Genomic DNA, 54,509 nt, shown 5'->3' on the forward strand with positions numbered 1-54,509 from the left:
ACTGCAGTGCACTTCGAAGATTTTGGCGTTGGAACCACATCGAAACCTGACGACAAGCCCTTTGAAGTCAAGCTCGCGCGAAGCGGGAACGTATATACCGTGGATGTCGGCGCCTCCATCCTTGATACACTTCGCGTGCATGGACACGAATTAGCCAGTTCATGCGAGAGCGGCACCTGTGGAACATGTCGAGTTCGCTTTACGGACGGCACTCCCGATCACCGAGATCTCGTTCTTTCCGACAAGGAACAGAAGAACGAAATCATGATCTGCGTATCTCGCGCAAAGAGCGCATCAATTACCCTAGATATATGATCGCCGGAGGTTGGCGTCTTGGATAACGTTCTTCGTCTTGGCATCGTTGGACTTGGCCGAGCATTCACGCTTATGCTGCCTACATTCGTAGCTCATCCAAAGATTGCGCTCGTTGCCGCAACTGATCCTCGCCACGAGGCTGTTGAAAGCTTTTCGAGAGAATTCGAAGCGAAGGGATATGACACAATTGAAGAACTATGTGCCGACCCCAGTGTTCAAGCAGTCTATGTCGCCTCGCCTCATCAATATCACGTAGCTCATGTAAAAATTGCGGCAGCGTATGGGAAACACGTCCTTGTCGAGAAGCCGATGGCTCTCTCCACAGACGATTGCCTCGAAATGATCTCCGCCGCGAAAGCAGCCAGTATCCATCTTCTCGTCGGACACAGCCACAGCTACGACCTACCCTACCTGAAAACGCGCGAACTCATTTCATCCGGCTCATTCGGAAGTGTCAGGATGATCAACGCGATAAACTTTACCGATTTTCTGTACCGACCGCGGCGCCCGGAAGAACTTGACACACTCCACGGCGGAGGAGTGGTTTTTAGCCAAGCCGCACATCAAATCGACATTGTACGACTATTAGCGACTTCGCCTGCGCGGTGCGTGCGCGCCGTGACTGGCATATGGGACCCAAAACGCCCAACAGAAGGCGCCTACAATGCGCAAGTATTATTTTCGGACGCCAGTTTCGCGTCGCTTACATATAGTGGTTATGCTCACTTTGACAGCGACGAATTTAATGGATGGCGTGGCGAACTCGGGCAACGGCGCGACCCAGATGTTTACGGCCAGGCCCGCCGGGCACTAAAAGAGGCAAGGTCGCCGGAAGATGAGACCAACATGAAGAATCGGCGGGCCTACGGGACCGTTGGCAGAGAGGAATTTTCACTCAGTTCAGACATTTCGCACAATCATTTTGGGCTCTTTATCGTTAGTTGCGAGCGCGCTGATCTTCGGCCCATGCCGAATGGGATTTTCGTTTACGGTGACGACGAAAGGTGGTTCGAAGAAATCCCGGAGCCTCGCGTGCCGCGTGCCGAAGTAGTTGATGAACTATATGAGGCCGTTGTTAACGGCAGAGTTCCGCTACATTCTGGCCAATGGGGACTTGCAACGCTGGAGATTTGTCTAGCGATCCTAGAATCCGCGAAGTCGAATGGAGAAATCTCACTATCATATAGCGGGTAGCGATTCAGTGCGGCACCAAGCGTACGTCCTCTATGGTCCGGCTATCTTACTGAATTCACTCAATTCGAATTTCGACTGTATGCCCATTACACGATATATGCCGAGCAAAGCCTGTCCCCTGCTCGTCGTGCATCGGAGACAGGAAATTTGCGCCAGCGTATCAGTCTAGCCCGGTTTTTCCGCTTAAAGACGGCAGCGCGTTTGAAAGGGCCTCAAGGTGGCGGCGCGGGGACGCACCCCTCCGCTGCATTCAGCGATTTCATCTGAGCAAGTTCGTTTTTGTAGCGATTATGGCAATGAAATCGTTTTCTGCCGCTGCCGCCGTTTTGTAGCGCGGCTCAGTGGTTACAAGCGGTTGTTCGGCGTCAGCAGGATGATAGATCTCAAGATAGAAGAGACCAGTCTTCTCGTCTTCCTTGGCTTCCAAGCGTATAAGCGACATCTTTGGTTCTGTATTAGTGTTTGGGTTCTTCGCCAAAGCCAAGCGGGCCCCATTGATCGACTAAAGCCCAAGTTTTATTTGAGAAGCAATCTAACTCGACGCGACAGCTAAGCCGCCGCCCCGGCCATTTCCTTCTCGGTCTCGTCTTCTTCCAGTCCCTGGAGGACTGCGACCTCTTCGTCTGAGGCGCCAAGCATTCGCCACGGCAAGGTCTTTTCCACAACGCCCTGATATGAACAAAGCTTGGCTTGCGGGAGCTTTGGCTCGACTTGGCCAATTACCTGTTGGCTCTTTTCAAACTCTTGAACGGCTTCGAGCATTAACCGCCGAAACTGAACAATTGCAATATCGCTTGCCCCTAGCCGCTCCTGCGTTCGATCCGCAATAGATCCCATGGATTCCCACATCGCGATATCCTGGTTCGGGATACCAGGAATCCCGGTGAAATGGCCGGTTTCCATCAAATCTCTATCCTGGAGATAATCATTGCCAGCGTTGCGCTTGATGGGTCTAAAATTCGCATCGACGTCGTCACCGAGGACGAGAACGCAGAACTTGCGCCAAGCATCAGTCTCGATTCCAAGCTTATCTTCATTTGCCCACGCGATAAAATGGAAGTAACTGCTCGTATCATTTCGAGGAACTATCACGCTCGCTACGTTATATGAGCTGTTTGGTGGGATAAGTGCGGTAAAGGGGGCAACATATGTGGTTATGCGAACGTAGTCGTGTGTATTCGAGTTTGTAATTGGCCGCCTAATTGCCGCATAGCGCATTCCATAGCCGGTTAACTGAACTTGAATACGCGGATTCTTATCAGTAGACGGACGAACCCAGTGATCGTCTTTCGCAGTCGCCTCACCTTTCGCCGGACGCATGTCAGAGGAATGCAAGCTGGAAGAATGGGCTGAGTCTATCTGCCCCTCCATGATTTGCGCCCAGTTGCACGGCAATTCAATTTTTGCGATTGCGACGCGCGTGTTCTCTTGTGGCGCCCACGAGGGTCTCTCGAAATCGGGCATAAGGTCCGCCGGCCCCATGTAGGTCCAAACAAATCCTCCAACTTCTCGCGTTGGATAAGAAAGATGCTTTGCCTTTTCTCGAAGAGCGCTTTCCTTAGGCTCCGATGGCATATCAAGCACGCTTCCGTCGGTGTCGAACTTCCAACCGTGATACAGACAGCGGAGACCACATTCCTCATTGCGCCCAAAGGCCAGCGACGCCTTTCTATGGGGACAGAATTCCCCTAGAATTCCCACCTCTCCGTCAGAATTACGGAATGCGACAAGCTTTTCGCCAAACAATTGCACACGTATCGGTCGACCGTCCGGCTGGAGTTGCTCAGATAGTATGGCCGGCACCCAATGCCGCCGCATGAGGCGGCCCATCGGCGAGTCTCCCTCGACGCGACACAAAAGTTCGTTCTCTGCCGACGTGAGCATGCTTGACTCCTTCCCGAGCGCTGGATGACGCCGTCGCTTTACTTAGTTTTCTAAGTTTATTCCAAAAATAGAGCCACGTCCAGCCCGCCTTGCTGGCTGTTTACACCAAATCAACATGCGGCTGATCTATCGGTTCCAAAAAGTGCTATTCGACGCTGATTCCAGAAGACTTTATGGCCGCAGAAACACGATCGATTTCGCTGAAATCAAATGGTCGCGAAGGTTCTTTCCCACGCCGGGCAATGGGATTACCGTTTTTATGTTTGCATCCCAAAGTTCCTTGGGATCGCCAATGCCCGATAACATCAATAGTCAAGGGTCATGATCCCAACCCTCGGCCCCAAGTAGAAGCACCGTGCCTCCTGAATCCTCGGTGAGACGGGCCGCTATCATACACCCCGCAGACCCAGCGCCGACAATGATGTAGTCGTATCCTTTCCGCATCGTCGCTTAACGGCCCATTCGATCGGGTAGATAGGTCACGATCGTCGGGAAGAACGCCACAATTACAATGCTGAGACATATGATCCAGACAAACGGCCAGGCCGCCTTGTAGAACTCCGACATCGACACATTCGGAAGTGCGCTTTTCATAGCAAAAAGCGTATAACCGAACGGTGGTGAGATGCCGCCGACCGTAGCGACGATAAGAAGCATCGTATAAAACCAGATCTCGTGAATTTGATAGGCGGCGATAATCGGCCGATAAATCGGCACAAGAACAAACAAGAGAGCCACCTGATCAAGAAATAGGAAGATATGCAGAAAGAATGGCAGCGCGAGCATGATCAGGATCATGAGCCATGCCGGCAACTTCAATACACTCACCAACTGACCAAACGCTTGCGGTGCGCCAGCAAAAGTCAATATCTGGCTAAACATTCAGCGCAGCACATAATCAGCAGAAGCAGGGCGGACACCGTAACGCCAGTAACGAATGACTCAACGATCATCTTCCTCGAAAAGCCACCATAGACGATAGCAACGACGAGGGCTCCGAAAACACCTGTAGCCGCAGCTTCGGTAGAGCCGAAATAACCGCCGGCCCTCCTGATAATTCAATTGGAAAGCCCGTTCCTCTTTGCAAACGCTTGGAACTCAGCAGCCTCTTTTGGCTCCTTCGATGCGACAAGGTTCCAAACTCCTTGCTCAAAAGCAGCGGTCACCTTGGCGCCCTGCTCGGCACCCAGTTTCGTTAGCTGCGCACCCTTCTTAAGCAACGCATCTTCTTCCTCGTTCGCAAGCCTGACAGCCTCTCCCTCCCACAACTCCTCCATCTTTTTTCCTTCATCGGTCAGACCGCCATCGCTTTCGCCATCAAGATCGGCATTTTCACCGCGACAAAGCTGCTGAGCTTAAGCGGCTGCTCGACTACCGGAATGACATCGCACATCGAATCCACTTGGTAATGTCTGATGTCAGCCGGAACTATTGGACGATCGACTGACCTGACGGATGTTTTGGACCAAGCGGATAGAGATTATTGCATGGCCGTCGGGTGATCTAGAGTTGGCATAAGCCTGTCGATGTCGCTGGTGGTCGGTATCCGAGCGATGAGTGCGGTCGGACGGTGTTGTATTGATTGCGCCATTGCTCGAAGACGACTCGAGCCTCCTTCAGACTGTAGAAGATTTCCTGATTGAGGCATTCGTCGCGCAGCTTGCCGTTGAAGGACTCGCAATAGCCGTTCTCCCATGGACTGCCAGGCTCGATGTAGAGCGGCTTTGATCCCAGCCCCGTTAGCCAGTTTTGTACGATCCTGGATGTCATCTCTGCTCCATTGTCTGAACGAATGTGTTCCGGGATGCCCTTGGTGAGCATCACATCCGCCAGCGTTTCGATGACGCCAATGCTATTGATCCGACGAGCAACTCGGATGGCCAGGCACTCGCGAGCGATAATCTAGGCAACCGTATCTGGGAACCCACCGGGCGCATAAGGGACCAATAGTCTTATCGGCTGGGTCTGCGCGCTGGCGTCCCCGATCAATAGGACACTCACGCTCACAATCAGGGCAAATATTGTTTTCAAAATCCCTCCCCTCGACGCTTCATTTTCATTGTTTAGCATTCTAAGTATTATTAGTATGAAATTGGGTGCACTAGCAGCCCACGCTTCAGCAGCATCCAGTTCAAAAAAGTGAGATATCATGAACACCGCCGTTCCGCCGCAACCCGCCATTCCAAGCAAGGTGGCCCTGCCCGACCATCGCGATGCGTATTATGGCGGAAAATGGCATGCGCCGAAGGACGGCCGCTATGTCGATACCATCAATCCGGGCACGGGGGAGTCGCTCGGCCAGGTGGCCGATTGCGGTGTCGCCGACATGGATGCGGCCATTGCCTCGGCCAAGGCGGCCTTCAAGGAATGGCGCCCGGTGCCGCCGCTGGAGCGCGCCCGCATCCTCAAGCGCGTCGCCCAGATCCTGCGCGACAATGCCGGCGAACTGGCGATGATCGACGCTGCCGATTGCGGCAACCCGGTCAAGGAAATGCTCGCGGACGCCACCATCGCCGCAGCGCAGATGGAGTTCTTCGCCGGCCTTGTCACCGAGGTGAAGGGCGCATCGATCCCGATGGGGCCGGATGCCGTGAACTTCTCCGTGCGTGAACCGCGCGGCGTTGTCGGCCGCATCATCCCGTTCAATCATCCCTTCATGTTCTGCGCCGGCAAATCCGCCGCCGCTCTTGCCACCGGCAACACCATCATCGTGAAGCCGCCGGAGCAGGCACCGCTCTCGTCGCTGCGTCTTGCGGAATTGTGCGACGGCCTGTTTCCGCCCGGCGTGTTCAATGTCGTGCCGGGCGGCAGGGATGCCGGCGCGCGGCTGTCGGGTCATCCCGATATCGCGATGGTCGCACTGGTCGGCAGCGTGCCGACCGGCCGCGCGGTGATGGAGTCGGCCGCCGAAACGATCAAGCCGGTGCTGCTCGAACTCGGCGGCAAGAATGCGCTGATCGCTTATCCCGACGCTGATCCGGATGACGTCGCCGGCGGCGTTGTCGGCGGCATGAACTTCACCTGGTGCGGCCAGTCCTGCGGCTCCACCAGCCGCGCCTTCATCCACGAGAAGATCTATGACGAAGTGCTGGCGAAGGTGAAAGAGAAGGCCGCTTACTACAAGCCCGGCATTCCGACCGATCCGGCCACCACGATGGGCGCGATCATCTCCAAGACGCAGTATGAGCGCGTCCTGTCGTATTTGGATTCCGCCAAGGCTGACGGCGCGCGTCTGCTTCATGGCGGCGGACGGCCATCCGACCCGAAGCTCGCCAACGGCTTCTATGTCGAGCCCAGCATCTACGCCGATTGCACCGCCGACATGAAAATCGCACGCGAGGAAATCTTCGGCCCGGTGCTGGCGATCTTCAAATGGTCGGACGAGAAGGCGATGCTCGATCAGGTCAACGCTGTTGAATACGGTCTCACCTGTTCGATCTGGACCAACGATGTCACCACCGCGCATCGCACGGCGATGACGGTCGAAGCCGGCTTCGTGTGGGTGAACGAAACCTCGAAACATTTCATCGGCGCACCGTTCGGCGGCTACAAGCAATCGGGCATCGGCCGCGAGGAATGCATCGAGGAGATGTTTGCATTCACGCAGGAAAAGAACATCCACGTGAAGCTGAAGGCGCCGAAGTAAGTCGTCGCACGACATGTCCATCCTCCCCGTAGCGGGGAGGATGCTTCACAGTCAGGCTCGCGCTGCCCAAGTCGACTAGCCTGCTGGCGATTTCCCTCTCGCGGTGTCCGCTGTACATTTCGTGGCGACGATCCAAAACAACGGAATTCACAAATGTCGCCGCTTTAGATAGCGCAACCAGCACGAGGCCGTCGGGATGACGTGATGTCTGCCATGAACATAAAGGTTCCCCATCTCCGCTGTATCGTTGCCGCCGCAGAGCACCGTAGCTTCCGGCGTGCCGCGGCGGCGCTTAACATCACGCAGCCAACCTTGAGCAAACGTATTCGAGAGCTTGAGGACCGCTTGGGCATGCTCCTGTTCGAGCGCTCAAGCGGCGGCGCACAGATCACCGCGAACGGGGAAGATTTCCTGATTATCGCAAGGCGCGTACTTGCAGACCTCGACGGTATGGAAAGCTACGCGAAGATGACCAATGCAGGAAACGCAGGCCGCCTCAATATCGGATTTTACACACCGCTCGCCGGCCCGCTGCGGGATAATGTCTTCGGGTTTATTCGTCAACACTCACAACTCGACCTCAATATCATCGAGGACGATCGCTTGGCGCTTATCCCTCTCCTGGATCGAGGCTCGATTGATATAGCTCTTGTCCTAGGAGACTCTGCCTACAAGGATTACTCCCATATGAGCCTTTGGTCTGAACGTGTCCTAGTCGCGTTCCACAAAACGCATGCGCTCGTTGAGCGAGAGTCTATTTATTGGACGGACCTGAGGAACGAACGCTTCATCATGAGTCTGCGCGATCCCGGGCCGGAACTCAGAGACATCTTGATTGGCAAGCTAGCACTGCCCGGCGACCAGCCATTCATCAAGCATGTCAAAGCTCACCATAGCGCGATAATCAGCGCTGTTGATGGCGAACGCGGAGTTACACTGATCTGTGAATCCTCTTCCACACCTTCGTGGCCAGGTGTCATCTTTCGCGAAGTCCGTGATGGCAATGGGCCGACTCGTCTCGGTTTCGTCGCCTATTGGCGCCGCAACAATGACAACCCGATTCTTAAACAGTTCCTATCCTGGCTCCAAGCTCATCCGGCCGTTCCGACGGTACACATCAACGGCCCCAATTGACTCGCAGAATTGCACTCCTCCTGTAATTTGCAACCTCCACGCGTTCGGCCGGAACACCATCTTTGCCTCCGCGATCCCGGCCTCGATGTTCCCGCTCGAGGATTATTTGCGAGCCGGCATCGTGCCGGCGCAACTCAAGCTGATTTTCTGGGAGGGACGGCGGCGGCGCGCGGCTGGTCCGGGCAAGACGTCCGCCGGAAAGACTACACTGACCGATGCGCTCCTCGCTGAGATCGCAGAATCGGAGGATCGTGTGGTGCCCTATCGAAGATCCGCACGAGCTGCAGTGAAGCGCCTGCGTGCCGTTGCAACGGCTCCATCACTGCGACAAACGGGTACCTGACGAACATCACTCTCTAGACCTTTGAAGCGGATTTACCTTTTCGCGTTCTCGCGAAAGCTCGATCGGTCGCCATGAACTTTTCGATCATGGGCGCCACGAGCCTGGCGGGATCGGGCGCGGCTTGTCCGGTCTCGCGTCCGATCGCGTCCGCATATGCGAGAAGGTTGCGATGCACTGGCGCTGGAAACTCGATCGTGAGCTTCACCGGCTTGTCGTCCTCAATCGTCCCGAGTTTGAGCTTGCTCATCGGCTTGCCTCCTGCTGGCCATAGGGCGCCATGACGAGATCACGGTTGACGATTACGCGAACCGGGAAACCCTGCCTGATTGTGAGCGTCGGCTGGATGTTGAGCTGGCGGCGAACAAGTTGCTGTCCAGTGTTGTTGATTGAATCTTGCGACCCGCGCCGTAGCGCGCGGACGAGGTCGCTTTCGTCGCGGTCTGAGCCAAGCTCGGCACCGACACTGAGCAACGTGGAGAGGGCGGCAGCCTTGATGAGATCCCACCAGTGGTAGTCGACCTCATCCTCGAGACCGGACAAGCCGCGGGCGTCCGCGCCCTGCTGCCGCTCGAGCACGATAGATTTGCCGTCCGGGAGCATGATGCGATTCCACACAAGCAACACGCGCTTCTGACCGAACGAGACCTGGCTGTCGTACTGGCCGATCAGGCGTGAGCCTTGCGGAATGAGCAGGAATTTTCCGGTCGGCGTGTCATAAACATGCTCTGTCACCTGCGCGGTGATCTGGCCTGGAAGATCGGATTGAATGCCGGTGAGGAGTGCAGCCGGAATGACCGTTCCGGCTTGCACAACGTAGGGCGAGGCCGGATTCGCCAAGCGATCCTGGCTGACGGTGCGGCGATCGACGGGGCCGTTGACGAAGGCGAGCTTGCGATCCTGCATGTTCTGCATGGCGTTGGGATCGAGCGGCGGGGCTTCCGCCGGCACCGCGTGCGTTGTGCCCGGCATGGAGCTTGCGGCGGCCGCTGTGATCGGCGCTGAAACGCGGATAGCCGTTGCGGCGAAGAGCTTGCTCAAGCGCGCGGCCTCGATTTCCTGCAAGCGGCGCTGTTCTTCCGGTGTCATCCCCGGTTGCGGCAACGGCCCGCCCGACGGAACGGGCTGGCCCTGGTTCTGCGCGCTGAGGATCGGCCGACCGAGATCGCCGGGCAGTGGCGGTCCGAGTTTCGGGACGCCGGTGTAATCGCGCGGAAGGCCGGTCAGGCCATCAGCCGTCGGGCGGTTCTCGATCGAGTAGAGTTCTTGTGCCGATTGATCGGCGTTTCGGGTCTGAAGGGCATAGATCAGCGCGGCGGCGATCGCGAGGCCTGACACGGCGCTGAGACCGATCAGCACCTTGCGCGACAATCGCGTCACACGCGGCCGCTCCGGGCGCAGGCGCAAGTCCGGCGTGACCTCCGGCGCCCCCTGTGAAGGGTCTGTCATGACCGGCGCCTCCCGTCGGTGCGGATGATGCGGACGCGGCGCTCGCTGTTCTTATCGCCGAGACGCAGTTCGGCAGCGCCGAACAGGCGATCGACGATGTAGTAGTTCTGGCGGGCACGGTAGTTGACGAGCTCGGTGTCCCCGCCCGGCCCTATAATAAAAAGAGGCGGCATCTCGCCCTGCCGGATGCCCGACGGGAACTCGATATAGACCTTGATGCCGTCATCGAAGGCACGCAGCGGCCGCCACGCCGGCGTATCGCCCTTGATCTCGTACCGGAAGTTCAGCGACGAGATGTCGACGCCCGTGGCGACCGGCTGGGCGGCAAGCGCTGCCGCGTTCTGCCGACGGAGCGCAATGAGCTGGTCGTGCGGATACTGCCAGGACACCGACGCCATGTAGGTCTTCTCGGTCGAGTTCAGCTCGAGGTGATAGGTGCGTCGGTCGGTGTTGATGACGAGGTTGGTCTGGAGATCCGGACGCGTCGGCTTGACCAGGATATGGACCTGCTTGTTGGGGCCCGTGCCGCTCTCGGTATCGCCGATGATCCAGCGCACCGTGTCGCCGGCTGCGACGGGACCGGAGCCGACGAGCTGCTCGCCCGGCTGCAAGGCGACGTCTGTTACCTGCCCCGGTGCGGCATAAACCTGATAAAGCGCGCCCGGCGAGAACGGATAGACCTGCACGGCGTTGATGAAGCCGTTGCGCACCGGCTGGACGCGCGCCGCCTTGTTCGCCTGTGTGATGCGGTCTTTCGGATCCTTTGGCTCCGGGGGAGCCTTGGCGCCGGGCACGGGCTTCAACTGACCCGGCAGCGGCAACGGCTTCGGAAGCTCGACGACCTGCACGGGGGACGGCGGCTCGGCCGCCTGCACAGCCGGCACGAAGTCGTCGTAGCTGATGTCTGGCGGAAAGAGCTTCTGCGCGCAGCCGCCAAGCGCTGTTGTGCAAACCAAGAGGAGCGGCGTGAGGATTCGGGGTGTCGGCGGCTTCATTGTGAGAGCTCCTTCGACCAATTGATCGCGTTGACGTAGATGCCGAGCGGATTCTGCTTCAGCCGATCGGCGTCGCGGGGCTGCTGCAGAGCGATGGTGAGGATCGCGGTCCATCGTTCGGTGCCGGCGAGTTGACCGTTCTCGTATGACCGTTCGAACCAGGCGACGCGGAAGGAGTCTGGCGAAGCGCGGATGACGCTGGAGACCTCGACAGCAATCTGGCGTTTACCCACCTTGGCGAAGGGATCGTTGACGCGCGCATAGTCGTTGAGCGCTGCAGCCCCGCGGTCGGTGGTGAACTCGTAGGCGCGCAGCCAGTTCTGGCGGACGATTACGGCATCGACCGGAATCGCACGGACCTGCTCGATGAACCGTGCGAGATGCCAGGCGATCTGCGGATCAGTCGGTCGATAGTCCGCAACGGCGGGACCGACGGCCTGTGCCTCGCCGATCTTGTCGATCTGGACCACCCAAGGCACCACTGAGCCGCTCGCCGACTGCCAGACCAGGCCGAAGGCAAGGCCGGCCGCGAGGGCCAGCGAGCCGAACGCCATCAGCCGCCAGTTCCTCGCCTGCACGCGCGCGGAACCGATGCGATCATCCCAGACTTGCGCGGCGCGCTGATAGGGCGTTTCAGGTTCAGGTGTTGCGCCGTAACGCACGGATGGTCTGCGGAAGACATTCATCAGCGTTCATCCTGTCGGAGGGAGATGGAGGCGCCGCCGCCGTGGCTATCGCCGGACCTGACGGCATGCGCAGCGGCAGTTGCGCCGTGGCTCATGGTCTGGTGGCGCTTCATGCGTTGCGCCCAGGCAGGCGGCGAAGACGGAGACGGAGCGTTGTCGCCGGCGGCTGCGCCGCCGATCGTACCCATCGTCGAAGATCCGCCGGTGGCCGCGGCGGCGCTTCGTGCTCCGCCTCGGTAGCTCTCGCCCATTGCGCTCGATGCGCGGCTCACGGCCCGGCTCACCGGCCGCGCGGCCGCCGCCGCGCCGGCGCGCGCAACGCCGGAGAGACCTGATGCGACGCCGGCAGCCCCGCTCTGTCCGGCCGAAGCCAGGCTGTAGGATGTCGTCGTGCCTCCCGCGAGGGCGGCGCCGCCGCGCGCCGCCGCGGCGGTCGCGCCCATCGCCGCCCCTGCTCCCCTCACGGCCATACCGGCCGCGGCACCGCTCGCCACCACCGCGCCGCCGGCCGCAACGGTAGTACCAACCGCAGATCCTGCGCCAAGCTGAGGGCCGCCCGAGATCAGGCCGTTGGCGATGCCGGGTCCGAAGATGCCGAGACCGAGAAGCGAGAGTGCCGCGAGAACGATCGCCATCGCGTCCTCGACGGTCGGCTGGTTGCCGCCAAAGCCCGCGGTGAACTCGGAGAACAAGGTCGAACCGATGCCGATGACGACAGCGAGCACCAAGACCTTGACGCCAGACGACACGACGTTTCCGAGCACGCGCTCAGCGAGGAAGGCAGTCTGCCCGAATAGCCCGAACGGGATCAGGACAAAGCCGGCGAGCGTCGTCAGCTTGAACTCGATTAGCGTTACGAAGAGCTGGATTGCGAGGATGAAGAAGGCGAGCAGCACCATCGCCCAGGCGAACAGCAGGACTACGATCTGAACAAAATTCTCGAAGAAGGCGATGTAGCCCATCAGGCCGGAGATCGATTCCAGGATCGGCCGTCCGGCATCGAGACCGACCTGCGCGACGCGGCCGGGACGAAGGAGATCGCTCGCAGTGAACCCGGTCCCGGTCGCCTTGAGGCCGAGGCCGGCGAAGCTCTCGAACACGATGCGCGCGAGCGCGTTCCAGTTGCTGATGATGAAGGCAAAGACGCCGACAAACAGGGTCTTCTTCACGAGACGCGCGATGATGTCCTCGTCGGCGCCCCAGGACCAGAACAGGGCCGCGAGCGTGATGTCGATCACGATCAACGTGGTGGCGATGAAAGCCACTTCGCCGCCGAGCAATCCGAACCCGGAATCGATGTAGCGGGTGAAGACCTCGAGAAAGCGATCGATGACGCCGGTGCCACCCATCAGCGCGCCTCATCGGATGAGTTGGGAGTAACGGATGTCGGAATCCTGTCTTGCGTCTTGGGCGGGGTGTCTAAGGTGGATGCGGCAGGCGGGGGCGGCGCGAAGAAGCGCCGGCGGTTCTCGGCCCAGACACGGCGGCAGGTGTCGTCCGCTGCGAGTTGCTCGGCAGTGACGTCACGGCACCGCGCAAGGTCAGCAGCGAGCGGATCTGCGTTCGTTGCTGCGGGCGTGGTCACCCGCTCCGGGATATCGGTGCGAAGGGCCTCACCAACGGCGATGATCGCAAGCGCTGCCAGACATGCGATGATGGCGAAGCGCAGGAATGCACCAACGGTCGCGCCGCGTTCATGTCCCATGTCGCGTTTGGATTGCAGCCGCATCACTGGAACATCCGGACGGTGGTCGGCCGATAGCCTGCACCGGGCGTGAGGAAACGGCGGAGCTGCTCGCGTGCCTGCTCTTGCGCCGCAGTACGCTGTGCGGCTTCCAGATTCTGCGCGCGCCCTTGCGTCGCGACAGCGGCGGTAAGATCAGCGATCTGCTGGGTCTGCAGGGCGATGAGCTGGTTGCCGGCCTGGGTTGCCTGCAACGCGCCGGTTGCGGATTGGCTCGCGGTCACGAGCGACGACATCTCGACACGGTTGGTGTCGATGTTGGCAACGACGCCCGCATGAACCTTCATGGCGTCCTGTAGGCCAGCCACCGAATTGCGCCAGCGCTCGCGCGCTCCGTCGATCAGCGTCTGGTCGGTGGCGGTCGTCGAGGCCGCGCCGTAGGTCGTTGAGAAGGCATGATCGATCTGACCCACGTCATAGGCGATGCGTTGGGCTTCGCCGAGAAGCTGCTGGGTGCGCTGGATCGACTGCTGGATCTGGTTGAGCGAGGATTGCGGAAGGCTCGCGAGATTGCGCGCCTGATTGATCAGCATCTGCGCCTGATTCTGGAGCGAGGCAACCTGATGGGCGATCTGCTCCAGCGCGCGCGCCGCCTGAAGGACGTTCTGCGTGTAGTTGTTCGGATCGAATACGATCTGCGCCTGTGCCGGCGCGGTCGAGAGTGCGGCGTGGACGGATGCCGCGAGAAGTGTGGCGCGAATGCGCGATTGCTTCGTGCTCATGGTGCCTCCAGGTTGGCCAGGTCGGGGATGAGGTCGGCGGCCCAGAGAAGCTCGTGCTCGGCGAGCAAGGCCGCCACGAACGCTTCTCGATCGTGCTCAGACAACACGCGGTCGATCATCGCGTGATCGGCTTTGGATGAAGCGGCGCAGAAGGCGAGCGCGATCGGGCCGAGGCCGAGCTCGAACAGCCGGTTGCCGCGGCGGGACTGGCAGTAGTAATCGCGCTTGGGCGTAGCGCGGGCGATGATCTCGATCTGCCTGTCGTTCAACCCGAAGTGCCGGTAGATCGCGGTGATCTGCGGTTCGATCGCCCGCTCGTTCGGTAGGAAGATGCGCGTCGGGCAACTCTCGACAATGGCGGGCGCGATCGGGCTGCCATCGATGTCGGAGAGCGACTGCGTGGCGAAGACGACGGAGGCGTTCTTCTTGCGCAGCGTCTTGAGCCATTCGCGCAACTGCGCCGCGAAGCCACCGTCATCGAGCGCGAGCCAACCCTCGTCGATGATGAGAAGCGTCGGGCGGCCATCGAGCCGGCCTTCGATCCGATGGAAGAGATAGGCGAGCACGGCACCGGCGGCGCCTGTCCCGATCAGGCCCTCGGTCTCGAACGCCTGCACGGAGGCTTCGCCGAGCCTCTCCTGCTCCGCGTCGAGCAGGCGGCCATAGGCGCCTCCGATGCAGTACGGCCGCAACGCCTGCTTGAGCTTCGCAGCTTGCAACAGCACCGCAAGGCCCGTCAGCGTCCGCTCGCCAATTGGCGCGCTGGCGAGCGAGGTGAGCGCGGCCCAGAGATGTTCTTTCAGTTCGGGCGTCAGGGCGACCTGCTCGCGCGTCAGGATGTCGACGATCCAGTCCGCGGCCCAGGCCCGTTCGGGCGTATGGTGGATGCCGGCCAGCGGCTGGAGCGAGACAGACGCTTCCACGCCGTCAGACAGTCCGCCGCCGAGGTCATGCCAGTCGCCCTGCATGGCGAGCGCGGCGGCGCGGATGGACCCGCCGAAATCGAACGCGAACACCTGCGAGCGCGGATAGCGCCGGAACTGCAACGCCATCAGCGCCAGCAGAACCGACTTGCCGGCGCCGGTCGGACCCACCACCAGCGTATGCCCGACATCGCCGACATGAAGCGAGAAGCGGAACGGCGTCGAGCCCTCCGTCCGGCCGAACAACAGCGGCGGCGCTCCGAAATGCTCATCGTGCTCCGGCCCCGCCCAGATTGCGGAAACCGGAATCATGTGGGCGAGGTTCAGCGTCGAAACCGGAGGCTGGCGCACATTGGCGTAGACGTGGCCCGGCAAGGAGCCGAGCCAGGCCTCGATCGCGTTGAGCCCCTCCGAGATGCAGGTGAAGTCGCGTCCTTGGATGATCTTCTCCACGAGCCGCAGCTTCTCTGCCGCGACGTTCGGGTCTTCATCCCACACCGTCACGGTTGCGGTCACATAGGCTTGGCCGACGTCATCGGCACCCAGCTCCTGCAGCGCCATATCGGCATCGGCAGCCTTGTTCGCAGCATCGCTGTCCACGAGGACCGATGCCTCGTTGGTCATCACCTCCTTGAGGATCGCGGCGATGCTCTTGCGCTTGGCGAACCACTGGCGCCGGATCTTCGTCAGCAGCCGGACGGCTTCGGTCTTGTCGAGCAGGATCGCGCGCGTCGACCAGCGGTACGGGAAAGCGAGCCGGTTCAGTTCGTCGAAGATTCCGGGATGAGTTGTGGTCGGGAATCCGATGACCGTGAGCGTGCGCAGGTGAGCGTCGCCCAGGCGCGGCTCCAGTCCTCCGACCAGCGGCTGATCGGTCAGCAGCGCGTCGAGGTGCATCGGCGTCTCGGGGACGCGAACACGCTGGCGCTTGGTCGAGATAGTCGAGTGCAGGTAGGTCAGCGTCTCGGTATCGCCGAGCCATTCGACCTCGGGCACGAAGCCCTCGAAGAGCTGCAGCACGCGATCGGTGCGGTCGATGAAGCCGCGCAGCAGCTCATGCGCATCGACGCCGGCATGCTCGCGCCCCTCGTAGAGCCAGCTCTCGGCGCGAGAGGCATCCTCGGCGGGCGGCATCCAGAGGAACGTGAGGTAGTAGCGGCTCTCGAAATGGACGCCGGCGGCTTCGAACTGCTCTCGGCGTTCGAGATCGACCAGGGCGGACGCGGCTTCCGGAAAGACGCTGTCCGGATAGGCGGTCGCCGGGCAGCGTTGCGCTTCGACGAAGATCGCCCAGCCGGAGCCCAGACGCCGGAGCGCGCTGTTGAGGCGCGCCGTGGTGCCGATCAGTTCGGCCGGCGTCGCGCTGTCGAGGTCGGGGCCGCGGAAGCGTGCCACGCGCTGCAAGGATCCGTCCTTGTTGAGGACAACACCTGTTGCGACCAGCGCCGCCCAGGGCAGATAGTCGGCGAGGCTTGCAGTGCGGTTGCGATATTCGCTGAGGTTCATCATGGACCGAACCTCACGCTCGGAAATATGCGGGATAGCGGAGATGCCTACGCACCACGTCGACAAACTGGGTATCGCGCCGCGTCGCCCAGACCGCCGCGAAGTGACCAGCCGCCCAGAGCATGATGCCGATGAGCCAAAGCCGCAGGCCGAGGCTGACGGCGGCCGCGAGCGTGCCGTTGGCGATGGCGACCGCGCGGGGTGCCCCGCCGAGCAGGATCGGATCGGTCAGCGCGCGATGGACCGGCGCTTGGAAGCCGGCGGTGGGTTCGCCCGCTTGCATCACAGCAGCGCTCCGCCGCCGAAGCTGAAGAAGCTGAGGAAGAACGAGCTGGCCGCAAACGCGATCGACAGCCCGAACACGATCTGAACGAGACGCCGGAAGCCGCCGCTGGTGTCGCCAAAGGCAAGGGTCAGGCCGGTGACGATGATGATGATCACCGCGATGATCTTGGCCACCGGCCCTTCGATCGACTCCAGGATGCGCTGGAGCGGCGCTTCCCAGGGCATCGAGGAGCCAGCTGCGCTGGCAGGCGACGCTGACAATGCGGCGACAGTGATGATGGCGATGAACAAGGCGGCGTGCATGCGCAGGCCGCGCGCGAGTGCGGTCATGGCTGGTCTCCGTTGGATGAAAGATGGCCGCCCGCCTCAGGCGGAAGGACGAGATAGTCGCCGCTCGCCGGATTGAGCCCCGCGACGAAGGAAAGCTCAGCCAGGCGGCGCTGCGAGCCGCGGCCGGCGAGTACGGCGATGATGTCGATCGTCTCCGCGATCAGGGCGCGCGGAACGGTGATGACGGCTTCCTGGATGAGTTGCTCGAGACGGCGCAAGGCGCCGAGTGCCGTCCCGGCATGGATCGTGCCGATACCGCCCGGGTGCCCCGTGCCCCAGGCTTTGAGAAGATCGAGGGCTTCAGCACCGCGCACCTCGCCAATCGGGATGCGGTCAGGGCGCAGGCGCAACGACGAGCGCACGAGATCTGAGAGTGTGGCAACGCCATCCTTAGTGCGTAGCGCCACGAGATTGCGGGCCTGGCATTGCAGTTCACGCGTGTCCTCGATCAGAACGACGCGGTCGTCAGACTTGGCGACTTCCGCGAGAAGCGCATTGGTCAGCGTGGTCTTGCCTGTCGAGGTTCCGCCGGCGACCAGGATGTTGCGCCGCTCGGCGACAGCCTTGCGCAGAATCTCCGCTTGCGCCGCCGTCATGATGCCGGCCGCGGCATAGTCGTCGAGCGTGAACACAGCGACCGCCGGCTTGCGGATCGAGAACGCCGCCGTGGACACGACCGGCGGCAGAAGTCCCTCGAACCTCTCCCCCGTTCCAGGCAACTCGGCGGAGACGCGTGGTGCGCCGGGGTGAACTTCGGCACCGACGTGATGCGCGACCAGCCGGATGATCCGCTCGCCGTCAGCCGGTAGCAGCGTCGCGCCGGTATCGGACAAACCCTCGGAGAGACGGTCGATCCAGAGCCGACCATCGGGGTTCAGCATCACCTCGACGACAGCGGGATCTTCGAGGAAGGTGGTGATGTCCGGCCCGAGGGCGGTGCGCAGCATGCGGGCACCGCGCGTGACCGCTTCTGCCTTGGGAGTCGCGTTCCCCATGTTGCCCCCGGCGCTGCGTCGGCCTGTCGAGTCGGGCCGGACATCGGGGACGAATAGAAGAGGCAGGAAAGGGAGCTGCGCAACAAGAGTCCGATGGCAGTCGTAGAGAAGCGAAAAAATACAGGAGAACGGCGGAACTCGCAGTCACCCGGTGCTATCTGGCCTGCAAGCAAGTGCCGGCCAACTGGCCGCTGTCGTTTACTTCCAGATGAGGATTGCGGCGCCATAATAGGCAATCCGCCATTACACGTTCGTCATGATGAGAAGTCTGTTTCCAGAGTCGAAGTTATACAGCGAGCTGCAGAAGCAGCTTCATTGGGGCGTTCTGGCCTTGTGCATCGTGCAGTTTCCGACTGCTTAGGTGATTCAACGAACTCACGTCGATCACGCGCAGGGCTTAAATCCGCAGCCGTTTGACCTTCTGCTTCACCAAATCCATGCTCTCTGCGGTTGGACAATTCTGGGACTTGTGGGCATTAGAATCTTGCTGCGTTGTTTTTGGGGAGCACCGGTTTTGTTGGAGACAATGCCGCTGTGGCAGCGGAAGGCGGCAACCATCAACCATGCGTTTCTCTACGGAGTGTTGATTGCCTTGCCTGCTACAGGAACGGCGGCGATGTATGTTACGCAGGCTGCGGTTCCGTTTCACCGGGCACTCGTCTATTTCGGTGTTGCGCTGGTCGCAATTCATGTTGCGGCAGCAGTGGCGCACGGTGTTGCGGGGGCCGGAATCTTCAGGCGAATGTTGCCGAATTGGCTTGCACCCAGGGATGTCTAATCGAATTCGGAGAGATCGGCGGGAAGGCTTGATTTTCTGGTTGAGTGCTAGATGCTGAGCGCCGAATGTTGAAAGCTAGTCGACCGAACCAGGAACGCTGGAGCACGGAGATCATCGTGCTTCACTGGCTAACGGCTGTTTGCGTGATAGTTTTGGTTGTGGTCGGATGGGAACTTGGGGCTCATGCTGCGCATATTGGGCAGCGGACGATGCTATTGCAGTGGCACGCCTCACTCGGTGTCGCCTTGCTTGCGGTGCTGCTCGTCCGAATTCTCGTTCGTCTCGTCAGCAAACGCCCGTTGTCGTTCGGAGAGAGCCAGCTTCGTCACCGAAGTGCACTAGCTGTTCAGGTGGCGCTTTACCTTGCGATGATAGCGCTTGTCTTCACAGGTGTTGTCGCCGCTGCGCCACGGCCGTTCGGGCCCGCAGTCCATCTATTTGGTATTTGGCCGTTGCCCCGAATCTCGGGTCTTCCGCTGATAGTGATGCAGAATATCCGCAGCATCCACGCAGCATTGGTTTGGTTTATGATCGGACTCGTTGGAATGCACGTTATGGCGGCAGTCTATGGCACATTCGTTAGAGGAGACTGGACGCTCCTTCGCATGGTCCCATGGGGTCGGAGGCCCAGAAAGAAATCTTTAGAAATTGAGGGCGACGGCTGAGGACGACAGCACAGACGATCTCCAATGAGCTGCGCCCCCTATCGATTCAGTTGGACGTCGGGGCCGGCGGCGAGGACTTAACTTGAGCCCCGCACCGTGATTCGTAGGACCAGCCACTTGTCGAGCCGGCCCTGCCGTCCTATTTTTTGATCCAAGTCAATACCGGAACATGCAATGCTGCCCTATATTAGCAACTAAGTGATTGCAAAGGTGATTTGTGCAGCACGGAGGAGCATGGAAGCGCAGATGCGGCCCGCGTCACGTGATGGTGGGTGCACGGCGCTATTTTGTACTGATTCTGGTTTTTGCCTTTGCGTTATCCGGACTCCTTCATGTGGGCGGCAATGAGCATGCCTTCGCGTCGGCACATTTACATGAGCAAACCTCAATCAGCCATGACGCTGGCGGTGAACCCTGCGATCCTGTGCACGACGGAAAATCAAGCGGTGTTAATGATTGTAGCGTGACAAGCGTGTGCTCGCTGTGCGCGCCGATGGAATCCTCCGCCGCTTTGGCCCTGTCGAATGCCAAGCCTGCGGAAATCGAACCGATTTCTGGTCATTTCGGCAATATCCGTTCTCAACAGTTCCGCCCTCCGAGGCTCTTCCCGAACGTCTGAGTCGACGCACCTTTCTCGGTGCGTCGAGCTAGTCCGATCGGCCCTTCGGGGTCGGCCTGATCTGTCACGTTCGAGAGAGCTTTCGTCATGCAACATCTATCACGTCGCCAGTTTCTGGCATCCACCGCTGCTGCGGGCGTCATTGGCGCAACTCCGTCTCTGTTGATCCCCACAAGCACGGCCCAGGCAAACCCGGCCACGACGATCCGCGTCGACACGCGGGTCATCGAAGTGAACGGGCGCCCAGCCACCGTTTTCGGCCTAACGCAGCTGGACGGTACACACGGCTTCATCACGAGGGCGGGCGAGCAATTCCGAGTCAAACTCGAGAACCGGCTCAACGAAGAGACCCTGATCCATTGGCACGGTCTTACTCCGCCCTGGCAACAAGACGGGGTGCCAAACCTGTCACAGCCTCCGCTCGGCTCTGGCGGCACCTATGACTACGACTTCCCGCTGGCGCGACCGGGAACGAACTGGATGCATTCGCACCATGGCCTTCAGGAGCAGCGCCTGATGGCTGCGCTGCTGATCGTCCGCGATCCGGCCGAGGCCAATGCGGACGTTCAGGAAGTTATTGTGCTGCTCCACGACTTCACCTTCCGGAACCCTGACGAGATTCTGACCGAGCTTCGGGGCGGCGGGCACGGCGCCGCAGGTCGAGACACGGCCCAAGGAGGTGCTGGCCGTGGCGGGATGGACCATAGTGCGATGGGACACGGCGCGACCGCGACACCCGGTGCCAGCGCCGTTCATCTGAACGACGTCGATTACGACGCCTTCCTTGCGAACGATCGGACTCTCGATGACCCGAACGTATTCCACGTTGAGCGTGGCGGGCGGGTACGCCTGCGCCTAATAAACGGGGCGACTGCGACCAACTTTTGGCTCGACTTGGACAGGCTGGAAGGCCGACTCGTTGCGGTCGATGGCATGCCCGTCGAGCCGCTTATCTCTCGGCGCTTTGAGTTCGCGAGCGGCCAGCGGCTCGACATTGTCCTGGATATCCCTCGCAGCGTCGGCGCTTGGCCGATCTTTGCCGTGCGCGAAGGCGAGCGGAAGCGCACCGGATTCATCCTTGCCACAAAGGACGGTTCGATCAGCAAGATTCCTGCCGAGGCCAGCGAGCCCGTCGCTCCGGTCGGCCTCGCCCTAGAAGGGCGTCTCAGAGCGTTGCGGCCTCTGGCGAATCGTCCGGTCAACCGGAGGCATACGGTCACCATCACCGAGGCTCCGGGCTACGTCTGGATGCTCAACGGCGCAGTGCATGGCGCGCACGCACCGCTGGAGGTCCGGGAGGGTGAGCGCGTCGAGGTAACCTTTGTCGACCAGACGACGATGGCGCATCCCATGCACCTGCACGGACACCACTTCCAGGTCGTGGCCATCGACGGCAAACGACTGAGCGGCGCTTTGCGGGATACGGTCTTAGTTCCTGCGCGCGGCCGCGTGACAGTCGCCTTCGATGCGACCAATCCCGGCAAGTGGGCGCTGCATTGTCACCATTTGTATCACATGGCGGCCGGCATGATGACGACCGTCGAGTATGCGGCCTGAGCAACGCTGGAGGCAGAAATGACCAACACGCACATTGCACATTATCCCCGCATCTCGCGGCGAGCACTTTCCCTGGTTGCCAGCGAGGCAAGACACTTCGTGTTCTTGGCGTTGGCCACTGCAATTACGATGATAGTTGCCGTAGCGGTTTCCCAGGCGCAGCCACAACCAGCCGTCAACGCAAGCGGCGTCGTGTACACCGCGGACGAGCACGGCATTTCCGTCAGCGTGATCGATTTAGCGTCTGGACGAGTCAATACGGTTTCCATTCCGATCTCGCCCCACAACGTTCAGGTTACCAAAGACGGAAAGCGACTTCTCGCCGTTGGTGATCCAGCCGCAGACGCTCACGGACATGGCGCAAGCCAAGGTGCTAAGAAAGGCAAGGGTCGGCTGCTGATCTTCGATACGGCAGCCGTTGCCAAAGGGCCTGTCGCAGAAATCGCCGTGGGCGCCCATCCGGCCCACGTCGTTACGGATCCACAAGGCCGACGCGCCTTCGTCACGAACGCCGGCGACGACACCGTGAGCGTGGTGGATCTCAATAAGCTAACCGTCATTAAGGCGGTCAGAACCGGACGCTACCCGCACGGGCTTCGTATGAGCCCAGATGGTCGGGAGGTCTACGTCGCCAACGTCCAAGACGGTAGCCTGTCGGTCATAAGCACCGAATCTCTCACCGAACTGGCGCGGATTCTGGTGGGCAAGACACCGGTGCAGGTTGGGTTCACGCCGAACGGCGGTCACGTCTATGTGTCCCTACGCGACGAGAATCGCGTGGCCGCAGTCGATACCACGAAGCGAACGAGGATCGGCGTGATCGAGGTTGGCCGCAATCCGATCCAGGTCCATGCCACACCGGACGGACGTTTTGTCTACGTCGCCAATCAAGGCACGGACGCCGAACCCGCCGACACCGTCTCGGTGATCGAAGTCAGCACCGGCAGCGTCATCGACACCATCCGAACCGGCAAGGGAGCACATGGGGTCAGCGTAAGCGACGACGGCGGCTCTGTCTTCGTCAGCAATATCGTCGACGGCACGGTTTCCGTTATCGACACGGCGACACGAAAGGTCGTGTCAACCTTTGCCGTTGGTCGAGGCCCCAACGGTATCACATATGGACCGCAAAATATGTGATCCGCATTGTAAGAAGAGAAGCGACGACGAGGAGGACAGAAATGCCAACGAGCAAAACGTACCGTCCAAATAATTCAAAAGAGATTGAGAGGCGAGCTCCGCTGCTAGATCGCATCCTCTGGCTTTGTGTAGCCGCCGGGTTGCTCGCGGGATCGGTCGTGCTCTGGCTCTTCGGATTTACACTTTGGGCTGCAGCCGCTCTGGTCTTATTGCTCGTCTGCCCCCTCGTCATCGCGTGGATTCTCAGAATCGAGCGACAGCAGAACCCGACCCACAAGAACACGTCATAAGCGGGATGCTAGATAGTATCCTTGTCAGTGATCGTGATCGCTCGGGTACGGGAAATACGCTGGTCTTGATTGCTAGATTTATGTCACTTCTTTTGACGTTGTAGCGGCGCCATTGGTCACAGTCATGCTTGGACGACATGACGGAATATGGGGCACGGCTGGATGGGCTTCCAGCCACGCCCGGAATTGCTTGAGGATGGGGTTGTCATTGTTACGGCGCCAGTAGGCGACGAACCCGAGTCGGGTCGGCCCATTGCCGTCGCGCACTTCGCGGAAGACGACGCCCGGCCACGGTGGAAGGCAAGAGGATTCGCAGGCTAGCGTGATGCCCCGCTGACCGTCGACCGCGATGATCGTCGCGGTGTGGTGCGCCTTGACATGCTTGATGAACGGCCGATCTCCGGGCGCCGTCAGCTTGCTGAGCAAGACGTCTTTGATCTCCGGTCCCGGGTCGCGTTGGCTCATTACGAAGCGCTCGTTCTTCAGGTCAGTCCAATAGACGAAGTCGCGCTCGGTGAGTGGATGCGTCTTGGGTAATGCGACCATGATCCGTTCGGACCAAAGGCTAATGTGGGCGTAGTCGCGATAGGCGGGTTCGCCCAGGACGAGCGCGATGTCGATGGCTCCCCGATCGAGGAGCGGAATGAGCGTAATCCGGTCATCTTCGATCACATCTAGATCGACCTGCGGGTGGTGTTGGGCGAAGCTGAAGATCGTATCGCGCAGGGGACCCGCCAACGCGGTGTAGAAGCCGATCTGGAGCCGGCCCGCCCTTCCAGCCTTTGTGGCCTTCGCATAATTTTCCATGCTGTCGAGGTCCGCCAGCACGCGCTTCGCCACGACAAGAAAGTCCTCACCATTGGCCGTAAGCTGGGCGCCGCCAGTGGTGCGCTCAAACAGCAACATTCCAAGGCGTTCCTCAAGTTCGCGGATACGCTTGCTCAAGGTCGGCTGTGTGACGTTGAGTGCGGCCGCGGCGCGCCGAAAGCTGCGATGCTCGGCAGCCGCGGTTACGTAGCGCAAGTGAGGAACCTCGACGCACATAGTTCTACCACTGCTTCTGATCGGAGAAAGTGACGGGTTGTTTTCCGTGCCGTTCTCCGACCTTTTTCGGTTCTCCCCCCAAGATGTTCGTATTCAACTCTTACCGCGAGCTACGAGCGCCTTGCTCCGCGTCCGCGTGACCGTCGAGTGTCTGTGTCATGAATTTGGAAAACGACGATCGCTTTTGCTGCTCCAACCCATGGTGACAGATGCACTGGTCACATCGCAGGAGCTATTTTGTCCTCTCGATGTGAGTCAATGTGATCCGACCATCCACACGCTCGGCACGGAACTTGACCTTATCGCCGACCTTAACCGCGTTCAGCATGGCCTTGTCCTTGACACGAAACAGCATCGTCATTGCGTCCATATCTAGGGACTTGATTGGGCCATGTCTGAGCGTGATCCTTTCAGTGGGCACGTCGATCTTCGTAACCTGCCCTTCTGTAAGGTCGTGTTGGCTTGCAATTGCCGGAGCGAGCGCCGGCGCGACCAGCATGAATGTGGCGGCGGCAGCGATGAGATTTTTCCGCATGAATCTACTCCTTGAGAGTTCACTTCACGACTATGGTTCCGGTCATTCCAGCTTCACGGTGGCCCGGAATTAAGCAGCCGTATTCGAAAGTACCTGCCTTGGTGAATCGCCAGATGATTTCGCCTTTCTTCTTGGGCATGACCCGTCTAGCGTTCGGATCATCGTGCTCCATGTCGGGGTTCTTTTTCATCTCCTCAGCGTGTTTGATATTTTCCTCCGTCGTTGCAAGCACAAATTCGTGCTCGAGCTCGCCGTTGTTCGTAAGTACGAATCGAACCTGCTCTCCTCGTGGAATTTCAAGCCGCGAGGGGGCAAACAGCATCTTCCCATCGCCCTCGCGCATGGTAACCATGATGGTTCGCGATGTTCGCTTGGGATTGCCGGGCTCTCCGGCTGAGAACTCCGCATGGGCATGGCCTGGATCGGCGACAGCTGGACCGCTAACGAGAAGCAGGCTCACGATGCCGAACATAAGCGGGGTCGTCATGAATTTCATCTGGGGCTCTCCGTTTAGTGGTGACCTTGGTGACGGCTATTTGAACGCCGCTTAACGACGTCGACTTCGACGGCAGGCTTACGTGTGGTCTGGTCGGGCGCGCGGGTCGGCGTAATGGGCGCATTGGCAACTTCGTACGCGACGGTCCCCTCAGGATGCTTGTACCAGCCGGGATCGCTGTAATCGTTGACCGGGTGCCCTTCGCGCACCTTCACGACCGTGAACATTCCGCCCATCTCAATTGCGCCGAATTGTCCATGCCCTGTCATCATGGGGATAGTGTTATCCGGCAGCGGCATTTCCATTTCGCCCATCTCTCCCATTCCAGCGGAGCCCATAGGCATATAGTCTGGCGTTGCGATGCGCCGAATTGCGTTCACAAGGTCTTTCTTCTGGACGCCGATGAAGTTGCGGACATCGTGCCCCATCGCATTCATCGTGTGATGCGACTTGTGGCAATGCAGGGCCCAGTCACCGGGCACATTGGCGACGAACTCATACGCTCTCATTGCACCCACCGGAATGTCGATGGACGTTTCCGGCCAGCGGGCGGTTTCGGGAACCCAGCCACCATCGGTACAGGTAACTGAGAAGTCGTAGCCGTGCATGTGGATCGGATGGTTGGTCATTGTCAGGTTACCAACCCGAACACGCACGCGGTCGCCTTGTCGAACAACGAGATGGTCGATTCCAGGAAAAATCCGAGTGTTGAATGTCCACATGTTGAAGTCCGTCATCTCGTTAACATTCGGGACATAGGTGCCGGGGTTGATGTCGTACGAGCTGAGCAGAAATACGAAGTCGCGATCCACGCGCATGAACTTTGGATCGCGTGGATGCACGACGAAGAAGCCCATCATTCCCATCGCCATCTGGACCATTTCATCGGCATGTGGGTGGTACATGAACGTTCCGCTTTTCTGCAGAACGAACTCATAGACGAAGGTCTTACCGACGCCGATCGCGGGCTGAGTCAGCCCGGTCACGCCATCCATGCCGTTCGGAAGAAGCATTCCGTGCCAATGGATGGTGGTGTGTTCGGGCAATTTGTTGGTGACGAAGATGCGCACCTTGTCGCCCTCGACTGCTTCGATCGTAGGTCCAGGCGACTGCCCGTTATAGCCCCACAGATGGGCAACCATGCCGGGCGCCATTTCACGAACGACGGGTTCGGCGACCAGGTGAAATTCCTTCCAGTCACCATTCATTCGCCAAGGCAATGTCCAACCGTTGAGCGTGACAACCGGCTGATAGTCTGGACCTCCTTTGGGCATTAGCGGAGGTTGCATCGTGGCCTTATCCATGGAAGCAGCTTCGGGAATACTAGCTGCTTGTACACGGCCACTCACGGCCGATGCGCTCGCAAGCACAGCAGCCGATCCAAGCAAAGACCTTCGGGAGATCATGATCTGTTTTCCTTCCTTGGAGTTAGTGGCCAGCGGGTTCGCCGCCAGCAGCAACAGCAGTTGTGGCTCCCCCACCGCCCGCGACACCGCCACCTGTTACGGCCGTGGCGAGATCAACGCTGGCAAGCCAGAAGTCCCTCTGCGCTTCGATGGCGGCCACATTGGAGTTGATCCTCTGACGCGCCTCGGCAAGAAGCGCGAAAACATCGATCATCATCGCGTTGTAGCGCAGCAAGGTTTCATCGGAGATGATTTTCCGGAGCGGAATGATTTCGCGGCGGTAATGGGCCGCAATATCGTAAGTTGACCGATAGGCCCTGAAGGCGTCACGCGCCTCCGAGCGTACATTGACCGCCTTTTCGGTCAGCCGATTGACCGCCTGCATGTACGAATGTTCGGCCTGTCGGACGCGGACCTCTCCGAGGTCAAAGATAGGGATTTGAAACTCAAGCTCGAAGCCGTCGTCTCTTACGCGTTCTCCTGTTTCGCGCTCCTTCTTTGTTTTGGAGACGCCAGCGACTTCAAGGAGGTTGATGAAGCGTGTTGCCTGGCCGAGTCCGTAGGATCTCGCCATGAGATCGACTTCGATTCGAGCGATCTGCAGGTCAACACGTCGCCGGATCGCCTCGACTTCTATATCGGGTAAGGCGAGCGGACGTCTTGGCAAAGCGGCAAGCGTGCTGGGAAGCTTGAGGTTGGCGTCAGCGCCCCAAAGGCCCAGAAGCCTCGTCAATCGCTCCCGCTCGCTGGTTGCCCGTTGTCGCGCTGTCGCGAGCTGTGCGGTCAATTCCGCATAAAAGACTTGGTCGCGCGCCTGATCCAGCTTGTTCATGGCCCCGGTTTCTCCCAACCGGCGGGCAAGCTGAGTTGCGGTCTCGGCCGCCGATTGAGCCTGCGCGAGAAATGCCGCAAGCTGCCGTTGAGCGACGGCACGGTAGTAGGTGCGACGAGTGTCGGCTGCAAGGCGAAGCGTATCTTCGGCGGCGCGAAGCTGTGCTTGGCTGAAACGCTGGGTCGCAATTTCGGCGCGCGCGGGCAGCGTGGCCAGGGAAAGAATGTTGGCGACAATGCGCTTTTCGATCTCAATTTCCGCAGGGCCGGAAAGTCTTCCGACTGAGACGGTTGGATTGGGCGGCAAACTTGCCTGTACGCGATTTGCCTCGGCAATTCCGAGTTCATTGTAGGCGGCCTGAAGACCGCGATTGTTAAGGAGAGCGATTTGGACGGCAGTGTCCGCCGTCAGAGGGCGGCGAAGAAAGCTTCGAACGGCGTCGCTTGCCTGCTCTGCTTCCTGCGGCGTCCGGATCGCAACTACGTCTTTGCGAAGCTCATGTCCCGCGACATTGGCAACGACGGACATGCCGCCGTCGGGCGAGAATGTGACGCATCCTGACAAGAGCCACGGCGCGCCCACTACGCAAAGCAGACGGACCCGGACGCGAAAGCGCGAGAGCTGCTGCATAAACAGCGCGCGGGAGAGGAAATATGATGACATTGGCCCCTCACTGTTTAGGGGCCGGCGCAACGCGCCTGTTCTGTTCGATCCATGATGACGGAGCAACAGGCCGCAAACTCTGGTAGGAGCCGATTGTCGACGCGTAGCCAGCGCGCGCGACGGGGGCGCCCGGATCGGATGGATCCGGGCCTGTCATTGGCAGCGAGGGCACCATCGAGCAGGCAGGCAAGATCGTTGCGAGTGCAAGGATCGTGGCGGATGTCGCGATGCGTTTCGAGAATCGCTGAGTCCGACGGAAGGCGGGTCGATCCGCCCGTAATTTCAGGAGCATGAGTACAGTCTCTCTACTGCCATTGATATCGGAGTGAGCGGCTCGTTGCCGCCCACGGCGTCACATCGGCAAAGAGACGATCGGAGGTCGGTTGATACGGCCAGGATGGCTTCCGGTCACAATATCCTGCAAGGGAGGATACGGCGAAGAAGCGTTGATCTGCGGGCCGATCGCGGGTAAATGCGGAGCGGAGAGCGCCGTCAGGCAAAAGACGCCGCAGCAATTTCCTGGAGCAGCATCGTCAGTTTGGTCGGCGTCGACCTGATTCAGGCTTGAATGATTGTGCGGCTTGGTTTCCGCTTGGGCCTTGGCAGTGCCATGGTGATCATCTGTTAGACAGTGAACTGTTGCTGTACCATCGGCGAAAGCGAGCGCCAGCGACGGTGAGATGGTGCAAACGCCAAAGAGAATGGCAAGCACCAACGCCGCGCGTATCCGAACCGCTTTTGTCACCTGAACTAGCACTTGCCGCAGCTTCTAAATCTGGAAGGCCGATAAACCCTACCGCATCGCCCAGCCGCCAGCAAGCCAGCGAAAGAGCTTACGAGATTGCACGGCCTATCAGTTTCAGAAACCGCGGCGCGGCTTGGGATGTCGGAATCCGCCGTTAAGGTGAACGTTCACCGTGGCATCAAGTCGCTGCTACGTCTCGTCGGAGGCGATCCATGAAGACCGAAGATCTCGTGATCCGCTTGAGTCAGGAAGACCCGCGACCTAAGCGATGGGAGCCAGCGATGGCATTGGCCATTGCGGCCCTGGCGACAGGTGTGATCGTGGTTTTCTTCTCAGCTCTCTGGTTGGCGCCGCGGGCCGACTTGATGACCGCACTGGCGGCAAACGATCACACAGTCTTATGGAAGTTCGTTTTTGCCTTCGGCGTGGTCGTGACCGCGCTTCCACTCGTACGTGATTTGACGACACCGGGTCGTGCGGCTGGCATAGCCTCACTTATCGCGCTGTTGCCGTTCGCGATCGTCGTCGTGTTGGGGATGCGTGAACTGGTAGTGCTTTCGGAAACCGAATTGCGTCAACTTCTATCTCATGCATCATGGCTCGCTTGTCTTTGGCAAGTGCCGCTCCTGAGTATCCCAGCATTTGCGATTCTCGTCGTCATTGCGCGGCGCTTGGCGCCGACGAACTTGCAGCGCACCGGCGCCAATATCGGCGTGATGGCGAGCGGCTTTGGTGCTGTAGGATATGCTCTCCACTGCGGCGACGATTCAATGCTCTTTGTAGCGACTGCCTATACATTGGCCATTGGTGAGATGGCGTTCCTGGGTGCGTTGCTGGGCCCGCGTCTGCTTCGGTGGACATAGATTCACCGCTCACTTCTAAGCCAAACGAGTTCCGGGCGTCCAATCGCACCAGGCGTGTGGTTTCTCCCGAAGCGGGCGATGGAAGCCACTTCGATCCTGCCAACTCCGAGACATTCCCGCGCGCGACCAACGTGTGGACGCCCCTTCTAGCTCTCAGGCTCCGCCTAGGAGCGCATAGATCATCGCCGCCGCAGGTTCGTGCTCGCGCCTCCACACGCATGAAAGAGGCGTCGCCTATGCATGGTTTGGAAGTCTGCTAGGCGCTTCATGAGGTGCTGCAAGGTCGGCCGACCGCTTAAGGCGGGACTTGAGCGATAGCGCTGGTTTCTCGACTAACCCCCAAGAGAATGTCGCAAACAGCAATGAGAGGACTAGCGAAATGGTCAGATGTGCCCACACTGACACAGCAGGACCGGCAGCAACCAGCACCAGTTGCTGAATTGGCCAAGCGTAAATGTACAGTCCGAACGAAAGGTCTGTTTTGCTCGTGAACTTTGTAACACGAGGGATGCGAATGCTGCCAAGAACCAGCGCTGCATAGGCAAAGCTAAAAATGAAGGTAACATTGGCTGCTGGTGTTCCGTTTGTCACGAACGCCAGAGCGAGAAACCCTCCCGCTATTGTCCAGCTCAGTTTGATTTTTGCTCGATACCGATAGGCGACTATGCCGAGCGCAAAGCAGAAGCCGAAGCGCACGAAGCTGCCGATCGGAGGGGCGGATAAGGCGCTTGGCTCGGAGTTCGCGAGTGTCAGAGCTGTCGCGAGCATCAAGCATCCAAGGACTATAACACTCCGCTTTGTGATAAGCCCTAAGCTCATACCGACAGCGAAGACGATATACGCAAACACTTCATACTTGAGCGTCCAAAGCGGTTCGTTGATTTCGCCAGGATGCGTGCCCGAGAGAAACATATCGTGCAGTTGCGCCCGGTCAAAAATGATTAACGTGGCGAACGGATAGGTCAGGGTATGGCCGTCGTGGAAATATTCGGCGATGGACAGCCGCGTTCCGAACGGACCCAGCATCCAAGCAACGAGAGTGGCACAGACGAACAGGCCGGGAAAGATCCGAAGAGCGCGCGCAATACCGAAAGTCTGCCAGTTGGGCTGTATCGCGAAGCTGCGGCTCAGCATTAGGCCAGAGAGGACAAAGAAGACGTTCACCGCGTGCTGCCCGAGCGTATAGGGCGTGCTTGAGAGGGGCTCGGCGGCGGTCAGCCCTATCACGAGTAGAAAGGAATGGGACACCACGACGCTAAGTGCAGCGAGAAGTCGAACGGCGTTGAAATTGTTGTTGGTGTGCTCTAGCACATCGGAAAGTCGCGGCGCCTCTGGTTGAGCCTCAGCACGGTGGTGGGTAGACGTCGACGGCTCTGAATGGCCGCGCGCCGTAGCTTCCTCCTGACAATGGCGGGAGGGCGGGATTGCTTTCATGAACATGAGATCCTCACATGTGTCTTCAGCGCGGCGACGACGCGCCATTCGTTCAGAGAGACACGGAGGCGATAGGAGGCCGGATTAGGCGCTTCGGTGTGGTACCGACAGCATTGGGCTCAATATGTGCAACCGCTTTGCTTGATGGTCTGATCTCGACGGTGGTATCTGGAGGCACAACGGGGATGATATGCGCACACATAAGGCTGCAACAGCTGCGCACTGGATTCTCGTCATCCACAGCATCTCCGACATCCGCGCTGTCAAGATTCCACACTGCGCGCTCGGAGGCGGTTTTGGCTTCTGACGGAATGGGTGCGCAATGGCCGGAGCCGTGGGCCGCCGTTATCAAGCAAGGAAGAAGAATTCCGAGCAAGTAGAGGGCGACGAGAAGCGGCGTCAACCGTGATGCCTTCCCTTCTCTTGTTGCGATGAGCATGAAAAGCAACGTCCTAAGGCGGCGCCGGGCAGTATCAATAACAGCGCGGATCGCGGGAACGTCCAAGCGATAGTGATGGCAGGGCCGTTAATTTTGGATTACCGACATGCTGGATAGTCCGGTAACACGCGGACGTTAACGAGGCGGCGCGCTTTACCGAGTCGATCGCTGAGCCACCGTACGAAGGTTCGACACCAGCGCTAACATCGTTGCATCGTGACAAGATAATATTCTCTCACACGCTGTCGTCACTTCAAGCAACGTTTGCTCTCCCCTTCGCGAATTTGCAATTGGGCAAGGCGTGGCGCAATCGCCCTAGCGCCCCGATTGTGAAGGGAGACGACTCATGAGAGCATTACGGTGGAGCATGCAGTGACGACGGCGGCGTATTTCATTGCGTCACTAGGACCTGCGGACGCGCATCGCCAGGCAGGGAGCGATGCCAGAGGCGCGAGAGCAGTAGCTGCAGCCGCCGCCCCTGGACCTTCTCGTGTCACGCTATGCCTGAGTACAGGCCTTGCCTACAAGTATGCGGATATCTGGAACGATCCCGACCCGCGAATCCGCGCGAGCCTTGTGCGAGAGTACCCCGCATTCGAGGGTCGAGTCCGGCCTGGATCGAGGTACTGCGATTAGGAGGCAGTCCCATAGCCTGTGATCGCTTTGGATGTGCACTATACTATCGAGTAGGAACCGCAGCAGCGGCTCCTGCTCGCTTTCTCAGACCGTCCCACGCTGGATGACGCATTTTGATGCAATGGGGATACGTCGTTCTGCCGGGGGACGGCGCGCGCCTTGTTGACCGCGCCGGAAGATCGTTTGTCAGCTCCACCGCAGGAGATGGGGACCAAGGAGCAGTCCAAGTGCGGCAAAGGCTGAGATTGCGCTAGTGTAGGCGGTCGCGCTGAAGATTATGGTATGGCCGTCGGAGCAAAGGACATAGGCTAGAGCACCGATCCCACCAGAAAACAACCCCACATACAATCCAGCCCATCGTAAATCGGTTGGGGCTAGCATTCGTAGTGCGAGCGTGGTGATGACGAAGGCGGGCAACGCAAGCACTGCTATCTGCGAGAGGCAGCTTATCCAAGGCTCGCGCACGACCTGGAGCGACCACTCCTCGAACGGTGCGATCGCGAGGTCCAGCAGCCCAAGAACACCCATCAGGAGGAGAGGAAGTAAAGTCACGATTGGCGGTAGCCGCATGCGGCGCCCGGGTACTGCAAGATCCCTTAGGCAAATAAGTGCCAATATCATAATGCTGATGATAAACGTGAGCCTGAGAAAAAATGCAAAGTCGCCCGCTAGGACCGTTTGGAGGAGATCTGTGCGAATCCCAAGCCATACGAGCGCGATAGTGATGACGACCGCATAGGACAGCACGGCGGCTGAACTGATGATAACAGCGGCGCTGGTAAACCAGCCAGGCCGCACATCCGCAGAGAGCGTATCGATCAGGTCATTTGTTTGCATCAGTCTTGTCCTTCGCATGACCAAGCCACCCAGACAATGCCTTGAGCGCTCGGTGAATGTTGACGCGAACAGTAACCGGCGACGATCCGGATTGCTCAGCGACATCCTGGGCGTTGAAGCCGTCGAGTTTCACCGATTGCAGCGGTTTCCGTAGGGATGGAGGCAACGCAGCAATGCCTTTTCGCACATCGAGCACAGCTTCAATTTGCTCTCCGTTGTCGATCAATCCATCAGTTTCCTGAAGTGGTTCTGTTGGAATCCTCCGATTGGATGCGCGTAAGTAATCTATCAGCTTGTAACGCGTGATTGCATAGGCCCAAGCGGTTACCGGCAAATCTGGTTCGTAGGTATGGCGCTTTGCGTGAATGGAAATGAGTGCCTCCTGAACGATATCCTCGAAGTCGTCGCTCGAACCTCTAACGCGAAGGAGGTGACGATTGACGTAGGGCCTCAGCAGAGACGTGAGCTTCGCTAAATAGAGTCGATATGCATCGGAATTCCCTTGGAGACCGTCGATTAAGAGTCGCCTGAGCTCATTCTCGTCCGGGTGCATGCGATCGCGTTCGATGTTGAGATTGCTCGTGCGAGAACGCAGAACAGGTTGGCGCCCAAAGCGAAAGCAGGCACCACTCGAACGTAACTTCGACGCGCGGCGGCTGAGCGTTTCAATTCGCTCAAAGTATTTTTTTGCGGAGTGATGAAACGATCGCAATTGTGATGCCGAGCTGATCGCGGGCCTGCGCTTGATCAAGCGATTTCGCCGGCGCCTTGAAGTCGAGAAGGGAATGCGGTCGCTGGATGCTAGACAGAGGCACTATTTGCGTGAATAATTTTTCCAGCCTAGTCGAGGCGATCACATGCGTGCGGATTGCAAAGACACCAGACGGAAACGACGAGCATCATTTTCGCGCCAGGCCCGATGGTCCGTTGCTTACGCGGCGCTGTTCATTGTGAGATTCTTGTCTACGGCGGACGCACAGGCGGATTCGGTTCGCATACTTTATGTATTGGAGGCTGGGACCTACAAAGCTGAGACGGCAAATAATGTGCCGACGGCCGGCACAACTGGGCTTGTGAATTTCGTTAGAAAAGTCGAACTACTGGAACGGACAACGAATGTCGCCGCACGGCGTGGAGCACGATTCGGACTGCGATATCTTGTTGAGGGATTGCCTGGAACCGCCGTCGACATAACTTTTGTTTTACGCTTTCCGCCGTCCGGATTGCGTGATCCGGTCACAGGACAACGACACTGGCGTAACACGCACTCGAAATCGGTGCCGGTCGGCATCCCCTTGTATCGAGAGTATCAGCTCGAGCATGATTGGGAGGTCGTACCCGGTATTTGGCGTTTTGAGTTTTGGCATGCAGGGCTAAAGTTCGGCGAGCAAGCCTTTTGTCTCTACTCTGTTCCCGATTCGAATGACGGCGGTGGCTCGATCGTTCACGATCAAGAATGCGCAAATGATCTGGTAAGTTAAGCGTCGCCGTCGCATCCCGCATTTTATTTAGCGGCGCCGACCGACCTGTCTGGCGCGACGTTCGCCTACCGGGTTTGGCTATGGAATAGATTTTCGGCTCACCGGCCATCCGACGAGGTAGCTAGTGATGGACCCTCTTCACCGATTTCCTGTCGAAGCTTCGGGCCTTTTGCAAGTCGGCGGCCAAGCGCATCCAGGAAATTGTCATATCGCTCTCCCGACTTTGCACGGGCAGCGGCCTGGACGGCATCGGGAAGCTGCGGCGTCGAGCTAAGCCAGAAACGGATGAAGACAGCCGTCATCTCGATGGCGATGCCGACGTCGCGCTCCAAACGCTGCATCCGGCGGTCAATACTGTCGAGCCGCTTAGCGATGGCGGCCTCTCGGCGCTCATCAGCATCAGGCGAGAGAAACGACGCGACCGCCGCCTCTGCGACGAGCGAGCGGGATTGGTTGCGCCGGGCAGCGTAGTCTGCAAGCGAACGCATAAGGTCCCGGTCGAGATAGACTGAGAGGCGGGCCTTTTTTTCGATGTCAGAGCTTGACGCCATCATTGGGATCCATCGAAGCCTGACGCGCGACCTGCCGCATGTTGCGGGTGACCACGCGCACGCGCGCCGCGTCGTCGTCATTCTCGTCGCGATCGGATTCGAACTCGTTGACCGGCGGCTTGATCGGTTCCGGTGCGATGTCCTTGTGCCGCTCGAGGCCCGGCTCGCGCCGCAGCCCGGCGTTGGCGGGATCGCCCTGGCCCTTTCCATCCGTTGGCGTGTCGGCTGCGGATGCATCGGCCTCGTCCACGCCGGAGCGGTCCGCTTTCGCGAGGGCGATCGGCCGGATTGGGGCGAGGCCCGACCAGTCGTCGGGCTTGGGCGGCGACTTCGTCTCGTCCGGCTTCGGTGGCGGCAGGATGCGCTCGGCGAGCCGAGCATCCTCGAAGTAGCGGGCCTTCTTGGCGCGGATCGGCGGGACGCCCGCCACCATGACTATCTCGTCGTCGGGCGGGAGCTGCATGACCTCGCCGGGCGTCATGAGTGGGCGCGCGGTCTCCTGCCGCGACACCATCAGGTGACCGAGCCAAGGGCTCAGCCTGTGGCCGGCGTAGTTCTTCATGGCCCGCATCTCGGTCGCGGTGCCGAGCGCATCGGAGACGCGCTTGGCGGTGCGCTCGTCATTGCTGCTGAAGGCTACACGCACATGGCAGTTGTCGAGGATGGAGTTGTTCGCACCGTAGGCCTTCTCGATCTGATTTAAGGACTGGGCGATCAGGAAGGACTTGAGCTTGTATCCGGCCATGAAGGCGAGCGCCGACTCGAAGAAATCGAGGCGCCCGAGCGCGGGGAATTCGTCGAGCATCAGCAGCACGCGTTGTCGCCGGTCGGTCGCCTTCAGATCCTCGGTCAGCCGGCGTCCGATCTGATTGAGGATCAGGCGGATCAGCGGCTTGGTGCGGCTGATGTCGGAGGGCGGCACGACCAAGTAGAGGGTGGATGGCTTCTCGCCGCCTGCGATGTCCGCGATGCGCCAGTCGCAGCGTCGCGTGACCTGAGCCACCACGGGATCGCGGTAGAGGCCGAGGAACGACATGGCGGTGGAGAGAACACCGGAGCGCTCGTTGTCGGATTTGTTCAGCAGCTCCCGCGCGGCCGAGGCGACGACAGGATGCGGACCCTCTTTGCCGAGATGCGGCGTCGTCATCATCGCGACCAGCGTGGTCTCGATGGGGCGCCGCGGGTCGGACAGGAAGGAGGCGACGCCGGCGAGCGTCTTGTCTTGCTCTGCATAGAGGACGTGAAGGATGGCGCCGACCAGGAGCGAGTGGCTGGTCTTCTCCCAGTGATTCCGCCGCTCCAGCGACCCTTCCGGATCGACCAGGACGTCGGCGACGTTCTGCACGTCGCGGACCTCCCACTCGCCACGCCGCACTTCGAGCAATGGATTATAAGCGGCGCTGTTGGCATTGGTCGGATCGAACAGGAGCACGCGGCCGAAGCGGGAGCGCAGCCCGGCCGTGAGCTGCCAGTTTTCACCCTTGATATCGTGCACGATCGCCGAGCCCGGCCAAGTCAGGAGCGACGGCACGACCAAGCCCACGCCCTTGCCGCTGCGTGTCGGGGCAAAGCACAGCACATGCTCCGGTCCGTCGTGGCGCAGATAGTTGCCGTAGAACCGGCCGAGCATCACGCCATCGGGGCCAAGCAGGCCTGCGGCCCTCACCTCGTCGGCATTCGCCCATCGTGCCGAACCATAGGTCTCCGCGTTCTTGGCTTCGCGCGCGCGCCAGACCGACATGCCGATGGCGACGGCGATCGAGGCGAAGCCGCCCGACGCGGCGATGGTAGCGCCCTCGAGGAAGACGCGCGGTGCGTAAGCGTCGAAGAAATACCACCACCAAAAGATTGCCGGCGGCGGATAGATGGGAACGCCCGCGAGGTCGAACCACGATGCGCCGAGCTGCGGCTGGAAGCCGAGCCGCCATGCGGTCCACTGGGTCGCACCCCAGGTCGTGGCGAGCACGATCGCGAAGACGGTGAGGATCTGGCCCCAGAGAATCTTGGTGGCGCTCACGGCTCTCTCCGGTGTCGGCGGCGGCGACCGCGAAGAAAGCGCAGCGCGTGACGCGCTTCAACAGCGATCAAGGCGGTATCGCAACGGAGCGTAGGCATGCGAAAAAATACTGGCGGCGCGATTCGCCTCCGGCGCCGACAGCAGGGTGAGCCGAATGTCCGACCGCGAATCGAACCGTGCCGATCCGCTTGAGCGACAGAAGTCGGAGCACCGCGCGCTCGCCCTCTTGCGGCTTCTCGGTCGCGAAGCTTCCTACATGAGCAATGAGGAGATCGTCGACTGCCACTTCGCCAACCTGGGTCTCGCCTGCCCGCGGGCACAGGTCCGGGAATGCCTGGCAATGCTCGAACGGGCCGGTCTGATCGAACTCTCGATGGCCGAGACGCTGACCGTGATCCGCCTCACCGCGAAGGGCGATGAGGTCGGCCAGGGCCTTGTTGTCGTCGAGGGCGTCTTGCGGCCAGGCGTCGATTGCCCGTACTGATCGCGCCGCCCGTCAAAGCCCCAATCCACGCTGCCGGCCGAAACTCCAGTCGATGCCGCCATCGCCGCGCGCGACGCCCGAGATGTGCCGGCCGAGATGCTTTTCGATCGACGGCGTCCACGGGACGAGCGTGAAGCCCAGCCCGTCGTCGAGCATGGCGAAGCGGCCCGAGGCGAGCATCAGGCGCTCCCGATAGACGCCGCCGACAAACTCCCCGCTCGCGGACTTGCGGAACGGCATCCCCGTGTCGGCCGCAAGCTTCGTGGCGACGGAGTCGAGCTCCTGCCGCCGCAGCGTCTCGAGCAGGTTGCGGGAATAGATGACCTGCTGACCCTGCCGGCGCGCGAGGCCCTGCGTCACGAGATGATCGGCGCGGCTCTCCATCGCGGCCTTGACCTCCTGGCCGAAGCCGCTGCTGCTGAGCGGCGCGGGGTCGCGCGCCACGAGTTGACGGTCGATCCAGGTCGCGCCCGAGGCCTTCACCTGCGCGTCGAGATCGAGATCCGAGCGTACCGCGAGCGCGACGCGGCTGCGCCCTTGCGCATCCTCGTACCGGCGCAGCTCGACGATCGATCCGGCGCGGCCGTCGCCTGCGGCATCGAGCGTGGGGAACCTGATGTGGTGGGTGCGCCCGTCCGTGCCGTCAATCACCGCATAGGCCGTGCTTTTCAGCTCGTCGTCGAGGCCGCGGTCGATCAGACGTCCGATGATGGGATCGCTGAGGCTCTCGCCGGCAAGCACATAGGCGGACGCGCTGCGCTCGATGCCCCGCTCGGTCAATGCCCGGTGCATGCGCTTAATGATGTCGCCGCGCTCGCCAAGCTCCCGCAAGGTGCGCTCGGCTCCCTCGACCATCACCCATTGGCCCAGTCCGACCTGGTGCGCGAGGCCGAGGGATTCCAGCTTCCGCAGCCGGCCGACCTTCTGCGCCAGGTATTCATCGGGCTTCTGGTCGGGATGCGGCGCGAGATCGATGATGCCGTGCCGGTTGGCATTGCGGGTGAGCTGGCGGTCGAGCTGGGTCCAGCGTTCGGCTTCGATCTGACGCTCGATGGAACGGCGGATATCGAGTTCGGTGCGGGGTCCGAGCTCCTGGGTGATGAGATCCTGCGCGCGGTTGCGCATCCCTTCCTTGATGTAGTCGCGGGCGATGACCAGGTCCTGTCCGTCGTCCGTGCGGCCGCGCAGGATGACGTGGATGTGCGGATGCTCGGTGTTCCAGTGATCGACCCCGATCCAGTCAAGATTCGTGCCCAGGTCCTTCTCGGCCTGCCGCATCAGGTCGCGCGTGAAGGATTTGAGGTCGGCCATCTCGAGCGCATCGTCCGGCGACACGATGAACCGGAAGTGGTGGCGGTCGTCCTCGCAGCGCTCGGTCAACGCTTTGACGTCGGCCTCGTCGGTGTCGGGTCCGAACATGCGTGCGCGCTCGCCGTTGCGGGTGACGCCTTCGCGGCGGAGATAGCGGAGATGGGCGCCGAGCGTCGCGTTGCGGGTGCCGTGCCTGACGACGCGCGTCTTGATGACGGCGCCGCGGGACCGATGGGTGATGAGCCGGTTGGCCTGGATGCTGGCGACGCGGCCGCGGCCGAAGCGCGAGCCGCGACCCGACGTGATCTTGCCGGTGCGCGAGACGCGCCCGCCGGCGCGCTGAGCAGCCGCCAGCGCCTGGGCGATGAAGGGCTTGGCGCGCTGGTTCTGGCGCGAGCGGATTTTGCCGGGACGGATGCGGAAATCGTCCTCGGTGTTCACGATCTGATAGCTCGCGATGTGCGATTGGCGTTGACGGCATTGACGAATTTGCGGGTCCGCAGGCTGTGCCGGCGGCGCGCACATCGCGGAAATGCGTCGTAACCCGTTGAAAGCACACACCCCAACCGGGCCGCACCTCGCGGCTTTTTATCCCGCCCTCCGTCGGTCGTGTTGCCGCTCCCCTCCCGGCCCGCACTCCTTCGTGCGCCGGTCTTCGCAGCCTCACGAATGCCTGCGACATGTTTCATTGTGGGCGCTCGGCGTTGATGCGACGCACGAACAGTTCACGATCCGGTGGATTGCCCTTGAATGGGAACGACGCGGGCGGGGCGGACAATGGTGACTCCGCTGCCGGCGGAGTGGGTGCCGCGGCGCGGTCCGATTGCTCCGACGATGCGTTCGATTTCGTCGGGAAGAGCGCACTCGACCAGCCACGGGTCTGCTCGGCGAACGTCGTCGTGATGTCGAGGATGGGCGCTGTGCTCTCGGAGGAAAGGTCATCCGCGATGTCGAATATCGCGGTGCTGGTGCCCGGCGGCATGTCGAAGTTCGGTGCGTTGCCCTTCGCAGCTGTCGCCACGACGTCGTTGGCGAACTTCACGTCTGGCTGTCCCCAGGACCCGCGATAGACCGCGACCGCGCACAGCATCGGATCGGCCTTGAGGCGCGGATGCGTCCTGCAGCGACCAGCGTATCTGGCGATCTGCTCGGCCGCCATCGCGACGTTGCGGCACGGCAGCAGGACGGATGCCGAGACTCTTGACGGTGGCCCGGAAACGCCTGCGAGGCCGACGCGAACGGCGCTTCGACTGGCGATCGACCGCACTTCTCGGATTGCGTCATTCATGTTCGGATAGACGCGCGCATTGGGCTCGCCGAGGATGGACACCGCCCAGGGTTCGCCGCCGGATTGATGCCAGACGAGCGCGTGCATGAGCTTGGGGTCGACGGTGAGTGCGCAGGCGGTCACGAGCGTCACGAGGTCCATAGCATATGCTCCGTAAAAGCCATTCCTCCGCCCGCTGAGCGACGGGCCGATGCCGTCGTGCTCGCGGCCGTCAAGGGCAAGGCGCAAGCGCCGGCCTGCGGCCGCCCTTGACCGCCGCTGCGCGCGACGGCCGCGTGGACCGCGAGCGGGGCGGAGGAATGAGTCGAGTCTTTCGCGAACAGAGGAATGACGGGAACTTGGCGCAGGATGCGCTGAAGTCCGCCATTCCGCTTGCGCGAGCGCCGCAAGGATCAGGTCCGGGCTTCGCGTTTCGACGGGCGCGTCCACAGCAGATGGAAGGTAGAGCGGTCGCTGCCCGACTGGAACAGATTGGCGCGGATCGGCTGTGCGAAACCGGGATCGTCGATCTGAAGGGCGACGTATTCACCAGCCTTTTCGCCAGTACGGGTCCAGCCCGCGCCGACCTCTGGTCCTTCCTCGTCGCCGGCATGAATGCGGTAGTTCGGGGCGTTCTCGGCGTCCGAATGATCGGCCGGAACGATGGTCAACTCAATGTCGAGCGAGAGCGTGCGCAGGCGTCCTGAAAAGCCGTTCCGTGTGCGGATGAAGCTGCCGATCTGTGCCATGTCGTGGTCCTTTCTGCTGGTGGTGGTGAGTTCGATCGTGAGTCGGTCACCGTGTGACAGCGCGCCAAACGAAGCGGCCGTCGCCGGCCTCGTCGGTCCAGACGGGCAGCGCGCGGCCGATGACGAAACCACGCGGAAACGGACCGAAGTAGCGGCCGTCCACGCTGTCGGGGACATCGAAGTTCATGAGGAAGAGTTCGTTGTCGGCGACGCGGCGGCAGCCCTGCCAGACCGGCATCTTGCGACCGGCATTGTCGTGCTCGCGGGCATGTCCGATCGTCGAGCCATAGGCGATGATGTCGAGGCCGTGGCGGCAGATGGTTTGTCCGGGCAGCGCTAGGACGCGCTTCATCATCGGCACGCCCATCGGCAGATAGCCGCGATCGGCCATGAACTCGGCGATGAGCGGCGGCGCCACGATGGCGACAAGATCGGTGACATCGAGATCATTGGTGGGCTGCACGGCATAGAGCCCGATCGGCGCGCTGGCGCTGGCGTTCCAGATCAGCGTCTTGGGCGGATCGACGAACGCCGACGTACCGAGCGTGATGCTGGAAACCGCGGTCACGAGCATGGTGGCGATGCGGGTCACGCGCCGACCTCCCGCCGCTTGAGCCAGGCCTGATGACGCGTGCGTGTGTAATTGCGTGGGGTCTCGTTGACGGAGAGGCGATTGTGGACGTGCTGCCAGTAGTCTGGCGCAACGTCGGCTGGATCGATGCCGAGCGCTTCCACGGCGTCGATTGCGTGGAGGACACGCTCGACCTTGGACCAGCCGTCCATGCGCAGGAGGATGTCGCCGCCGGGACGGACGAACGGCAGGGTCTGATAGCGTTCACCCGGAGCGACGGCGCGCACGATGTCGGCGCGAGACAGGATGGTGCCGTACTCGTTGGCGGCCCAGCGCACGAAGCAGAAGATGCTGCCGGGAATGAAGCTGACGACACGACGATGGCGATCGAGGATCTGCTGTGCCGCGGGCCGGCCGAAGCGGATGCGGTTCTCGATGCGTTGCTTGTGCCAGGTCAGCTCGACGAAGGTGAGCGCCGCATCTGCATCCTGCGCACGCGAGACATCCGTGATGGTGACGCCCTTCATCGCCTTCCTCCCTTCGTGCGAGGAAAGGCCTTGAGGAGGAGCAGCCGGAGCATGTAGGCGACGGTGACACCGCGCTCGAAAGCCGTGATCTTGATGCGGGCGCGCAGGTCAGGCGTGACGTCGATAGTCAGTCGGGCCGAGAAGGCGTTGCGCTTGCGTCGAGATTGGCGCGGCGCCTTTCGCGGTTTGGTCCGGCGTTTGACGTCGACCGGCCAGAACTTGAGTTTGGTGCTGCGCGGTCGCCGTGTCATGGCGTCACCGCGATGTTGGCGTCGCGCATCAGAGCGATATTGTTGCGCGCCGTTAGCAAGAATCCGAAGGATTCTCTGTTAGTGAAGTTAGGGGCGCGATTTTGCGTTAGCGCATCGATGCTTAACGATCGTTTGGGTTCCTGATAGGACGGGTCTGCGGTTCCCGATAGGACGGGTGCTCGGGTTCCTGATAGGACGGGACGATTCACAGCTTGTCCCCATCATGTCGCGGCTGCGGCACGCGTAAGCGCCGTGCCGACAAGGGTTGAAGGGCGACGGGTTGAAAGCTCAGGCACGGCTTGTTTCCGGCGCCGGCAATGCAGGCGAGTTGGTAGCCTGGCAGCGATTGGCGCCGAACGATGTCGCGCAGCTCGAATGCAAACCGCTTGTAGGGCGAAAGACTGCCGGACTTCAGATGAAGGTGCCGGAAGTCGAAGATCCAGCCATGCTGCTGGCGTCCGCCATGTTTGCGGACCAGACGGTAGAGCCAGCGTTCCAGGCCGCCGGTGAGAGCAAAGTATTCACGGTCGATGGTAAGGATGAGCGCGTCTTCGACGACGCCGGCGTAGAACCAGTCCGGCAGAATCAGTTCGATTCCGCGCGGCCGGCCCACGCCGTCGGCGCGCTCTTTCCATTCATTGATCCAGCTAAATCGGTGCCGCCGGCGCTCCGTCGGCTGACGGATCGACGTCGCGACCGTGGTCGACTGGAGGCGATCAAGGCCGGCCTTGAGGCGCTCGTAGTTCTGCGCGGAGTCTCCGCGACCGATGAAGGCCAGAATCTCATAGGGCGTGGCGGCCATCAGGCGCGATGTGCGCAGTCGGCGGTCGCGCGCATCGACGATCTGAGATGCTGCCCAGATCAGCACGTCGGCATCCCAGATGGTCGCCATGCCGTGCTCGTGCGTGGCCTCGACCAAGATCGCCACGTCGCCCATCTGGAAGTCGATGGGCCGGACGCGCGGCGTCTTCGCGAGTGAAAAGAATGGCCACGACATCAAGTCTTGCGCGTCGCGCGGCGGCATGTTGCCGGGCCTGGCGCGGAAGAGTTCAAGCTGTCGGTCTTCGACGGAGCGGCGCATGCGAATACTCCGTCAGCGGCCGCGCGATGGCGCCGGGCGCGACTGAACCGTGTAGCGTGAGAGCGGCTGGCCGGGATCGGAGGTGGAGTTGCGGGCGCGTTCAGCGGCCCAGGCCTCGAGGTCTTCGATGGCGTAAACCACGCGTCCACCGAGCTTGCGGAAGACCGGGCCGGTGCCGGTGCAGCGATGCTTCTCGAGCGTGCGGCCGGAAAGACCGAGGAATGCTGCGGCGTCGTGAGTGCGCAGGAAGCGCGGCGCAACGAGCGAAGGAGATGGTCGCAAGGGAGCCTCCGTGCAGTTTGCGGCCGCTGCCGCACAAGGCAGCGGAACGGAGGCAAGCGTGACGGAAGATCGGCGTCGTGGAGGAGACCCGCCGCAGGAGGCCTCCTGAAGTGTCCCCCCGGTCAGTGGCGGCGGAAGCGCTTCGCCCGGTCCGCTTCGCCACGCAGCAGCGTGAGATAGCCGCCGTTCACCATCAGCCTGGCGCGGACGATGATGCGGTTGATGCGCTTGCGGAGCGCCGCGTTCTTCCATTCGATCGCGGGAATGTCGCGCGCACGCGGATCGAGGAGGATCGCGGCGATCTCGCGGCGGGACACGCCGTCCGCCACGCCGTCGAGGGCACGAAGCTGGAGCGTCATTTGAGTGCGTTGGACGCGCGTGAGCTGAAGGCTACGCATGAGCGCACCTGCACGTTGCCCGGCGAGGCGGCGTTGCAGGCGTTCTACTGCGTGCTTGCGCGCGCTGGCGTTGTCATCGCGCGGGATAATGAAGCTGCTGCCTCGCGCCATGCCGCCACCAACGAAGCAGAGCTGATGATATCCATCCGGATCACCGACCAGGACGTGATGACCATCGTTTGTGCTCACGCTCGCCAGGATCGGCGAGAGCTCGTCGAGACTGATGGCCTGCGCTGCCGAGAATATCTCAGGCGCGGGAGCAACGATAACAGCAGACGGTAAACGCTCCGGTCTCCAGATGACGGGCGATTCCCATGCAGCGACGTCGGGCGCATGCGGGAAAGCTCAAGCCCCAGCGACGGGCCAGCCTTTCCATTCCGGCGTCGTGCGCGAGCGAACCCGACGCGATCTGATCCTGTGTGTTGCGGTAATCGTCGTTGTAGCCGGGATGGCGCCGGAGAAATTCGACGGCAAATTGCGGGCGATCGAGTCCCATGAGTTTTTCGGCGGTGCTCGCAGACCGCCAGTCGGACGCAGGTGGCATGACTACCCTCCCTCGACCGATCCTTGTTGCGGATCGCATACGTTGAGTATCGAGAGGATTGCAACGGGAGCTAGATATTAAGATCGAATGACGCGATAGCGCGACCTTGCGCGCGGCGGTGCGATCGGTTCAGACAGGCTTGTCGCATCGCCAAGCTACTGCAAGCGTGGCTCGAGGAGATGACGGTAGCCCTTATCCCGCATCCAATGCGCGCGCGACAGGTGACTATCATGCACGAGCTTGGCGCGCTGAGGATCCTTCTCGGGATCAAGCCCGAAAATGATGGCGACGGCTTCGCGCCAGTCGGCGCCTTCGGCCTCCGCGTCGAGCAGCCGGATATAGCTCGCCAGGTGCTTCTCGTCATAGGCGCTGACGCGGTCGAGTTGCGGAGGCCGGTCTTCGAAAGGCGGGATGGTCACGGAGCGCTTCGCTCCCTTCGGCTTCTCGGGCGGACTGGTCATCGGTGTTCGGAACAATCAGTCGGGGTAGATGGTGAGTCGGTATCGTGCAGGCGACGTTTTTTTGGCACCATCAGCCATTCGATCACCTGCCATACCGATCCGCAGTAGCAATTTTGCGACATCCACGCCGCAAACGAACCGGCTGCTGGCGACTCCGAGTGGTTGATTACATACTATAGTTGATAAACTCATAGTATGTAGGAACGCAACCCTGCCGGCATGGACATGCGCCGGCTGGTTGGAGAGAACGTGCGGCGGATTAGGCAGGATCGGGGACTGACGCAGGAGCAGTTCGCGGACCTGTCGGGATTCTCGCAGCAATATTTGAGCGGACTTGAGCGCGGGCGCAGGAATCCGACGGTCGTGACATTATTCGAACTGGCGACCGCGCTGAAGGCGCAGCCTGTCGAGCTCCTGGCTCCGGTCGAGGGGACGGAATTGGGTCAAGCGCCTTCGACCCCGAAGAGACACCGCCGGTGAGGTGTGCGCATCACTTCCTGGCATCGCGCCGGAAGATGTCGGCCCGATCGGAGTCGAGGACGGCAGCGAGCTTCTCGATCATGGCGGCGCTCGCGCTCCAGCATCCCGACATAGTTGCGGTTTGACCCCTGCACGGTCGGCAACTTGCTCCCGCAACGCCTCCTTGGCCTGCCGAAGTCGCCGCAGATTCCTGGCAAGGATCGCCCGCCCTCTCATGCTCCCCGGCGGGTTGGCGGCGAGCAGGACGGCCGAGCCCCCGGCGGTCGTCGCCGCGGGACTCGGCCTATCTGCGGGGTCCGCGGTCCCTTCTGGCTTGCGGGAAGAACCCCGCCCGGCGGACCGGGCGGGGTGTCGGAAGCCGGCTCAGTCGGCATTGGCCTTGCGGCCGCGGGACCAGATGAGCGTGAAGCTGTCGGTGCCCGGCTCGTCGAAGAGGTTCGCGTAGATCGGCGTGGTGAAGCTCGGATCGTCCAGCTTGACCGACAGGTAGTCGCGGCCTTCGTTGGAGCGCTTGGACCAGGCGGCGCCGATCTCGGCCCGGCCGACATAGATGCGGTGGCTCGGGGCGTTCTCGTTGGTGCCGTTCGTCTCGGGGACCAGGCGGACGTTCTTGGCCTGGAACATGAGGGTGACGATTTCGCCGACGAAGCCCTGCTCGGTCTTCGTGAAGGTGCCGATGTTCGCCATGACAGTTCTCCTTGCTCTCTGTTTTCGAGCCGCGACCATCGCGGTCTCGATGGCGACCGGCAGGCCGGAGACGATCGACGCCGCATCCGAAGGACCGAAGCGCAGCGGAGGATGCCAGGCGGGCAACTTTCTTGTCTCGCGAGGAATGGGCGAAGCCCAGGGGAAGAAAGTTGAACGCCGGCATTGCGGCTAGTCGAGCGAGGCGAAGCCGGTGTCCGGCCAGGTCACGCCATCATAGAGACCCGAATGGACGCGCTGCTCGGAGCAGGAATAACGCAAGGAGAACCGGCGAACGTCACCGCCACGAGACCACGCAAGTGGCGGCATTGAAAACGTCTTGTCGAGTTCCAGGCGACGTCCCGCTCCCCAAGAGACAAGCGGCAAAGGACGTCCTGCCATCGCAAACTTGGTTGGCTTGAGCTTGGCGCGCTGCCGCCGCAAGCGGTCCATCGGCCGCGCATCTCCCGCGAGGTCGAGCCTGAAATCCGGGCTTCGGTCTTGCGCCGATCAGAACCAGCAACGAATGGGACGGCGCGGCATGCGCCCCATCTGGCCGCGGTCTTGCCGGGCCTACGACAGTGCCGGCCTTCCGGGCCCGCCCGGTCCGCCGGGCGGGGACGCCGCAAGCCGCATCCAGGCCGTGACCCCGATCACGACCGCGCCGATCACGGCGAAGACCTGCCGCCAGAGGTCAGACGTCATGGTGAGGCCGGAGAGACCGAATGTCGCGTAGTAGCCGGCAAGCGCGGCCGGCACTGCGAACATCAGCGCGACGGCAATCCGCAAAATTGGCGTGCGTACGAGCGAGAACACGGCCTGCCCTATGACCAGGACGAACGCCGCGGTGACAATGCCGAATCCGATCGCGCCGAGCGGTCCGGTACCGGACTCGTGCGCATAGAGGCCGACGGTCATGCCGAGGAAAAACGGCAGCGCGTAGATCGCGAGCGTGAACAGCACCCAGCAGAAGAAGCCGAGGCCGATGATGTTGAGGACGATGCCGACTGCGAGCATGGTGGATACTCCCGTGACAGTAATGGCAGGGGGTTGCGCCTTCCACCACCTCCACGGCGCAACAACAGACTTACCAGAGATCTACACAATTAAGCAATTTCAGAGGCGATTGAGCATGGCCTGCATACGAGAAATCTCGTCGTTTTGAGAACGAACGATCTCTTGGCAAAGGGCGATAATCTCGGGATCTTTTAATGAAGCCTGTTCGCACATCAGGATTGCTCCCGAATGGTGCGGTATCATCGAACGCAAAAATTGCCGATCGTCTATGGCAGCTTGCGTACGCATCGCATAGAAGCTGGCTAAGAACGTGATCACGCCGACTATGACGATGGCAACGTTTAGACGCGAAGATGGGAACATGGAGCGCATCGACACCAACATGACAACAGACATCGGCGTAACCATCATCAACGTCATGTAGGCATTGTTCAAATTGAGGAAGAAATGACCAATCGTCGCAATCATCGTGTACATGACAAGGTACATGATGATGAAGTCGATGCTTAGCTCAATTGCGAGGCGACCGTAAGCTCTCGTGCTGAGGTGTTTCTGGTGCCTTTCCATTATTTGGACCCTCGGCTTCAACTCGCTGATCGGTAACCTAGGAAGATGGCCAAATGTTCCAGGTAAGCTGGATAGAGCCGGCGGCGTAGATGTGTGCCTCGCAACTGATTACGTCAGGAAAATCCCGATCCTCGGAAGGATCGGGAGAAGTGCGAGTCTGCCTTAGCGAGGTTTTGGTACGGTCTATTACGCGCCGCTGTTACCCGACCCTCCAAACCGGGATGCCGAGCCGGCGCGCCTTGTCGGCGAGGTTTGCCTGGATGCCAGAGCCCGGCGCGACTAGGATGCCGATCGGCAGCGCCTCGAGGATCGCGTCGTTGCGCTTGAACGGCGCGGCCTTGGCGTGCTTGGTCCAATCGGGCTTGAAGGCGATCTGCGGAATCTTGCGGTGATCGGCCCAGCGGGCGGCGATGCGCTCAGCGCCCTTCGGCGATCCGCCGTGGAGGAGCACCATGTCGGGGTGCTTGGCGCGGACCTGATCGAGCTGATCCCAGATCAGCCGGTGATCGTTGAAGTCGAGCCCGCCGGTGAAGGCGACCTTCGGACCGGCCGGAAGCATCACTTCGATCTCGTTCCGGCGCTTGGCAGCGATGAAGTCGCGGCTGTCGATCATCGCCGCGGTCAGGGTGCGATGGTTGACCATCGATCCGTTGCGCGGATGCCAGTGCGATCCAGTGTGGCGCGTGAAGTGCTCTGCGGCCTGGTCGCGGAAGAATTCCATCACGTTGCGCCTCTCGACCAGCGTCATGCCCTCGGCGGTGAGGCGCTCCAGCTCAACGGACCGGATCTCGGAGCCATCCTGCTCGCGCTGGCAGCGGCGCTGCGCCTGTTCGTTGATATCGAGTTCGCGCTCGACGCGGCCGTTGGCGCGATGGAAGAGGTTGACGGTCGACCACAGCAGGTCTTCGAGGTCCGGCTCGAGGCGGGTGTCGCTGAGCGTGGCGACGAGGGCGTCGAAGATGTCGGCGATGGCGCCGACCATCTTGCGCGCGTCGGGTAGCGGCCGTGGATCGGGTTCGTCCTGGAAGGGGCGATAGCCGTGCAGTTGCAACTCGGTGAGAATGGTGTCGGTGGCGGATGCGGCGTGCGGCTCGTAGCCGGTGTCGTCACGGTCGGTCGTCATGTGGTGCTTCCATCTCATCAGTGGCCGCGCCCATCGCGGCCTTCGTGGCGACCAAGGGCGGCGGGCGGACCGGGCCTGCACCGCGGCGCGAAGCGCAGCGGCCGGAGCGAAGCGGAGGATGGTGGAGGACGGCTATTTTGCTTCGCGATGCAAAGGCGCGTAGCGCCGGCGGAAAATAGCCGGCCGCAGCCATTGCCGGGCCGGGCCGCTTGCCGCAAGGTCGCCCTCTCAGAAGGCCGTGGGCCGCGGCACTCTCCGAAGGAAGCGCCTGACACGCCGACCCGGCGGCAACACGCCGGCCCCACGCTCACCCGTTCCGGCCACACCTCACAGACGCATGAAGCGGGCGACATCCTCCGGGACGATTTGAATCCGCACGGCAGCCTGTAGCGCCTCGATGCCGAAGCGGCGCAGATCGGCGTTGAAGTCATCGCCTTGCGGCAACAAGGCAACCGCGTCGATCCGGGCCGCGTGGGCACGGTCGAAGAGTTGATCCAACGCGCCGTCGCCGGCCGGATCATTATCGCGGACGACATAGAGCCGGCGCAGCGTTGCCGGAAACAGAATGGCAGCGAGATGCGCGGCTGAGAGCGCCGCCATCATCGGCATGTCGGGCACGACGCAGCGAAGCGACAGCATGGTCTCGATGCCTTCGCCCGCGGCCGCAACGTCGCGCGCGATGCCGAAGCGCACCGCGTTGCCGAGGAGATGGCCCATCGCGCGCCGCGGTGTTTCGATCGGCGCCTTTCCGAGCCTGACCGGATCGAAACCGTGCGGATCGAGCCAGGTCCGGTGCGCGCCGGTGATGCGGCCGCCGAGATCGGTGACGGCGGCGATCATCGCCGGCCAGGTCTCGGTCGGCCTATCGCGATCGGGCCGATAGTAGCAGCGCGGATGGAAACGGAGATTTCCGGTTCCGTGCAATGCCGTGATGCCACGGTTGCGCAAGTACGTTTCTACGAGCGTGCGTGCAATCGGCTGCGACATGGCGAACAGGCGTCGTGCCGATTCCGGCGATCCCACAGGAACCGATGAAGGGCGTGGCTTTGACTCCGGATCGGCTTGCGGCCGCGGCAGGCTGAGGAAGCGGCGTGCTTCTGCCTCGACATCGTGGAAGTCATCGAGTGCGCAGGTCGCGCCGATCACGTCGAGCAGGTCGCCATGCTCGCCGGTCGCCGCGTCGGTCCATTTGCCGGCAGCGCCCTTGCCGAACTCAGGACCGCTGAGGCGCACGAACATCGAGCGCCCCGGCGTGTTCCTGACGTCACCGATCATCCAATAACGGCCTTCGCGGCGACCGTTGGTGAGATAATGTCGGCACACGGCTTCGGCCTCGCGCGCGAGACGGCGTGCCAGTTCGCCCGCATGTCCCGGCATGGTCAGGCCGTCCGCTCGGCGATGCGCGCGACAGGATATCGCTCCAACACCTTGCTCAGAACATCGATGCCGGCCGCATCGGTCGGCACGAACATGCGCAGCTTCCATGAGATGATCTCGTGGAACAGGCCGTAGGCCGTGAGCCTTTCGCGCATGGCGTCGGTAAAACCGGTCAGCTCGATGCGGTTCGCGCCCATGACGCGCACGCGGCGAAGCTGGAGGCCCTCGGGGAGGTCGAGGATGGTCCTGCCATCGAGCAATGCCGTCAGCGCGGCCTCCGGCGTGAGCGCAGAGACGCCGGTCTGTGTCGTGTTCGCGACCCAGGCGGGCGAGACCCTGCGGCCGATGATCCGTTCGCCGTGGTCGGTCTGGAGCCGATAGACCCGCGTCGATTCATTCGGCAGTCGTTTCCAGATCGGCAACAGCAGGCCAGCAACGATGTGGATCTCGTTCTCGGTGAACGCGGGTACGTCGGCCAGCTCGGCCGTCCACGCGCTCGCGAACGTGGCGCGATCAGCTTCCCGCCAATGAGTCCGCAGCATCGCATCCAGCGCAATGACTGGATGCTCCATCGGCCGGATCAGGCGCACGCGGCGTTCGACCTGACCGTCGTCGAGCATGATGCTGCGCGCTGGCACCTGCACGGCGGCGCGGCCGGATTGCGTGTTGACGAGCAGCATGGCGCGCGGATCGGAGCGATAAGCCAGAGCGTCGTCGAGCGTGACCGGCCGGTTGCGGTGGCGCTGGGTGATCGTCAGCAAGCGGGTTTCGGCGGCGGTGCCGGGATGGGTGTAGATGGTCTGGCGATCCGTGACCGTGAAGCTCTCGGCCGTCAGCGTTTCAAGGCCGACATCATAGGTGCCGGACGCAATCGCGCCCTCGATCCGCGCGGTCAGCAACTGCTCGAACGCCGTGAACAAGACGTTCTGCAGGTCGATGGTCAGCGCCAGCAGCCGGTTCAGAAAGGTCGTGATCGGCGGTAACTCATCCTTGATGCCGTTGGCGTCAGTCAGCTTCAGCCCCGTCGCGTCCTCAAAGGTCCGCAGCGAGCAGCCCTCGACCTTGCCCATGACGAGGAGGAGATAGAGCTGGCGCAGCGCATCGCGCGCGTAGTGGCTCTCGAGATTGTCCTCGGCGCGGAATAGACCTTGGCCGCCGGTCTGGCGCTGGCCTTTGGTGATGGCGCCGAGCGTGTCGAGCCGTCGCGCGATGGTCGAGAGGAAGCGCTTCTCCGCCTTGACGTTGGTGGCGATCGGCCGGAACAGCGGCGGTTGCGCCTGATTCGTCCGGTTGGTGCGGCCAAGGCCTTGGATGGCGGCGTCAGCCTTCCATCCAGCCTCCAAGAGATAATGTATGCGTAATCGCCGGTTCCGCGCTGACAGCTCGGCATGGTAGCTGCGGCCGGTACCGCCGGCGTCCGAGAACACCAGGATGCGCTTGACGTCATCCATGAACGCCTGCGTCTCGGCGAAATTGGCGGAGCCGGCCCGGTTCTCGACGACAAGTCGGTCGATCCCGTCTGATACGGTCTTGCGGATGATCCGGCGAGACCGGCCGGTGACCTCGGCCACCATGTCGGCGCCGAAGCGCTGCACGATCTGGTCGAGAGAGCCGTGGACCGGCGGCAATGACGCGAGCTTCTCGATCAGGCGATCACGTCGTGCGACCGCTTCCCGGCACTGGACGGGCTGGCCGTGGCGATAGACCGGCCGCGACGACAGGTTGCCCTCGCTGTCCTCGAACGGCTCGTAGAGCTGGGTCGGGAAGCTGTGCGCGAGATAGTCGAGCACATATTCGCGCGGGGTAATATCGACCTGCACATCGCCCCATTCTTCGGTTGGGATCTCCGCAAGCCGGCGTTCCATCAGTGCCTCGCCGGTCGAGACGATCTGGATCACGGCCGCATGACCCGCCTTCAGGTCGCGCTCGACAGAGGCGATCAGCGTCGGCGTCTTCATCGCGGTGATGAGATGGTTGAAGAAGCGCTGCTTGGTGCTCTCGAAGGCCGAGCGCGCCGCGGCCTTCGCCTGCGCATTGAGGGTTCCGGTCGCGCCGGTGACGTTCGCGGCCCGCATCGCGGCGTCGAGGTTGTTGTGAATGATCGAGAACGCGCCCGCATATTCGTCGTAGATGCGAACCTGCTCGTCCGTCAGCCTGTGGTCGACCAGTTCGTACTCGACGCCTTCATAGGAGAGCGAGCGTGCGGCGTAGAGGCCGAGCGCCTTGAGGTCGCGCGCCAGCACCTCCATCGCGGCGACGCCGCCCGCCTCGATCGCCTCGACAAACTCTGGGCGGTTGGCGAACGGGAAGTCTTCTCCGCCCCAAAGACCAAGACGCTGGGCATAGGCAAGGTTGTGGACCGTGGTCGCGCCGGTCGCCGACACGTAGAGCACGCGCGCGTTCGGGAGCGCGTGTTGCAGTCGCAAGCCCGCGCGGCCCTGCTGCGAGGGCACCTGGTCGCCGCGCTCACTCTTGCCGCCGGCGGCGTTTTGCATGGCGTGCGATTCGTCGAACACGACGACGCCGTCGAAATCAGTGCCGAGCCAATCGACGATCTGGCGTACCCGCGACGCTTTATCGTCGCGGGCGTCCGACCGTAGCGTCGCATACGTGGTGAACAGGATGCCCTCGCTGAGCCGGATCGGCGTTCCCTGCCGGAAACGCGCGAGCGGCGTGATCAGAAGCCGCTCCATGCCGAGCGCCGACCAGTCACGCTGGGCGTCTTCGATCAGCTTGTCCGATTTGCTGATCCAGACCGCGCGGCGGCGGCCCTTCAGCCAGTTGTCGAGTAGGACGCCCGCGACCTGCCGGCCCTTGCCGGCGCCGGTGCCGTCTCCGAGGAACCAGCCGCGCCGAAATCGGATAGCGCCATCGTCGTCGTTGCGCGCCGCCGTGACGACATCGAAGGTGTCGCCCACGCTCCATGATCCGGCGAGAAAGTCGGAATGAGCCTCGCCGGCATAGATGACGGATTCGAGCTGCGCGTCCGAGAGCAGTCCTTCGGTGACGACGTTCGCTGGCAGATGCGGTCGATAGCTTGGCGCAGGAGGCGCGACCGACGCCATCGCGGCTGACTGCACGAGCTTGGTCGGATGCGCCTGTGCGCCGGGAATACGGATCGACTGAAGCGCGTATTCCTCATAAAGCGCCTCGGTGATTTTACGGCTTTCTGCCGGCGTCCATGCGACTGGCTCGTAGGCGAGCTCGATCGCCTCGGGAGCTGTCGTCACTGTGGCAGGCGAAGACGCACGTTGCGCGAGATAGGCACAGACGGTCCGCGGCGAGGCTGACCGCGTGACCGCCGGCGCCGAAACAACGCCTGCGATCGGCAGGCGGGGCGGCACGCGTTCAACGATCCAGCCGAGCAATGTGGCGACGTCGGGCGCCACGCCGGGACTTTCGGGGAATGCCGTTGCTACGTCGGCCGACAGTCGATCGATCACCGTCAACCGCGTGTCGATCGTCGTGCCGTGCTTGGCATAGACGGCGCCGTCGATCGCCGCCGAGAACACGACGCGGCCGCGCTCCTGCAAATGCACGAAGGCTTCGGTCCAGGCGGGATTGTCCGGGGCGAAGCTCGCGCCGGTAATCGCAACCAGGCGCCCGCCGTCGGGCAGCCGCGCCAGCGCCGATGCGACGTGCCGCAGCGTGGCGTCCGCCATGCGCCGGTCGACATGCGCGAGCGCCGAGAATGGCGGGTTCATCAGAACGACGCTCGGTACGACGCCGGCGTCGAGATGATCGTCGATGTTCGCGGCGTCGAACCGTGTCGCCGTGATGCCGGAGAACAGGCGATCGAGGATGCCGGCGCGCGTCTCGGAAAGTTCGTTGAGAACGAGCGATCCGCCGGCGAGCTCGGCGAGGATCGCGAGCAAGCCCGTGCCGGCGGACGGCTCCAGCACAACATCGGCGGGCGTGATTGCGGCCGCGAGGCTGGCCGCATATCCCAACGCAATCGGCGTCGAGAATTGCTGAAGCGCCTCGCTCTCTTTGGAGCGGCGCGTGTGGGTGGGAAGCAGGCGTGCGACTTTACCAAGCATCGGCAGCATGGCCGCATCGGACCCGGCCTTCGCCCGCATCGCGGGGCCGAAACGTCGTAGAAAGAGGATCGTGGCCACCTCACAGGCGTCGTAGGCGGTCTTCCAGGTCCAGGCGCCAT

58 protein-coding genes and 1 pseudogene (2 of these 59 only partly in view) are annotated in these 54,509 nt (G+C 61.5%); 14 read left to right on the top strand and 45 right to left on the bottom strand.

Annotated elements, in window-relative coordinates:
- Both CAK95_RS02250 and CAK95_RS02255 read left to right on the top strand, forming a co-directional pair.
- On the top strand, positions 1-315 hold the final stretch of the coding sequence (locus CAK95_RS02250) for a PDR/VanB family oxidoreductase (RefSeq protein ID WP_086091147.1). It extends 654 nt beyond the left edge of the window; only the last 315 of its 969 coding nucleotides appear in the window; its start codon lies beyond the left edge, outside the window; it ends in the stop codon at positions 313-315.
- An 18-nt stretch (positions 316-333) separates the two neighbouring features.
- A complete protein-coding gene (locus CAK95_RS02255; protein WP_245303596.1) occupies positions 334-1,509 on the top strand; it encodes a Gfo/Idh/MocA family protein in 1,176 nt (391 codons plus the stop codon).
- A 259-nt stretch (positions 1,510-1,768) separates the two neighbouring features.
- Here the strand turns inward: CAK95_RS02255 and CAK95_RS02260 are convergent, their stop codons facing one another.
- The 5 genes and pseudogenes from CAK95_RS02260 to CAK95_RS02285 all read right to left on the bottom strand — a co-directional run.
- The gene (locus CAK95_RS02260) at positions 1,769-1,993 is read right to left on the bottom strand and encodes a hypothetical protein (RefSeq protein ID WP_157699508.1); all 225 of its coding nucleotides are present in this window, start codon (positions 1,991-1,993) and stop codon (positions 1,769-1,771) included.
- Positions 1,994-2,058: 65 nt separating this feature from the next.
- On the bottom strand, positions 2,059-3,393 hold the full coding sequence (locus CAK95_RS02265; protein ID WP_086086348.1) for a Rieske 2Fe-2S domain-containing protein: 1,335 nt from the start codon (positions 3,391-3,393) through the stop codon (positions 2,059-2,061).
- A gap of 450 nt (positions 3,394-3,843) precedes the next feature.
- Positions 3,844-4,275 carry a TRAP transporter large permease subunit gene (locus tag CAK95_RS02275; RefSeq protein ID WP_086086349.1) on the bottom strand — a complete coding sequence of 144 codons (432 nt, stop codon included), beginning with the start codon at positions 4,273-4,275 and terminating at the stop codon, positions 3,844-3,846.
- Positions 4,276-4,451: 176 nt separating this feature from the next.
- Positions 4,452-4,670 (bottom strand): hypothetical protein, encoded by a 219-nt coding sequence (locus tag CAK95_RS02280; protein WP_086086350.1) that lies wholly within the window; start codon positions 4,668-4,670, stop codon positions 4,452-4,454.
- Between the two features lie 226 nt (positions 4,671-4,896).
- Positions 4,897-5,289, bottom strand: a pseudogene (locus CAK95_RS02285) (integrase core domain-containing protein); the annotation flags it as partial.
- 253 nt (positions 5,290-5,542) lie between these two features.
- Between CAK95_RS02285 and CAK95_RS02295 the strand changes: the two are divergent.
- The 3 genes from CAK95_RS02295 (at position 5,543) to CAK95_RS02305 (ending at position 8,516) form a co-directional block, all read left to right on the top strand.
- On the top strand, positions 5,543-7,039 hold the full coding sequence (locus CAK95_RS02295; protein ID WP_086086353.1) for an aldehyde dehydrogenase family protein: 1,497 nt from the start codon (positions 5,543-5,545) through the stop codon (positions 7,037-7,039).
- A gap of 204 nt (positions 7,040-7,243) precedes the next feature.
- Positions 7,244-8,173, top strand: a complete 930-nt coding sequence (locus CAK95_RS02300; RefSeq protein WP_086086354.1) for a LysR family transcriptional regulator — start codon at positions 7,244-7,246, stop codon at positions 8,171-8,173.
- A gap of 85 nt (positions 8,174-8,258) precedes the next feature.
- Positions 8,259-8,516: a hypothetical protein gene (locus CAK95_RS02305; RefSeq protein WP_086086355.1), complete on the top strand. Its 258-nt coding sequence runs from the start codon at positions 8,259-8,261 to the stop codon at positions 8,514-8,516.
- A 13-nt stretch (positions 8,517-8,529) separates the two neighbouring features.
- On the opposite strand, the gene CAK95_RS02310 is transcribed toward CAK95_RS02305, so the two are convergent.
- From CAK95_RS02310 to trbB, 11 genes are read right to left on the bottom strand one after another with little or no spacing between them, the layout of a single operon-like run.
- Positions 8,530-8,763: a DUF2274 domain-containing protein gene (locus tag CAK95_RS02310; RefSeq protein ID WP_086086356.1), complete on the bottom strand. Its 234-nt coding sequence runs from the start codon at positions 8,761-8,763 to the stop codon at positions 8,530-8,532.
- Positions 8,760-9,962 (bottom strand): TraB/TrbI/VirB10 family type IV secretion system protein, encoded by a 1,203-nt coding sequence (locus CAK95_RS02315; RefSeq protein ID WP_086086357.1) that lies wholly within the window; start codon positions 9,960-9,962, stop codon positions 8,760-8,762. The genes CAK95_RS02310 and CAK95_RS02315 overlap by 4 nt, the downstream gene beginning before the upstream one ends.
- Positions 9,959-10,957 (bottom strand): P-type conjugative transfer protein TrbG, encoded by a 999-nt coding sequence (gene trbG, locus CAK95_RS02320; protein ID WP_086086358.1) that lies wholly within the window; start codon positions 10,955-10,957, stop codon positions 9,959-9,961. The genes CAK95_RS02315 and trbG overlap by 4 nt, the downstream gene beginning before the upstream one ends.
- Positions 10,954-11,643 (bottom strand): conjugal transfer protein TrbF, encoded by a 690-nt coding sequence (gene trbF, locus CAK95_RS02325; protein WP_086086359.1) that lies wholly within the window; start codon positions 11,641-11,643, stop codon positions 10,954-10,956. The genes trbG and trbF overlap by 4 nt, the downstream gene beginning before the upstream one ends.
- Positions 11,643-12,992 (bottom strand): P-type conjugative transfer protein TrbL, encoded by a 1,350-nt coding sequence (gene trbL, locus CAK95_RS02330; RefSeq protein WP_086086360.1) that lies wholly within the window; start codon positions 12,990-12,992, stop codon positions 11,643-11,645. The genes trbF and trbL overlap by 1 nt, the downstream gene beginning before the upstream one ends.
- The gene (trbK-alt, locus tag CAK95_RS02335) at positions 12,992-13,372 is read right to left on the bottom strand and encodes a putative entry exclusion protein TrbK-alt (RefSeq protein ID WP_245303597.1); all 381 of its coding nucleotides are present in this window, start codon (positions 13,370-13,372) and stop codon (positions 12,992-12,994) included. Before trbK-alt ends, trbL begins: the two co-directional genes overlap by 1 nt.
- Entirely contained in the window at positions 13,372-14,109 is a 738-nt protein-coding gene (gene trbJ / locus CAK95_RS02340; RefSeq protein WP_086086361.1) for a P-type conjugative transfer protein TrbJ, read from the bottom strand. Before trbJ ends, trbK-alt begins: the two co-directional genes overlap by 1 nt.
- Positions 14,106-16,541 carry a conjugal transfer protein TrbE gene (trbE, locus tag CAK95_RS02345; RefSeq protein ID WP_086086362.1) on the bottom strand — a complete coding sequence of 812 codons (2,436 nt, stop codon included), beginning with the start codon at positions 16,539-16,541 and terminating at the stop codon, positions 14,106-14,108. Before trbE ends, trbJ begins: the two co-directional genes overlap by 4 nt.
- Before the next feature lie 10 nt (positions 16,542-16,551).
- Complete coding sequence (locus CAK95_RS02350; protein ID WP_086086363.1) at positions 16,552-16,821, bottom strand: VirB3 family type IV secretion system protein; 270 nt, start codon at positions 16,819-16,821, stop codon at positions 16,552-16,554.
- Positions 16,821-17,126 carry a TrbC/VirB2 family type IV secretion system protein gene (locus tag CAK95_RS02355; RefSeq protein WP_086091149.1) on the bottom strand — a complete coding sequence of 102 codons (306 nt, stop codon included), beginning with the start codon at positions 17,124-17,126 and terminating at the stop codon, positions 16,821-16,823. The genes CAK95_RS02350 and CAK95_RS02355 overlap by 1 nt, the downstream gene beginning before the upstream one ends.
- 23 nt (positions 17,127-17,149) lie before the next feature.
- Positions 17,150-18,148: a P-type conjugative transfer ATPase TrbB gene (gene trbB, locus CAK95_RS02360; protein ID WP_086086364.1), complete on the bottom strand. Its 999-nt coding sequence runs from the start codon at positions 18,146-18,148 to the stop codon at positions 17,150-17,152.
- 361 nt (positions 18,149-18,509) lie between these two features.
- On the opposite strand from trbB, the gene CAK95_RS02365 reads away from it, so the two are divergent.
- From CAK95_RS02365 to CAK95_RS02385, 5 genes are all read left to right on the top strand, one after another.
- The gene (locus CAK95_RS02365; protein ID WP_086086365.1) at positions 18,510-18,926 is read left to right on the top strand and encodes a cytochrome b; all 417 of its coding nucleotides are present in this window, start codon (positions 18,510-18,512) and stop codon (positions 18,924-18,926) included.
- A 65-nt stretch (positions 18,927-18,991) separates the two neighbouring features.
- The gene (locus CAK95_RS30380) at positions 18,992-19,591 is read left to right on the top strand and encodes a cytochrome b (protein ID WP_086086366.1); all 600 of its coding nucleotides are present in this window, start codon (positions 18,992-18,994) and stop codon (positions 19,589-19,591) included.
- Positions 19,592-19,853: 262 nt separating this feature from the next.
- Positions 19,854-20,210: a hypothetical protein gene (locus CAK95_RS02375; protein ID WP_157699509.1), complete on the top strand. Its 357-nt coding sequence runs from the start codon at positions 19,854-19,856 to the stop codon at positions 20,208-20,210.
- Positions 20,211-20,297: 87 nt separating this feature from the next.
- Entirely contained in the window at positions 20,298-21,767 is a 1,470-nt protein-coding gene (locus CAK95_RS02380; RefSeq protein ID WP_086086368.1) for a multicopper oxidase family protein, read from the top strand.
- 18 nt (positions 21,768-21,785) lie between these two features.
- Entirely contained in the window at positions 21,786-22,907 is a 1,122-nt protein-coding gene (locus CAK95_RS02385) for a YVTN family beta-propeller repeat protein (protein ID WP_086086369.1), read from the top strand.
- A 368-nt stretch (positions 22,908-23,275) separates the two neighbouring features.
- On the opposite strand, the gene CAK95_RS02395 is transcribed toward CAK95_RS02385, so the two are convergent.
- From CAK95_RS02395 to CAK95_RS02420, 6 genes are all read right to left on the bottom strand, one after another.
- Entirely contained in the window at positions 23,276-24,241 is a 966-nt protein-coding gene (locus tag CAK95_RS02395; RefSeq protein ID WP_086086371.1) for a LysR family transcriptional regulator, read from the bottom strand.
- Between the two features lie 232 nt (positions 24,242-24,473).
- Positions 24,474-24,776 (bottom strand): copper-binding protein, encoded by a 303-nt coding sequence (locus CAK95_RS02400; RefSeq protein ID WP_086086372.1) that lies wholly within the window; start codon positions 24,774-24,776, stop codon positions 24,474-24,476.
- Between the two features lie 19 nt (positions 24,777-24,795).
- Complete coding sequence (locus CAK95_RS02405; RefSeq protein ID WP_425349691.1) at positions 24,796-25,248, bottom strand: cupredoxin domain-containing protein; 453 nt, start codon at positions 25,246-25,248, stop codon at positions 24,796-24,798.
- Positions 25,249-25,286: 38 nt separating this feature from the next.
- Positions 25,287-26,678, bottom strand: a complete 1,392-nt coding sequence (locus CAK95_RS02410) for a multicopper oxidase family protein (RefSeq protein WP_086086374.1) — start codon at positions 26,676-26,678, stop codon at positions 25,287-25,289.
- Positions 26,679-26,700: 22 nt separating this feature from the next.
- Complete coding sequence (locus tag CAK95_RS02415; RefSeq protein ID WP_086091150.1) at positions 26,701-28,140, bottom strand: TolC family protein; 1,440 nt, start codon at positions 28,138-28,140, stop codon at positions 26,701-26,703.
- 385 nt (positions 28,141-28,525) lie between these two features.
- Positions 28,526-28,888: a hypothetical protein gene (locus CAK95_RS02420; RefSeq protein ID WP_157699510.1), complete on the bottom strand. Its 363-nt coding sequence runs from the start codon at positions 28,886-28,888 to the stop codon at positions 28,526-28,528.
- 126 nt (positions 28,889-29,014) lie between these two features.
- Here CAK95_RS02420 and CAK95_RS02425 point away from each other — a divergent pair, with 126 nt between their 5' ends.
- Both CAK95_RS02425 and CAK95_RS02430 read left to right on the top strand, forming a co-directional pair.
- Positions 29,015-29,134 (top strand): sigma factor-like helix-turn-helix DNA-binding protein, encoded by a 120-nt coding sequence (locus CAK95_RS02425; RefSeq protein ID WP_086086376.1) that lies wholly within the window; start codon positions 29,015-29,017, stop codon positions 29,132-29,134.
- Positions 29,131-29,781: an NrsF family protein gene (locus CAK95_RS02430; protein WP_086086377.1), complete on the top strand. Its 651-nt coding sequence runs from the start codon at positions 29,131-29,133 to the stop codon at positions 29,779-29,781. Before CAK95_RS02425 ends, CAK95_RS02430 begins: the two co-directional genes overlap by 4 nt.
- A 234-nt stretch (positions 29,782-30,015) precedes the next feature.
- Here CAK95_RS02430 and CAK95_RS02435 read toward each other — a convergent pair whose 3' ends face one another.
- The 5 genes from CAK95_RS02435 to CAK95_RS02460 all read right to left on the bottom strand — a co-directional run bounded on the left by CAK95_RS02435 (position 30,016) and on the right by CAK95_RS02460 (position 37,176).
- The gene (locus CAK95_RS02435; RefSeq protein WP_157699511.1) at positions 30,016-31,221 is read right to left on the bottom strand and encodes an acyltransferase family protein; all 1,206 of its coding nucleotides are present in this window, start codon (positions 31,219-31,221) and stop codon (positions 30,016-30,018) included.
- A gap of 1,255 nt (positions 31,222-32,476) precedes the next feature.
- Positions 32,477-33,127 carry an NrsF family protein gene (locus CAK95_RS02440; protein WP_157699512.1) on the bottom strand — a complete coding sequence of 217 codons (651 nt, stop codon included), beginning with the start codon at positions 33,125-33,127 and terminating at the stop codon, positions 32,477-32,479.
- Complete coding sequence (locus CAK95_RS02445; RefSeq protein ID WP_147413697.1) at positions 33,114-33,878, bottom strand: sigma-70 family RNA polymerase sigma factor; 765 nt, start codon at positions 33,876-33,878, stop codon at positions 33,114-33,116. The genes CAK95_RS02440 and CAK95_RS02445 overlap by 14 nt, the downstream gene beginning before the upstream one ends.
- Positions 33,879-34,706: 828 nt before the next feature.
- Positions 34,707-35,162, bottom strand: coding sequence for a CopG family transcriptional regulator (locus CAK95_RS02455; protein ID WP_425349665.1), 456 nt, complete (start codon positions 35,160-35,162; stop codon positions 34,707-34,709).
- Complete coding sequence (locus CAK95_RS02460; protein WP_086086383.1) at positions 35,143-37,176, bottom strand: conjugal transfer protein TraG; 2,034 nt, start codon at positions 37,174-37,176, stop codon at positions 35,143-35,145. Before CAK95_RS02460 ends, CAK95_RS02455 begins: the two co-directional genes overlap by 20 nt.
- A 154-nt stretch (positions 37,177-37,330) precedes the next feature.
- On the opposite strand from CAK95_RS02460, the gene CAK95_RS02465 reads away from it, so the two are divergent.
- Positions 37,331-37,660, top strand: coding sequence for a VpaChn25_0724 family phage protein (locus CAK95_RS02465; RefSeq protein WP_086086384.1), 330 nt, complete (start codon positions 37,331-37,333; stop codon positions 37,658-37,660).
- 12 nt (positions 37,661-37,672) lie between these two features.
- On the opposite strand, the gene CAK95_RS02470 is transcribed toward CAK95_RS02465, so the two are convergent.
- The 11 genes from CAK95_RS02470 to CAK95_RS02525 form a co-directional block, all read right to left on the bottom strand.
- On the bottom strand, positions 37,673-39,412 hold the full coding sequence (locus CAK95_RS02470; protein ID WP_086091151.1) for a relaxase/mobilization nuclease domain-containing protein: 1,740 nt from the start codon (positions 39,410-39,412) through the stop codon (positions 37,673-37,675).
- A 244-nt stretch (positions 39,413-39,656) separates the two neighbouring features.
- Positions 39,657-40,400, bottom strand: a complete 744-nt coding sequence (locus tag CAK95_RS02475; RefSeq protein WP_086086385.1) for a lysozyme family protein — start codon at positions 40,398-40,400, stop codon at positions 39,657-39,659.
- 251 nt (positions 40,401-40,651) lie between these two features.
- On the bottom strand, positions 40,652-40,987 hold the full coding sequence (locus CAK95_RS02485) for a DUF736 domain-containing protein (protein ID WP_086086387.1): 336 nt from the start codon (positions 40,985-40,987) through the stop codon (positions 40,652-40,654).
- Between the two features lie 46 nt (positions 40,988-41,033).
- Complete coding sequence (locus CAK95_RS02490) at positions 41,034-41,579, bottom strand: S26 family signal peptidase (protein WP_086086388.1); 546 nt, start codon at positions 41,577-41,579, stop codon at positions 41,034-41,036.
- Positions 41,576-42,085: a DUF2840 domain-containing protein gene (locus CAK95_RS02495; RefSeq protein ID WP_086086389.1), complete on the bottom strand. Its 510-nt coding sequence runs from the start codon at positions 42,083-42,085 to the stop codon at positions 41,576-41,578. The genes CAK95_RS02490 and CAK95_RS02495 overlap by 4 nt, the downstream gene beginning before the upstream one ends.
- Positions 42,082-42,336: a ribbon-helix-helix protein gene (locus CAK95_RS02500; protein ID WP_086086390.1), complete on the bottom strand. Its 255-nt coding sequence runs from the start codon at positions 42,334-42,336 to the stop codon at positions 42,082-42,084. The genes CAK95_RS02495 and CAK95_RS02500 overlap by 4 nt, the downstream gene beginning before the upstream one ends.
- A 205-nt stretch (positions 42,337-42,541) precedes the next feature.
- On the bottom strand, positions 42,542-43,423 hold the full coding sequence (locus CAK95_RS02505) for a replication initiator protein A (RefSeq protein ID WP_425349692.1): 882 nt from the start codon (positions 43,421-43,423) through the stop codon (positions 42,542-42,544).
- A 6-nt stretch (positions 43,424-43,429) separates the two neighbouring features.
- Positions 43,430-43,699 (bottom strand): helix-turn-helix transcriptional regulator, encoded by a 270-nt coding sequence (locus tag CAK95_RS29790; RefSeq protein ID WP_245303599.1) that lies wholly within the window; start codon positions 43,697-43,699, stop codon positions 43,430-43,432.
- 122 nt (positions 43,700-43,821) lie between these two features.
- Entirely contained in the window at positions 43,822-44,208 is a 387-nt protein-coding gene (locus CAK95_RS29795) for a DUF2285 domain-containing protein (protein ID WP_147413696.1), read from the bottom strand.
- A gap of 136 nt (positions 44,209-44,344) precedes the next feature.
- Positions 44,345-44,641 (bottom strand): transcriptional regulator domain-containing protein, encoded by a 297-nt coding sequence (locus tag CAK95_RS02520; RefSeq protein WP_183044319.1) that lies wholly within the window; start codon positions 44,639-44,641, stop codon positions 44,345-44,347.
- 155 nt (positions 44,642-44,796) lie between these two features.
- The gene (locus CAK95_RS02525; RefSeq protein WP_425349666.1) at positions 44,797-45,102 is read right to left on the bottom strand and encodes a DNA -binding domain-containing protein; all 306 of its coding nucleotides are present in this window, start codon (positions 45,100-45,102) and stop codon (positions 44,797-44,799) included.
- A 219-nt stretch (positions 45,103-45,321) separates the two neighbouring features.
- Between CAK95_RS02525 and CAK95_RS02530 the strand changes: the two genes are divergently transcribed.
- Positions 45,322-45,582, top strand: a complete 261-nt coding sequence (locus CAK95_RS02530) for a helix-turn-helix domain-containing protein (protein ID WP_086086394.1) — start codon at positions 45,322-45,324, stop codon at positions 45,580-45,582.
- 363 nt (positions 45,583-45,945) lie between these two features.
- Here CAK95_RS02530 and CAK95_RS02535 read toward each other — a convergent pair whose 3' ends face one another.
- The 7 genes from CAK95_RS02535 to CAK95_RS02575 form a co-directional block, all read right to left on the bottom strand.
- On the bottom strand, positions 45,946-46,269 hold the full coding sequence (locus CAK95_RS02535) for a DUF736 domain-containing protein (protein ID WP_086086395.1): 324 nt from the start codon (positions 46,267-46,269) through the stop codon (positions 45,946-45,948).
- 189 nt (positions 46,270-46,458) lie between these two features.
- Complete coding sequence (locus CAK95_RS02545) at positions 46,459-46,719, bottom strand: hypothetical protein (protein ID WP_086086397.1); 261 nt, start codon at positions 46,717-46,719, stop codon at positions 46,459-46,461.
- Between the two features lie 120 nt (positions 46,720-46,839).
- Positions 46,840-47,283 (bottom strand): hypothetical protein, encoded by a 444-nt coding sequence (locus CAK95_RS02550; protein ID WP_086086398.1) that lies wholly within the window; start codon positions 47,281-47,283, stop codon positions 46,840-46,842.
- A 99-nt stretch (positions 47,284-47,382) separates the two neighbouring features.
- Positions 47,383-47,850 (bottom strand): DUF305 domain-containing protein, encoded by a 468-nt coding sequence (locus CAK95_RS02555; protein ID WP_086086399.1) that lies wholly within the window; start codon positions 47,848-47,850, stop codon positions 47,383-47,385.
- Between the two features lie 199 nt (positions 47,851-48,049).
- Entirely contained in the window at positions 48,050-48,973 is a 924-nt protein-coding gene (locus CAK95_RS02560) for a DUF2493 domain-containing protein (RefSeq protein WP_086086400.1), read from the bottom strand.
- 327 nt (positions 48,974-49,300) lie between these two features.
- A complete protein-coding gene (locus CAK95_RS02570) occupies positions 49,301-50,350 on the bottom strand; it encodes a DUF7146 domain-containing protein (protein ID WP_086086402.1) in 1,050 nt (349 codons plus the stop codon).
- A gap of 2 nt (positions 50,351-50,352) precedes the next feature.
- Positions 50,353-54,509: the 3' portion of a strawberry notch-like NTP hydrolase domain-containing protein gene (locus tag CAK95_RS02575; protein ID WP_086086403.1), read on the bottom strand. 184 nt of this gene lie beyond the right edge of the window; 4,157 of the gene's 4,341 nt are visible here — the last part of the coding sequence; its start codon lies beyond the right edge, outside the window — the gene reads right to left on this strand; it ends in the stop codon at positions 50,353-50,355.

The sequence above is a fragment of the Pseudorhodoplanes sinuspersici genome (assembly GCF_002119765.1).
Taxonomy (GTDB): Bacteria; Pseudomonadota; Alphaproteobacteria; order Rhizobiales; family Xanthobacteraceae; genus Pseudorhodoplanes; species Pseudorhodoplanes sinuspersici.

What these genes read in the sequence shown, in the direction of transcription:
- CAK95_RS02265 (WP_086086348.1), bottom strand. Translation starts at nt 3,393, where the DNA reads ATGCTCACGTCGGCAGAGAACGAACTTTTGTGTCGCGTCGAGGGAGAC.
- CAK95_RS02275 (WP_086086349.1), bottom strand. Translation starts at nt 4,275, where the DNA reads ATGTTTAGCCAGATATTGACTTTTGCTGGCGCACCGCAAGCGTTTGGT.
- CAK95_RS02280 (WP_086086350.1), bottom strand. Translation starts at nt 4,670, where the DNA reads ATGGAGGAGTTGTGGGAGGGAGAGGCTGTCAGGCTTGCGAACGAGGAA.
- CAK95_RS02295 (WP_086086353.1), top strand. Translation starts at nt 5,543, where the DNA reads ATGAACACCGCCGTTCCGCCGCAACCCGCCATTCCAAGCAAGGTGGCC.
- CAK95_RS02300 (WP_086086354.1), top strand. Translation starts at nt 7,244, where the DNA reads ATGTCTGCCATGAACATAAAGGTTCCCCATCTCCGCTGTATCGTTGCC.
- CAK95_RS02305 (WP_086086355.1), top strand. Translation starts at nt 8,259, where the DNA reads ATGTTCCCGCTCGAGGATTATTTGCGAGCCGGCATCGTGCCGGCGCAA.
- CAK95_RS02310 (WP_086086356.1), bottom strand. Translation starts at nt 8,763, where the DNA reads ATGAGCAAGCTCAAACTCGGGACGATTGAGGACGACAAGCCGGTGAAG.
- CAK95_RS02315 (WP_086086357.1), bottom strand. Translation starts at nt 9,962, where the DNA reads ATGACAGACCCTTCACAGGGGGCGCCGGAGGTCACGCCGGACTTGCGC.
- trbG (WP_086086358.1), bottom strand. Translation starts at nt 10,957, where the DNA reads ATGAAGCCGCCGACACCCCGAATCCTCACGCCGCTCCTCTTGGTTTGC.
- trbF (WP_086086359.1), bottom strand. Translation starts at nt 11,643, where the DNA reads ATGAATGTCTTCCGCAGACCATCCGTGCGTTACGGCGCAACACCTGAA.
- trbL (WP_086086360.1), bottom strand. Translation starts at nt 12,992, where the DNA reads ATGGGTGGCACCGGCGTCATCGATCGCTTTCTCGAGGTCTTCACCCGC.
- trbK-alt (WP_245303597.1), bottom strand. Translation starts at nt 13,372, where the DNA reads ATGCGGCTGCAATCCAAACGCGACATGGGACATGAACGCGGCGCGACC.
- trbJ (WP_086086361.1), bottom strand. Translation starts at nt 14,109, where the DNA reads ATGAGCACGAAGCAATCGCGCATTCGCGCCACACTTCTCGCGGCATCC.
- trbE (WP_086086362.1), bottom strand. Translation starts at nt 16,541, where the DNA reads ATGATGAACCTCAGCGAATATCGCAACCGCACTGCAAGCCTCGCCGAC.
- CAK95_RS02350 (WP_086086363.1), bottom strand. Translation starts at nt 16,821, where the DNA reads ATGCAAGCGGGCGAACCCACCGCCGGCTTCCAAGCGCCGGTCCATCGC.
- CAK95_RS02355 (WP_086091149.1), bottom strand. Translation starts at nt 17,126, where the DNA reads ATGCACGCCGCCTTGTTCATCGCCATCATCACTGTCGCCGCATTGTCA.
- trbB (WP_086086364.1), bottom strand. Translation starts at nt 18,148, where the DNA reads ATGGGGAACGCGACTCCCAAGGCAGAAGCGGTCACGCGCGGTGCCCGC.
- CAK95_RS30380 (WP_086086366.1), top strand. Translation starts at nt 18,992, where the DNA reads ATGTTGAAAGCTAGTCGACCGAACCAGGAACGCTGGAGCACGGAGATC.
- CAK95_RS02380 (WP_086086368.1), top strand. Translation starts at nt 20,298, where the DNA reads ATGCAACATCTATCACGTCGCCAGTTTCTGGCATCCACCGCTGCTGCG.
- CAK95_RS02385 (WP_086086369.1), top strand. Translation starts at nt 21,786, where the DNA reads ATGACCAACACGCACATTGCACATTATCCCCGCATCTCGCGGCGAGCA.
- CAK95_RS02395 (WP_086086371.1), bottom strand. Translation starts at nt 24,241, where the DNA reads ATGTGCGTCGAGGTTCCTCACTTGCGCTACGTAACCGCGGCTGCCGAG.
- CAK95_RS02400 (WP_086086372.1), bottom strand. Translation starts at nt 24,776, where the DNA reads ATGCGGAAAAATCTCATCGCTGCCGCCGCCACATTCATGCTGGTCGCG.
- CAK95_RS02405 (WP_425349691.1), bottom strand. Translation starts at nt 25,248, where the DNA reads ATGTTCGGCATCGTGAGCCTGCTTCTCGTTAGCGGTCCAGCTGTCGCC.
- CAK95_RS02410 (WP_086086374.1), bottom strand. Translation starts at nt 26,678, where the DNA reads ATGATCTCCCGAAGGTCTTTGCTTGGATCGGCTGCTGTGCTTGCGAGC.
- CAK95_RS02415 (WP_086091150.1), bottom strand. Translation starts at nt 28,140, where the DNA reads ATGCAGCAGCTCTCGCGCTTTCGCGTCCGGGTCCGTCTGCTTTGCGTA.
- CAK95_RS02430 (WP_086086377.1), top strand. Translation starts at nt 29,131, where the DNA reads ATGAAGACCGAAGATCTCGTGATCCGCTTGAGTCAGGAAGACCCGCGA.
- CAK95_RS02435 (WP_157699511.1), bottom strand. Translation starts at nt 31,221, where the DNA reads ATGTTCATGAAAGCAATCCCGCCCTCCCGCCATTGTCAGGAGGAAGCT.
- CAK95_RS02440 (WP_157699512.1), bottom strand. Translation starts at nt 33,127, where the DNA reads ATGCAAACAAATGACCTGATCGATACGCTCTCTGCGGATGTGCGGCCT.
- CAK95_RS02455 (WP_425349665.1), bottom strand. Translation starts at nt 35,162, where the DNA reads ATGATGGCGTCAAGCTCTGACATCGAAAAAAAGGCCCGCCTCTCAGTC.
- CAK95_RS02465 (WP_086086384.1), top strand. Translation starts at nt 37,331, where the DNA reads ATGTCCGACCGCGAATCGAACCGTGCCGATCCGCTTGAGCGACAGAAG.
- CAK95_RS02475 (WP_086086385.1), bottom strand. Translation starts at nt 40,400, where the DNA reads ATGGACCTCGTGACGCTCGTGACCGCCTGCGCACTCACCGTCGACCCC.
- CAK95_RS02485 (WP_086086387.1), bottom strand. Translation starts at nt 40,987, where the DNA reads ATGGCACAGATCGGCAGCTTCATCCGCACACGGAACGGCTTTTCAGGA.
- CAK95_RS02495 (WP_086086389.1), bottom strand. Translation starts at nt 42,085, where the DNA reads ATGAAGGGCGTCACCATCACGGATGTCTCGCGTGCGCAGGATGCAGAT.
- CAK95_RS02500 (WP_086086390.1), bottom strand. Translation starts at nt 42,336, where the DNA reads ATGACACGGCGACCGCGCAGCACCAAACTCAAGTTCTGGCCGGTCGAC.
- CAK95_RS29795 (WP_147413696.1), bottom strand. Translation starts at nt 44,208, where the DNA reads ATGGCGCGAGGCAGCAGCTTCATTATCCCGCGCGATGACAACGCCAGC.
- CAK95_RS02520 (WP_183044319.1), bottom strand. Translation starts at nt 44,641, where the DNA reads ATGCCACCTGCGTCCGACTGGCGGTCTGCGAGCACCGCCGAAAAACTC.
- CAK95_RS02525 (WP_425349666.1), bottom strand. Translation starts at nt 45,102, where the DNA reads ATGACCAGTCCGCCCGAGAAGCCGAAGGGAGCGAAGCGCTCCGTGACC.
- CAK95_RS02530 (WP_086086394.1), top strand. Translation starts at nt 45,322, where the DNA reads ATGGACATGCGCCGGCTGGTTGGAGAGAACGTGCGGCGGATTAGGCAG.
- CAK95_RS02535 (WP_086086395.1), bottom strand. Translation starts at nt 46,269, where the DNA reads ATGGCGAACATCGGCACCTTCACGAAGACCGAGCAGGGCTTCGTCGGC.
- CAK95_RS02545 (WP_086086397.1), bottom strand. Translation starts at nt 46,719, where the DNA reads ATGGACCGCTTGCGGCGGCAGCGCGCCAAGCTCAAGCCAACCAAGTTT.
- CAK95_RS02550 (WP_086086398.1), bottom strand. Translation starts at nt 47,283, where the DNA reads ATGCTCGCAGTCGGCATCGTCCTCAACATCATCGGCCTCGGCTTCTTC.
- CAK95_RS02555 (WP_086086399.1), bottom strand. Translation starts at nt 47,850, where the DNA reads ATGGAAAGGCACCAGAAACACCTCAGCACGAGAGCTTACGGTCGCCTC.
- CAK95_RS02560 (WP_086086400.1), bottom strand. Translation starts at nt 48,973, where the DNA reads ATGACGACCGACCGTGACGACACCGGCTACGAGCCGCACGCCGCATCC.
- CAK95_RS02570 (WP_086086402.1), bottom strand. Translation starts at nt 50,350, where the DNA reads ATGCCGGGACATGCGGGCGAACTGGCACGCCGTCTCGCGCGCGAGGCC.